General features: G+C 71.1%; 60 protein-coding genes and 1 riboswitch (2 of these 61 only partly in view). Of the genes, 33 read left to right on the forward strand and 27 right to left on the reverse strand.

Features of this window, described 5'->3' with window-relative positions; translation table 11 throughout:
• Together KILIM_RS04915 and KILIM_RS04920 are read right to left on the reverse strand one after the other, a co-directional pair.
• Positions 1-810: the 5' portion of an alkaline phosphatase gene (locus KILIM_RS04915; protein WP_006591529.1), read on the reverse strand. Its footprint begins 540 nt before the window's first position; 810 of the gene's 1,350 nt are visible here — the first part of the coding sequence; the start codon lies at positions 808-810; the stop codon falls past the left edge of the window.
• Between the two features lie 202 nt (positions 811-1,012).
• Positions 1,013-1,654, reverse strand: a complete 642-nt coding sequence (locus tag KILIM_RS04920) for a TetR/AcrR family transcriptional regulator (RefSeq protein WP_217997052.1) — start codon at positions 1,652-1,654, stop codon at positions 1,013-1,015.
• Positions 1,655-1,729: 75 nt separating this feature from the next.
• On the opposite strand from KILIM_RS04920, the gene KILIM_RS04925 reads away from it, so the two are divergent.
• Both KILIM_RS04925 and KILIM_RS04930 read left to right on the forward strand, forming a co-directional pair.
• The gene (locus KILIM_RS04925) at positions 1,730-1,963 is read left to right on the forward strand and encodes a hypothetical protein (RefSeq protein ID WP_218880796.1); all 234 of its coding nucleotides are present in this window, start codon (positions 1,730-1,732) and stop codon (positions 1,961-1,963) included.
• A gap of 240 nt (positions 1,964-2,203) precedes the next feature.
• The gene (locus KILIM_RS04930; RefSeq protein ID WP_006591532.1) at positions 2,204-2,521 is read left to right on the forward strand and encodes a GNAT family N-acetyltransferase; all 318 of its coding nucleotides are present in this window, start codon (positions 2,204-2,206) and stop codon (positions 2,519-2,521) included.
• Positions 2,522-2,617: 96 nt separating this feature from the next.
• Here KILIM_RS04930 and KILIM_RS04935 read toward each other — a convergent pair whose 3' ends face one another.
• Complete coding sequence (locus tag KILIM_RS04935; protein ID WP_006591533.1) at positions 2,618-3,139, reverse strand: WapI family immunity protein; 522 nt, start codon at positions 3,137-3,139, stop codon at positions 2,618-2,620.
• A 114-nt stretch (positions 3,140-3,253) separates the two neighbouring features.
• On the opposite strand from KILIM_RS04935, the gene KILIM_RS04940 reads away from it, so the two are divergent.
• The 4 genes from KILIM_RS04940 to KILIM_RS04955 all read left to right on the forward strand — a co-directional run bounded on the left by KILIM_RS04940 (position 3,254) and on the right by KILIM_RS04955 (position 8,876).
• Positions 3,254-3,568, forward strand: a complete 315-nt coding sequence (locus KILIM_RS04940; RefSeq protein ID WP_006591534.1) for a GNAT family N-acetyltransferase — start codon at positions 3,254-3,256, stop codon at positions 3,566-3,568.
• 4 nt (positions 3,569-3,572) lie between these two features.
• Positions 3,573-4,976, forward strand: a complete 1,404-nt coding sequence (locus KILIM_RS04945; protein WP_006591535.1) for a dihydrolipoyl dehydrogenase family protein — start codon at positions 3,573-3,575, stop codon at positions 4,974-4,976.
• Between the two features lie 213 nt (positions 4,977-5,189).
• A complete protein-coding gene (locus KILIM_RS04950) occupies positions 5,190-6,476 on the forward strand; it encodes a citrate synthase (protein WP_006591536.1) in 1,287 nt (428 codons plus the stop codon).
• 87 nt (positions 6,477-6,563) lie between these two features.
• Positions 6,564-8,876 (forward strand): sensor histidine kinase, encoded by a 2,313-nt coding sequence (locus KILIM_RS04955; protein WP_006591537.1) that lies wholly within the window; start codon positions 6,564-6,566, stop codon positions 8,874-8,876.
• Between the two features lie 142 nt (positions 8,877-9,018).
• Here KILIM_RS04955 and KILIM_RS04960 read toward each other — a convergent pair whose 3' ends face one another.
• The 6 genes from KILIM_RS04960 to pxpA form a co-directional block, all read right to left on the reverse strand.
• Positions 9,019-10,269, reverse strand: coding sequence for an ATP-binding protein (locus KILIM_RS04960; RefSeq protein WP_006591538.1), 1,251 nt, complete (start codon positions 10,267-10,269; stop codon positions 9,019-9,021).
• Positions 10,270-10,385: 116 nt separating this feature from the next.
• Positions 10,386-11,351 (reverse strand): 5-oxoprolinase subunit C family protein, encoded by a 966-nt coding sequence (locus KILIM_RS04965; protein ID WP_006591539.1) that lies wholly within the window; start codon positions 11,349-11,351, stop codon positions 10,386-10,388.
• Positions 11,348-12,295, reverse strand: coding sequence for a 5-oxoprolinase subunit B family protein (locus KILIM_RS04970; RefSeq protein WP_006591540.1), 948 nt, complete (start codon positions 12,293-12,295; stop codon positions 11,348-11,350). The genes KILIM_RS04965 and KILIM_RS04970 overlap by 4 nt, the downstream gene beginning before the upstream one ends.
• A complete protein-coding gene (locus KILIM_RS04975; RefSeq protein WP_006591541.1) occupies positions 12,292-13,683 on the reverse strand; it encodes an acetyl-CoA carboxylase biotin carboxylase subunit in 1,392 nt (463 codons plus the stop codon). Before KILIM_RS04975 ends, KILIM_RS04970 begins: the two co-directional genes overlap by 4 nt.
• Before the next feature lie 10 nt (positions 13,684-13,693).
• Positions 13,694-13,936, reverse strand: coding sequence for an acetyl-CoA carboxylase (locus tag KILIM_RS04980; protein WP_006591542.1), 243 nt, complete (start codon positions 13,934-13,936; stop codon positions 13,694-13,696).
• A gap of 85 nt (positions 13,937-14,021) precedes the next feature.
• Positions 14,022-14,756 carry a 5-oxoprolinase subunit PxpA gene (gene pxpA / locus KILIM_RS04985; RefSeq protein WP_006591543.1) on the reverse strand — a complete coding sequence of 245 codons (735 nt, stop codon included), beginning with the start codon at positions 14,754-14,756 and terminating at the stop codon, positions 14,022-14,024.
• A gap of 28 nt (positions 14,757-14,784) precedes the next feature.
• On the opposite strand from pxpA, the gene KILIM_RS24895 reads away from it, so the two are divergent.
• Both KILIM_RS24895 and KILIM_RS04990 read left to right on the forward strand, forming a co-directional pair.
• Positions 14,785-14,949: a hypervirulence associated TUDOR domain-containing protein gene (locus KILIM_RS24895; RefSeq protein ID WP_006591544.1), complete on the forward strand. Its 165-nt coding sequence runs from the start codon at positions 14,785-14,787 to the stop codon at positions 14,947-14,949.
• 98 nt (positions 14,950-15,047) lie between these two features.
• Complete coding sequence (locus tag KILIM_RS04990) at positions 15,048-15,506, forward strand: hypothetical protein (RefSeq protein ID WP_006591545.1); 459 nt, start codon at positions 15,048-15,050, stop codon at positions 15,504-15,506.
• A gap of 101 nt (positions 15,507-15,607) precedes the next feature.
• On the opposite strand, the gene KILIM_RS04995 is transcribed toward KILIM_RS04990, so the two are convergent.
• Complete coding sequence (locus KILIM_RS04995; protein ID WP_006591546.1) at positions 15,608-16,627, reverse strand: hypothetical protein; 1,020 nt, start codon at positions 16,625-16,627, stop codon at positions 15,608-15,610.
• Between the two features lie 167 nt (positions 16,628-16,794).
• Between KILIM_RS04995 and KILIM_RS05000 the strand changes: the two genes are divergently transcribed.
• The 3 genes from KILIM_RS05000 to KILIM_RS05010 all read left to right on the forward strand — a co-directional run bounded on the left by KILIM_RS05000 (position 16,795) and on the right by KILIM_RS05010 (position 20,573).
• A complete protein-coding gene (locus KILIM_RS05000; protein WP_006591547.1) occupies positions 16,795-17,415 on the forward strand; it encodes a TetR/AcrR family transcriptional regulator in 621 nt (206 codons plus the stop codon).
• 177 nt (positions 17,416-17,592) lie between these two features.
• Entirely contained in the window at positions 17,593-18,372 is a 780-nt protein-coding gene (locus tag KILIM_RS05005) for an IclR family transcriptional regulator (protein ID WP_040562259.1), read from the forward strand.
• A gap of 143 nt (positions 18,373-18,515) precedes the next feature.
• Positions 18,516-20,573 (forward strand): NADH:flavin oxidoreductase, encoded by a 2,058-nt coding sequence (locus tag KILIM_RS05010; RefSeq protein WP_040562262.1) that lies wholly within the window; start codon positions 18,516-18,518, stop codon positions 20,571-20,573.
• 91 nt (positions 20,574-20,664) lie between these two features.
• On the opposite strand, the gene KILIM_RS05015 is transcribed toward KILIM_RS05010, so the two are convergent.
• Together KILIM_RS05015 and KILIM_RS05020 are read right to left on the reverse strand one after the other, a co-directional pair.
• Positions 20,665-21,450 (reverse strand): IclR family transcriptional regulator, encoded by a 786-nt coding sequence (locus tag KILIM_RS05015; protein WP_006591550.1) that lies wholly within the window; start codon positions 21,448-21,450, stop codon positions 20,665-20,667.
• Between the two features lie 96 nt (positions 21,451-21,546).
• Positions 21,547-22,821, reverse strand: a complete 1,275-nt coding sequence (locus KILIM_RS05020; RefSeq protein ID WP_006591551.1) for an aromatic ring-hydroxylating oxygenase subunit alpha — start codon at positions 22,819-22,821, stop codon at positions 21,547-21,549.
• 201 nt (positions 22,822-23,022) lie between these two features.
• Here KILIM_RS05020 and KILIM_RS05025 point away from each other — a divergent pair, with 201 nt between their 5' ends.
• Positions 23,023-24,129: an FAD-binding oxidoreductase gene (locus tag KILIM_RS05025; protein ID WP_006591552.1), complete on the forward strand. Its 1,107-nt coding sequence runs from the start codon at positions 23,023-23,025 to the stop codon at positions 24,127-24,129.
• Positions 24,130-24,232: 103 nt separating this feature from the next.
• Here the strand turns inward: KILIM_RS05025 and KILIM_RS05030 are convergent, their stop codons facing one another.
• Positions 24,233-24,790, reverse strand: a complete 558-nt coding sequence (locus tag KILIM_RS05030) for an HdeD family acid-resistance protein (protein ID WP_006591553.1) — start codon at positions 24,788-24,790, stop codon at positions 24,233-24,235.
• A gap of 192 nt (positions 24,791-24,982) precedes the next feature.
• Here KILIM_RS05030 and KILIM_RS05035 point away from each other — a divergent pair, with 192 nt between their 5' ends.
• Positions 24,983-25,363 carry a hypothetical protein gene (locus tag KILIM_RS05035; protein WP_006591554.1) on the forward strand — a complete coding sequence of 127 codons (381 nt, stop codon included), beginning with the start codon at positions 24,983-24,985 and terminating at the stop codon, positions 25,361-25,363.
• A 9-nt stretch (positions 25,364-25,372) separates the two neighbouring features.
• Here KILIM_RS05035 and KILIM_RS05040 read toward each other — a convergent pair whose 3' ends face one another.
• On the reverse strand, positions 25,373-25,846 hold the full coding sequence (locus tag KILIM_RS05040; RefSeq protein ID WP_006591555.1) for an aldo/keto reductase: 474 nt from the start codon (positions 25,844-25,846) through the stop codon (positions 25,373-25,375).
• Positions 25,809-26,054 (reverse strand): aldo/keto reductase, encoded by a 246-nt coding sequence (locus KILIM_RS24600; RefSeq protein WP_217997053.1) that lies wholly within the window; start codon positions 26,052-26,054, stop codon positions 25,809-25,811. Before KILIM_RS24600 ends, KILIM_RS05040 begins: the two co-directional genes overlap by 38 nt.
• 70 nt (positions 26,055-26,124) lie before the next feature.
• Here KILIM_RS24600 and KILIM_RS05045 point away from each other — a divergent pair, with 70 nt between their 5' ends.
• The 7 genes from KILIM_RS05045 (at position 26,125) to KILIM_RS05070 (ending at position 30,274) form a co-directional block, all read left to right on the forward strand.
• Positions 26,125-26,727: an HAD family hydrolase gene (locus KILIM_RS05045; protein WP_006591557.1), complete on the forward strand. Its 603-nt coding sequence runs from the start codon at positions 26,125-26,127 to the stop codon at positions 26,725-26,727.
• Between the two features lie 10 nt (positions 26,728-26,737).
• Positions 26,738-27,577 carry a PaaX family transcriptional regulator C-terminal domain-containing protein gene (locus KILIM_RS22080; protein ID WP_006591558.1) on the forward strand — a complete coding sequence of 280 codons (840 nt, stop codon included), beginning with the start codon at positions 26,738-26,740 and terminating at the stop codon, positions 27,575-27,577.
• 65 nt (positions 27,578-27,642) lie between these two features.
• Positions 27,643-27,819: a hypothetical protein gene (locus tag KILIM_RS23880; RefSeq protein ID WP_006591559.1), complete on the forward strand. Its 177-nt coding sequence runs from the start codon at positions 27,643-27,645 to the stop codon at positions 27,817-27,819.
• Positions 27,816-28,028: a hypothetical protein gene (locus KILIM_RS05055; RefSeq protein WP_006591560.1), complete on the forward strand. Its 213-nt coding sequence runs from the start codon at positions 27,816-27,818 to the stop codon at positions 28,026-28,028. The genes KILIM_RS23880 and KILIM_RS05055 overlap by 4 nt, the downstream gene beginning before the upstream one ends.
• 44 nt (positions 28,029-28,072) lie before the next feature.
• Positions 28,073-29,668, forward strand: coding sequence for a molybdopterin-dependent oxidoreductase (locus KILIM_RS05060; RefSeq protein WP_051988643.1), 1,596 nt, complete (start codon positions 28,073-28,075; stop codon positions 29,666-29,668).
• Positions 29,669-29,795: 127 nt separating this feature from the next.
• Positions 29,796-30,062, forward strand: a complete 267-nt coding sequence (locus KILIM_RS05065; protein WP_006591562.1) for a PAS domain-containing protein — start codon at positions 29,796-29,798, stop codon at positions 30,060-30,062.
• Positions 30,059-30,274 (forward strand): hypervirulence associated TUDOR domain-containing protein, encoded by a 216-nt coding sequence (locus tag KILIM_RS05070; RefSeq protein ID WP_006591563.1) that lies wholly within the window; start codon positions 30,059-30,061, stop codon positions 30,272-30,274. Before KILIM_RS05065 ends, KILIM_RS05070 begins: the two co-directional genes overlap by 4 nt.
• A 110-nt stretch (positions 30,275-30,384) precedes the next feature.
• Here the strand turns inward: KILIM_RS05070 and KILIM_RS05075 are convergent, their stop codons facing one another.
• Together KILIM_RS05075 and KILIM_RS22085 are read right to left on the reverse strand one after the other, a co-directional pair.
• Positions 30,385-30,879: a hypothetical protein gene (locus KILIM_RS05075; protein ID WP_006591564.1), complete on the reverse strand. Its 495-nt coding sequence runs from the start codon at positions 30,877-30,879 to the stop codon at positions 30,385-30,387.
• A 375-nt stretch (positions 30,880-31,254) separates the two neighbouring features.
• Complete coding sequence (locus tag KILIM_RS22085; RefSeq protein WP_006591565.1) at positions 31,255-32,385, reverse strand: hypothetical protein; 1,131 nt, start codon at positions 32,383-32,385, stop codon at positions 31,255-31,257.
• Between the two features lie 190 nt (positions 32,386-32,575).
• On the opposite strand from KILIM_RS22085, the gene KILIM_RS05085 reads away from it, so the two are divergent.
• Entirely contained in the window at positions 32,576-33,601 is a 1,026-nt protein-coding gene (locus tag KILIM_RS05085) for an alpha/beta hydrolase (RefSeq protein WP_006591566.1), read from the forward strand.
• Positions 33,602-33,711: 110 nt separating this feature from the next.
• On the forward strand, positions 33,712-35,997 hold the full coding sequence (locus KILIM_RS05090) for a glycoside hydrolase family 3 N-terminal domain-containing protein (protein ID WP_006591567.1): 2,286 nt from the start codon (positions 33,712-33,714) through the stop codon (positions 35,995-35,997).
• Positions 35,998-36,013: 16 nt separating this feature from the next.
• Here KILIM_RS05090 and KILIM_RS23115 read toward each other — a convergent pair whose 3' ends face one another.
• Positions 36,014-36,355, reverse strand: a complete 342-nt coding sequence (locus KILIM_RS23115; protein WP_083875917.1) for a mycothiol transferase — start codon at positions 36,353-36,355, stop codon at positions 36,014-36,016.
• Between KILIM_RS23115 and KILIM_RS05100 the strand changes: the two genes are divergently transcribed.
• Positions 36,258-36,515 carry a VOC family protein gene (locus KILIM_RS05100; protein ID WP_006591569.1) on the forward strand — a complete coding sequence of 86 codons (258 nt, stop codon included), beginning with the start codon at positions 36,258-36,260 and terminating at the stop codon, positions 36,513-36,515. The genes KILIM_RS23115 and KILIM_RS05100 overlap by 98 nt on opposite strands.
• 349 nt (positions 36,516-36,864) lie before the next feature.
• Here the strand turns inward: KILIM_RS05100 and KILIM_RS05105 are convergent, their stop codons facing one another.
• Complete coding sequence (locus tag KILIM_RS05105; protein ID WP_040562263.1) at positions 36,865-37,749, reverse strand: LysR family transcriptional regulator ArgP; 885 nt, start codon at positions 37,747-37,749, stop codon at positions 36,865-36,867.
• A gap of 61 nt (positions 37,750-37,810) precedes the next feature.
• Between KILIM_RS05105 and KILIM_RS05110 the strand changes: the two genes are divergently transcribed.
• The 6 genes from KILIM_RS05110 (at position 37,811) to KILIM_RS05135 (ending at position 42,545) form a co-directional block, all read left to right on the forward strand.
• Positions 37,811-38,425, forward strand: coding sequence for a LysE/ArgO family amino acid transporter (locus KILIM_RS05110; RefSeq protein WP_006591571.1), 615 nt, complete (start codon positions 37,811-37,813; stop codon positions 38,423-38,425).
• 443 nt (positions 38,426-38,868) lie between these two features.
• Positions 38,869-40,227: a TIGR01777 family oxidoreductase gene (locus tag KILIM_RS05115; RefSeq protein ID WP_006591572.1), complete on the forward strand. Its 1,359-nt coding sequence runs from the start codon at positions 38,869-38,871 to the stop codon at positions 40,225-40,227.
• Positions 40,224-40,619 (forward strand): VOC family protein, encoded by a 396-nt coding sequence (locus KILIM_RS05120; RefSeq protein WP_006591573.1) that lies wholly within the window; start codon positions 40,224-40,226, stop codon positions 40,617-40,619. The genes KILIM_RS05115 and KILIM_RS05120 overlap by 4 nt, the downstream gene beginning before the upstream one ends.
• Positions 40,620-40,823: 204 nt before the next feature.
• Positions 40,824-41,186 (forward strand): DsrE family protein, encoded by a 363-nt coding sequence (locus KILIM_RS05125; protein WP_006591574.1) that lies wholly within the window; start codon positions 40,824-40,826, stop codon positions 41,184-41,186.
• Between the two features lie 58 nt (positions 41,187-41,244).
• Positions 41,245-42,129: an AraC family transcriptional regulator gene (locus KILIM_RS05130; RefSeq protein ID WP_040562264.1), complete on the forward strand. Its 885-nt coding sequence runs from the start codon at positions 41,245-41,247 to the stop codon at positions 42,127-42,129.
• Entirely contained in the window at positions 42,126-42,545 is a 420-nt protein-coding gene (locus KILIM_RS05135) for a VOC family protein (protein WP_006591576.1), read from the forward strand. Before KILIM_RS05130 ends, KILIM_RS05135 begins: the two co-directional genes overlap by 4 nt.
• Before the next feature lie 32 nt (positions 42,546-42,577).
• Here KILIM_RS05135 and KILIM_RS05140 read toward each other — a convergent pair whose 3' ends face one another.
• The gene (locus KILIM_RS05140) at positions 42,578-42,892 is read right to left on the reverse strand and encodes a DMT family transporter (protein ID WP_006591577.1); all 315 of its coding nucleotides are present in this window, start codon (positions 42,890-42,892) and stop codon (positions 42,578-42,580) included.
• Positions 42,893-42,903: 11 nt separating this feature from the next.
• A riboswitch (guanidine-III (ykkC-III) riboswitch) is annotated at positions 42,904-42,967 on the reverse strand.
• Positions 42,968-43,643: 676 nt separating this feature from the next.
• Here KILIM_RS05140 and KILIM_RS05145 point away from each other — a divergent pair.
• A complete protein-coding gene (locus KILIM_RS05145) occupies positions 43,644-44,930 on the forward strand; it encodes an alpha/beta hydrolase (RefSeq protein WP_006591578.1) in 1,287 nt (428 codons plus the stop codon).
• Positions 44,931-44,977: 47 nt separating this feature from the next.
• On the opposite strand, the gene KILIM_RS05150 is transcribed toward KILIM_RS05145, so the two are convergent.
• The 5 genes from KILIM_RS05150 to KILIM_RS05170 all read right to left on the reverse strand — a co-directional run bounded on the left by KILIM_RS05150 (position 44,978) and on the right by KILIM_RS05170 (position 49,784).
• Positions 44,978-45,865 carry an alpha/beta hydrolase-fold protein gene (locus tag KILIM_RS05150; RefSeq protein ID WP_006591579.1) on the reverse strand — a complete coding sequence of 296 codons (888 nt, stop codon included), beginning with the start codon at positions 45,863-45,865 and terminating at the stop codon, positions 44,978-44,980.
• A gap of 120 nt (positions 45,866-45,985) precedes the next feature.
• On the reverse strand, positions 45,986-46,456 hold the full coding sequence (locus KILIM_RS05155; protein ID WP_006591580.1) for an NUDIX hydrolase: 471 nt from the start codon (positions 46,454-46,456) through the stop codon (positions 45,986-45,988).
• 44 nt (positions 46,457-46,500) lie between these two features.
• Positions 46,501-48,129 (reverse strand): thiamine pyrophosphate-binding protein, encoded by a 1,629-nt coding sequence (locus tag KILIM_RS05160; protein ID WP_006591581.1) that lies wholly within the window; start codon positions 48,127-48,129, stop codon positions 46,501-46,503.
• A 2-nt stretch (positions 48,130-48,131) separates the two neighbouring features.
• Complete coding sequence (gene speB, locus KILIM_RS05165) at positions 48,132-49,172, reverse strand: agmatinase (protein WP_006591582.1); 1,041 nt, start codon at positions 49,170-49,172, stop codon at positions 48,132-48,134.
• A 39-nt stretch (positions 49,173-49,211) separates the two neighbouring features.
• The gene (locus KILIM_RS05170; protein WP_006591583.1) at positions 49,212-49,784 is read right to left on the reverse strand and encodes a helix-turn-helix domain-containing protein; all 573 of its coding nucleotides are present in this window, start codon (positions 49,782-49,784) and stop codon (positions 49,212-49,214) included.
• Between the two features lie 155 nt (positions 49,785-49,939).
• On the opposite strand from KILIM_RS05170, the gene KILIM_RS05175 reads away from it, so the two are divergent.
• Entirely contained in the window at positions 49,940-51,391 is a 1,452-nt protein-coding gene (locus tag KILIM_RS05175) for a sodium:solute symporter family protein (protein WP_006591584.1), read from the forward strand.
• A gap of 64 nt (positions 51,392-51,455) precedes the next feature.
• On the opposite strand, the gene KILIM_RS05180 is transcribed toward KILIM_RS05175, so the two are convergent.
• Complete coding sequence (locus KILIM_RS05180) at positions 51,456-52,004, reverse strand: P-loop NTPase family protein (protein WP_217997054.1); 549 nt, start codon at positions 52,002-52,004, stop codon at positions 51,456-51,458.
• Positions 52,005-52,034: 30 nt separating this feature from the next.
• Entirely contained in the window at positions 52,035-52,505 is a 471-nt protein-coding gene (locus KILIM_RS05185; protein WP_040562265.1) for an SRPBCC family protein, read from the reverse strand.
• Positions 52,506-52,600: 95 nt separating this feature from the next.
• Between KILIM_RS05185 and KILIM_RS05190 the strand changes: the two genes are divergently transcribed.
• Together KILIM_RS05190 and KILIM_RS24460 are read left to right on the forward strand one after the other, a co-directional pair.
• Positions 52,601-53,746: a cation:proton antiporter gene (locus KILIM_RS05190; protein WP_006591587.1), complete on the forward strand. Its 1,146-nt coding sequence runs from the start codon at positions 52,601-52,603 to the stop codon at positions 53,744-53,746.
• 210 nt (positions 53,747-53,956) lie between these two features.
• A protein-coding gene (locus tag KILIM_RS24460; protein ID WP_006591588.1) for a TM0106 family RecB-like putative nuclease crosses the window boundary here: on the forward strand, positions 53,957-55,026 show its 5' end (the start). Its footprint extends 2,776 nt past the window's final position; only the first 1,070 of its 3,846 coding nucleotides appear in the window; its start codon is at positions 53,957-53,959; the stop codon falls past the right edge of the window.

The raw sequence follows: 55,026 nt of genomic DNA on the forward strand, positions 1-55,026 counted from the left end.
CATCTCCTCGTTGGCGAACAGCCCGAGAATCTTGTTCGATGTCGTGGCCTTGAGGCCGGCGGCGTCGGAGACATAGGCGTAGCCGAGTTGCTGCGCCTTCTCGATGAGGTTGCCCTCGGTGCCGGACGACTTTTCCTTTGGGTTTTCGGCGGGGGCGTCGGGGAAGGCGCCGGGGGTGCCCGGCGGCAGCCAGCGGTCCTCGCCGCCGCCGAGGATGACCTGCGGCTTGCTGATCTCGAGGAACTGCTTGGCGATGAGGCTCTGCTCGCCGCGGTCCTTGACGTGCGCGCCGAAGGCGGCCGGGGTGGCGTCGGTGACCTGCGAGGTCGTGACGAGGCCGGTGGACTTGCCGTGCTTGGCGGCGAGTTCGAGCACGCTCTGCACGGGCTTGCCATCGACGTCGACGCCGATCGCGCCGTTGTACGTCTTGACTCCCGTCGCGAGGGCGGTGCCACCGGCGGCGGAGTCGGTGACCATCGCCTTCGGGTCGTGGGGGAAGGTCTGCGAGCGGCCGGCGATCGGCATCGAGTCCATCTCGAGCTTGGCTCCGGGGCCGACGTTCACGTATTGGATGAACGTGCGGTGCGAGGCACCCATCCCGTCGCCGACGAAAATGATGACGTTCTTGGCCTTCGCGCGCTTGGCCTGCGCGGCCGGCGCCGACTGTGCGGCCGCAGGCGCGCTCTGCGGGGCGGCCGTGGCCCCCGCAGAGGCGGCGACTGCCCCACCGGCGAGTGCCAGGGACGTGACGGCGGCGGCGATGGTCAGGCGGCCGGCGCGCCCGCGGGAGGGGCGAGGTGAGGGGGTCATGCAGGTGCTCCGATCGATTCGGACAGAGTGCGTCCGCCGCGGGCGTAGGCCCGGCCACAGGGGCGGTGTCGCGGGGTCGATGCCCTGTGACGACACGCAAACGTATCTGTGAGTATTTGACGCCGAATGGCCCTGCAAATGAACAGTTTTCGAACGAATGGGGCGAAATGCCTGACCGGCCTGACGCCGGCGACGGAGAGGGTCAGGGCAGGAGTTGGGCGGCGAGGGTGTCGGTGAGCCAGCGTTCGTAGCGGGCTGGGGGCCACCCCCGGTCGACGACGAGCATCCGGTAGACCTCGGGCGACTGCAGCGCGTGCACGATGTCGCCGGCCTCGCGGGAGCGCAGGCCCGGACGCAGGGCGGCATCGCGCGCGAGCGACCGCACGAGCTCACCCTGGCCCCGGGCGCGCTGACCGTCGATCGCGTCGAGCAGCTCCCGCGCCCCGGGTTCGGCGTCGGCGGCCGCTGCAAGCACCCGGTAGACCGACCCGATGCGCGCGTTGATCGCGGCCGTCACGCCGACGAAACCGGAGATCCGCTGCCGCGGATCGGCATCGCCAAGGGCCTGCCGGGCGGGCGGCCGATCGAGGACGGCGACCGCCTCGTCGTCGCCCGCGATCGCGGTGTCGAGAATCCCCTTGAGAATGCCGAGCTTGGAGGAGAACAGGCGGTAGATCGTGGCGGCAGGCACATCGGAGGCGGCGCTGATCGCTTCGATGGTCGTCGCGGTGTAGCCGTGGTGCGCGAATTCGCGACGGGCAGCGTCGATCACCGCTGCGCGCGCCAGCCGGGTGCGTGCCTGCCCCCGACCGGCTCCCCGTGGCCTCGAATCGTCCCTTGACACCTCTCCGAGAATACGTCACTCTCAAATTGAGAGTAACGCTCTCAATTTGCGAAGGGATGGGTAGACGTGAAGACGATGACCTGCCGCCAGCTCGGCGGCCCGTGCGACCTGGGGCACCGCGGCGAGAGTGCCGACGACGTCATCAAGGCGCAGGATCAGCACCTCAAAGATGCGGTCGCGGCCGGAGACGCGAGCCACGAGCCGGCGAATGCCGACATGCGGGGCCGCTGGAAGCACCCGAAGAAGTCGCTCGGTTGGTACATGGACTCGAAGAAGGCGTTCGCCGCCCTCCCCGACGACCCGGCGTGAGCTGCTACCGCACCGGGAAGTCAGCGAGTGAGGCGTCCCAGTCCCGGGCGCCCTTTCGCTGCCCCGCTCGTACGTATCGTCGGCACGTCGAGATCGAGACATCTCGCGAGTACGTCAAGAAGTCGCTACGTCTGGCGTGAGAACCCACCGCGAACGGGGGCGGGGCGGGCCGCTGACCCTCCGGCGAATGTGGCGACCCGATCCATGGCGTGCCTCCCGACGGCGTGCCAGGGTGGGCGAATGGAACCCACTGTGTCGCGTCAGACCGATCCCGACCGCTTCGAGGTGACCGCCGACGGGCAGGTCGCCGGCTTCACGCAGTTCGTCGACGTGGAGGGGCAGCGGATCTTCTTCCACACCGAGATCGGCGAGGAGTTCGGTGGCCAGGGCCTCGCCGGGATCGTCGTCGCGCAGGCGCTCGCCGCGACGCGCGAGGACGGTCTGCGCGTCGTGCCGGTCTGCCCCTTCGTCAAGAAGTACGTGCAGAAGCACCACGACTTCGACGACATCGTCGACCGGGTGACCCCCGACGCGCTCGCGGCGATCCCGGGCCGCTGAGGCTCTGGCGCGGGGCCTCCAGGGGCGTCGGTGGCCAGCATTCTTAGCGTGCGGCTAGCCGGCCCAGGTCGCCGCCTTCCCTCGACGACCCGGGTGTCAACGCACCGGGAAGTTGGTGATCTCGGTCTCCCAGGTTGTTGCCGCCTCGGCTAGCGCCGCGATCGTCGTGTCGAGTTCGACGGCGTACTCGAAGAACCGGGGTCGGTCAGGTCCGTCGGGGTCTTGGTGCCAGGGCGGTAGGGCTTCGAGCGACAGGTGGACGCGCAGTCTCACCCGTTGGCCGTCGCGGGCGGCCAGGCTGAAGGCCAGGCTGGGCTCTAGAAAGGTCCGCAGGCGCCCCGCGTCGGCCTCGTCGTCGCTACCCCCGATGACAGGTGCCGGATCCACCCGACCGTCGATGACGTCGCGCAGCCAGACGGTGAGCTGGCGCGCCTCGAAGGTCGTGAGGCTAGGGTCGGTGAACGCCCACGCGCGTCCGTCGGCCAGCCGGATCGCACCGTCAAGGACGAGCCAGTTGGCATCCCAGTCGCGGGCCCCCGCGCTGACCTCGGCCAGATCGAACTGGTAGCGGGTCGGCCGGAGCTCGACCGTGGCGCCGTCCGCGCTGCTCAGCCGCATGGGTTCGATCATGCCAGGGTGCAAAAACGAACACTGTCTTTGTGCCGGGCGCCCTTTCGCGGCCCCGCTCGTGCGTATCGTCGGCACGTCAAGCACCGAGTTCAGGAGGCCGCCATGTCCCAGACCGTCGATGTCACCGACAACCCCGAGGCCAAGCGTTTCGAGGCGCGCCTCGACGGCGCACTCGCAGGGTTCGCCGAGTATCAGCTCACCGATCAGCTCATCATCTTCACGCACACCGAGGTCGACCCGACCTTCGAGGGCCGGGGCGTCGGTAGCGCACTGGCCCGCTACGCGCTGGATCAGGTGCGGGCCGACGGCACGCGCAAGGTGCTGCCGATCTGCCCGTTCATCAAGGCCTGGATCGGCAAGCACCCCGACTACATCCCGCTCGTCTACGGCGCACCGGCCTCGACCGCCCGCGACTGAGCCGATGGCGAGCACAGCTGACGAGGCAGAGCTCGACGTCGATGTCGTCGTGCTCGGCGCCGGCCCGGCCGGGGAGAACGTCGCGCAATACGCCACCGAGGACACTGAGCTGACCTGCGCTCTCGTCGAGGGTGAGCTCGTCGGCGGAGAGTGCTCGTACTACGCGTGTATGCCGAGCAAGGCGCTGCTGCGACCGCTGGAGATCGCCGCGACCGCCGGTCAGCTCGGGGGCCTGCGCCGCCCGGAGGTCGACGTCGCCGGGGTGCTCGCGCGGCGTGACTACTGGGTGTCGCGGTACGACGACGCCGGGCAGATCGCGTGGGCGGAGTCGACGGGGCTGCAGGTCGTCCGCGGGCACGGCCGGCTCGCCGGCGAACGGCTCGTGGTCGTCGGTGACCAGCGCCTGCGCGCCCGGCACGCCGTCGTCATCGGCACCGGCAGCGTCCCCGTCATCCCGCCGGTGTACGCGCAGGTGTCGCCCTGGACCTCCCGGGATGCCACCGGCGTCGTCGAGATCCCCCAGCGGCTCGTCGTCGTCGGTGGCGGCGTCGTCGCGTGCGAGGCGGCGACGTGGCTGGCCGGGCTCGGTTCGGCGGTAACGATGCTCGTGCGGGGCGACCGCCTGCTGCCAGGTCAAGAGCCGTTCGCCGGCGAGGCGGTCCTCGCGGCACTGACGGCGGCCGGAGTGACGGTGCACCGGCAGACCGACGTGCAGGCCTGCCGCCGCGAATCTCCGCGCGAGACCGGCCTCGGCCGGATCCACGGCGGCCCGCTGACGATGCAGACCTCGGCGGGGCCGATCGTCGCCGACGAGATCCTCGTCGCGGTCGGCCGTCGCCCGCGCCTGCGCGATCTCGGCCTGGAGTCGGTCGGGCTCACGCCCGATGATGTGCTCGCCGGCCGGCTGCCGGACTGGCTGTCGGCGGTCGGAGACGCGAGCGGCGAGCCCGCGCTGACCCACTGGGGCAAATACCGGGCGCGGGTGCTCGGTGAGCAGATCGCCGCCGCGGCCCTCGGGCGAGCCGCGTCGCCGGAGGTCGAGGCTCCGGTCCCGCAGGTGATCTTCACCGATCCGCAGGTCGCGGCCGTCGGGCTCACGCAGGAGTCGGCGCGCAGCTCCGGGCTCGACATCGCCATCGCCCGAGTGCCGTATGCGTCGGCCGCCGGGGCGGCGCTCCTGCGCGACGAGGTGCCGGGCACCGCGCAGCTCGTCGTGGACCGTGCCAGCGGGGCCGTCGTGGGCGCCACCTTCGTGGGCCCCGACGCCGGCGAGCTCGTGCACGCCGCCACGGTCGCGATCGTCACCGGGGCCCCGGTGCGCCTGCTGCGGCATGCCGTCCCCAGCTATCCCACCGCCTCCGAACTCTGGCTTCGCCTCCTCGAAGACCTACCGCGCGACCTCCGCTGAGCAGCGCTAAGGCTTGCTGGAACGGCGACCAAGTGCCCGACGTGGCCGCCGACCCCGCCCCGCGGGTGTCGCCATCCCGGCAACTGGGCCGCGCCCACGGGGGCCGGGGGTGTAGAGATGGAGGGTCCGCGACGCGCGCGAGCGGTTCTGCGCGCGCTTGCCGCCGGGCGTCCGGTCGTCAGGCCGCCCAGCACCGACCCGAAGGAGTGTCACATGACCACCTCCGCTCGCCTTGAGCTGGATGGACAGACCTACGAACTGCCCGTCGTCGAGGGCACCGAACACGAGTTGGCCATCGACATCAGCAAGCTCCGCGCAGAGACGGGCTACATCACGCTCGACGACGGCTACGGCAACACCGGCTCCTGCAAGTCGGCGATCACCTATATCGACGGCGACGCCGGCATTCTGCGGTACCGGGGCATCCCCATCGAGGACATCGCTGGGCGCAGTTCCTTCGTCGAGGCGGCGTGGCTGGTCATCTTCGGCAAGCTGCCCACGGTGCAAGACCGCAATCGGTTCAGTGACCTGCTGACCGAGAACTCGATGATGAACGAGAACATGCGCAAGCACTTCGACGGGTTTCCCACGGCGGCCCCGCCGATGGCGATCCTCTCGGCGATGATCAACACTCTGTCGGCGCACGAGCCGGCCGTCTGGAGTGCCCACGACGACGAGAGCATCGAACGCGCCGCGGCCGTGTTGCTGAGCAAGGCCCGCACGATCGCGGCGGCGGCCTACAAGTCTTCGATCGGCGAGCCCATCGTCTACCCGCGATACGACGTGAAGTATGTCGAGAACTTCCTGCACATGATGTTCTCGGTGCCCTATCGGGAGTACAAGCCGAGCAAGACCGCCGTCAAGGCGCTCAACCTGTTCCTCCTGCTGCACGCCGACCACGAGCAGAACTGCTCGACGTCGACCGTGCGAATGGTGGCCTCCTCCCAGGCCAACATGTTCGCCTCCTGCTCGGCCGGCGTCTGCGCCCTGTGGGGCCCGCTGCACGGCGGCGCAAATGTCGCGGTCATCGAGATGCTCGAGCGCATCAGAGAGTCGGGCATGGACGTCAAGGAGTACGTCCGCAAGGTCAAGAACCGCGAAGACGGCGTCAAGCTCATGGGTTTCGGGCACCGCGTCTACCGCAACTTCGACCCGCGCAGCAAGATTCTGCGGGCGGCTGCCGAGGACCTGCTCGAGGAGATGCACGTCACCGACCCGCTGCTCGATCTGGGGCGCGAGCTGGCCGACGCGGCGCTCAGCGACGACTACTTCATCGAGCGCAAGTTGTACCCGAATGTCGACTTCTACTCCGGCATCATTCTGCGGGCGATCGGCCTGCCCGTCGATATGTTCACCGTGATGTTCGCCATCGGGCGGATGCCGGGCTGGATCGCCAACTGGAAGGAAATCCACGACGACCCCAAGGGGCGCATCTACCGGCCGCGGCAGGTCTACATCGGCCCCACCGACGTGCAGTGGAAGCCGCGCTCCGAAAGGTGACCGCCCTGACATAGTTCTCCCGGGCTTCTTCGGGGTGGACTGCCGAAGTTGAGCTGTGGAGACGCAAGGTGCGGCCGATAGGTCGGCATGGGGACTTCAGCCCGTGGCGCCGACTCCGGCGGCGTTTCGGCTCGTACTGCGCTGCCCTCGCCAGGCACCGTGCAGATCGGGCGGTCGGCCCGACCCGGTCACCGCCTGCGACGCGAGTGGGCCGGTGTCGCGGCTGCTCCGAGCGCGGTCGAGCCGCAGCAGGCCGACTCGTCCGCCGGTCGACACGGGGCGCCCGTGGTCGCCGAGCTCTCGGCAGCCCACGACCCGGAACTCGCTCGGTGGATCGCCGCCGAGGAATGGGCCGCCCGCGCCAACCCCGCTCGCGTGCGGCTCATCCGGCGCGCGGCGGGCGTGGGTGGCGGCCTGCTCGCGCTCACCGGTCTGGCGGTCTGGGTGGGCTGGGCGATCGGCAGCCCCACCCTGACGAGCGTCGTCCCCGGACTGGTGACGATGAAGTGGTGGACGGCGGCGTGCTTCATTGTGCTGGGAATGGGCATCGCGCTCCCCACGATCCGGGACACGCTCGCTGTGCGCCGCATCGCCATGGGCCTGGGGCTTTTCGTCGCCCTGCTGGCCCTCACGTTCCTCCTGGAACATGCCACCGGAGGCGACCTCGGGCACGACAACGCCTTCGGCCTCGACCGAGCGGCCGGCGCGGACCACCCGGGCCGGATGTCCCAGACGACTGCGCTGTGTTTCGTCCTCCTGGGCACGAGCCTGGCGCTGCACAAAGTCGGGCGGGTGCGCGTCGCCCAGGCGATCGCCGTCGCGCCGACGGCGATCGGTTACCTCGCGTTGGTCGGGTACGTCTTCGACGTGTCGCCGCTCTACTCCGCGGTCTCTCTCGCGAGCATGGCGATCCACACCGCGGCCGCGCTCATGGTGGCGGGCCTGGCGATCCTCGCCCTCCGCTCGGACGAGGGCTTCATGGCGGTGTTCTCCATCAATACGGCCGGTGGTCGTGTCGCGCGACGACTGGTCCCGGCGGCCATCCTCATGCCGGTGACCATCGGCTGGGCTCTCGACGTGCTGGTGTTGCGGGGGGTCATCGACGCGCCCTTCGCGCTCGCCCTCATGGTGACCGCGGTGAGCGTGCTCGGCGTCGCGGCCATCTGGCGCGAGGCCGGCGGCCTGAGCATGATCGACGTGCAGCGAGCGGGCACCGTCGCGGCGCTGCGTCGTGTTCGGGAGGCAGAGGCGCGGCAGACGACCCTCACGGCGGCCCTGGAGGAGAGCGCGCGCCGCACCCAGGCGATTCTCGATTCTGCGCTCGACGCCTTCATCGGCCTCGACCGCGACGGCCGAATCACCTCCTGGAACCCAGCCGCCGAACGCCTCTATGGCTGGTCTGCGGTCGAGGCCGTCGGCATGCGCCTCGACGAACTCCTGCCCGTTTTCCGTGCCGACGGATCAGTGCTGACCGCGCGCGTCGATGGTGACTTCCTGGAGCACGCGATCCGTCGCGGTCCGGCGGCGTACGCCGTTGTCCGCAAGGACGGGACGATCGCGGAGGTCGAGTCGCGGGTGTGGGCGCAGAACGCGCGGGATGGGCGCACGTACACGGCGACGGTCCGCGACATCGCGCAACGGCGCAGGGCCGAGCGGGAATTGCTCGAACTGAACCGCAGCCTCGACGAATTCGCCGCGGTGGCGGCGCACGACCTGCGTGGGCCGATCGCCGCCATCCGGGTCAACCTCGAACTCCTCGCCGAGAGCGCGGTTGGTCGCGGCGACGAGAACCAGCTGGCCACCGTGGCGCGGATGCAGAGCGCGGCCGATCGCGGGCTGACGCTCATCGATGATCTGTTGACGTATTCGCGGGCCGGGCGCAGCGCGATCGAACCGCGTCGAATCGACCTCACCGAGCTGGTCGAAGCCGTGGCCGACGAGGTGAGCGAACGAGCCGATCGGTCGTCTCGCATCGACATCGCGCCGCTGCCGCCGATCGCGGGTGGTGCGGGCACGCTGCGGCAGGTGTTCGCCAATCTCTTCGTCAACGCCATCGACTACTGCCCGAACGACCGTGTGCCGCACGTCCGGGTCACGGCCGAGCCCGCCGCCGACCGTCGACAACTCCTCATTCGTGTCACCGACAACGGCGACGGGGTGCCGCTAGCGGAGCGCGACCGTGTCTTCGAGATGTTCCAGCGCGGCACGACGTCGGCCGGTCGATCCGGCACCGGTGTCGGCCTGGCGCTCTGTCTCCGTGTCGTCGAGCGTCACGGCGGCAACATCTGGATCGAGAATGCGCCCGGCGGCGGCACCAACATGTGCATCACGCTCCCGCGGCACTTCGACCCGCCCGCGACATCTGGTGCGCGCGCACGCCAAGTGCCGCCGCCCGGCTGACCCTGAACCCGGCGGCTGTCCTGATAGCCGGGATCGCCACGCGGGGGTCGGTGGCGTCCAGGCCCCACATCGTCGAGCACACCCAGGCGTAGGAAAGCCGAAAATCGCCGCAGACAGCAGCGCGGCGTGACGCCGACGAGCGCTACGGGCCGAGGAGGCTGAGCGGGACGACTGCTACGCCGTCGGTGCGTCGGTAGGCACGGGAACCGGTTGTGAGGACGACGAGGTCGACGACGTCGTCGGGCAGGCGATCGCGCAGCCAGAGGAGATGACGCACATCCGAATCGCCGACCGTGGCAGCAAGCTTGACCTCGATACCGAGGACTTGCCCCTCCTCGCCTTCGACGATGAGGTCCACTTCGTGGTCGCCGTTGCCGGTGCGCAGGTGGCCGACCCGCGCCCTCGCCGCCTGGCCGCAGACTCGGACGGACAGGGTGGCGAGGGCTACGAAGAGCGGGCCGAGCATCGCGGCTCCGGTCGGCGTAGTCAGTCGCCGGGACGTCAGGCCGAGAAGCCGCGCGGCGAGGGCAGGGTCGGCGAGCTGGTGCCGGGGCGCCTGTTGCAGACGGGTGAAGGCGCTGCGGGAGCCGGTCCAGCCCGGCACGGGGTCGAGCAGCCACAGCTGGGTCAGATGATCGCGGTATGCGATCGTCGTCGTCTTCGCCGGCTGCGCGCCGTCACCGGAGGTCGTCGCGTCGAGGATGCGGGAGTACGACGCCGTCGTCGAGGTGGCCGCCGCATAGGCGGTCAGCCAGCGGCGCAGCGTCTCTGGTCGGCGGACGGCAAGCCCCTGATCGGGCAGGTCTCGATCGATGACCCGCTGGAGGTACGCATCGAGCTGTGCGGTGCGCAATCGCTCGGGCGAGCGGTGGATGCCCGGAAGTCCGCTAGAGGTGATCGCTTCGATGTAGTCGCCGGGGGTGAATGACGAGGCCCCCAGCACGTGAGGTGTGGACCCCGCGAGCATGTCGGCCAGGCTGACGGTCGGCCTGGTCGTGCCGCGCTCGTGTAGGGCCATCGGTCGCATTCGTAGCGACAGGATGCGCCCTGCTCCGCTGTGCGTGGTGATGTCACTGCGCGGGGTGGCGCTCCCAGTGAGGAGGAACCGCCCTGCTGGTGCGCCGTCATCGACCTGCCGCCTGACGCTGTCCCACGTGGCCGGCACATGTTGCCACTCGTCGATGAGGAGGGTGCCCGCCGGCGCAGTGGAGAAGTCCGGGTCGGCCTGGGCGAGTTCGCGCTGATCTGGTCGGTCGAGCATCCACACGTGGTGAGCGCGCCGCACAGCGGTGCCGGTCTTGCCCACGCCCTTCGGGCCGTCCAGCGCGATGGCAGGGGCCAGGGGGAACAGCTCGTCGAGCTCGGCATCAACAGTCCGGAGCAAGTAGGACACCCGCCTACGCTACCTTCGACAGAGGGTCTACGCTACCTTTAGCACGACTTCTACGCTACCTCTAACAGGCAATCTAGGCTACCTTTAGCAGGACGATTGCCCCGAGGTCCCTGCCCTCAGTCGCGCAGCGACGCGCGCAGGGCGGACATCTCCTTTCGGGCGGCGACGGCGTCGTCGAGCGACACCTCGACGAAGCGGGCCGTCGTCCCGGGAGAGAGCCGGGCGAGCATGTCCATGTCGGCGCTGATGACGGTGGCGACCATGGCGTAGCCGCCGCCGGAGACCGCGTCGCGGTGCAAGATGATCGGCTCCGTGCCGCCGGGGATCTGGATCGACCCCACGGCATACCCCGCGTCGACGATGTTCGAGGGGTCCGAGCCCGCCCCGAACGGCTGCTCGCGCTCGTTCCACTCCACCCCAGGGCCCTTGAAGCGCAGGCCGATCCGGTCGGCGACCGGCGTCAACGTCCAGGTGGAGTCGTAGAAGGCCGCGCGACCCGCGTCGCTGAGCAGGTGGTCGTACAGCCCCCTGACGACGCGGATCTCGACGTCCTTGGGGAAGCTCGGCCGCACCGACTCCGGGATCTCGCGCGGCTCGGTCGCCTCCGCCGGGTCGCCGACCGGGAGCTCGTCGCCGGCCTCGAGCTTGCGGCCCTCGAAGCCGCCGAGGGCCCCCAGCGCGTACGTCGACCGGCTGCCGAGCGCCACGGGCACGTCGACGCCGCCGGCCACCGCGACGTAGTAGCGCGTGCCGCCCTGGATCACCCCGAACGAGACCTCGTCACCGGCTTCGAGGTCGATGGGCTGCCACTCCGAGCGCTCTTCGCCGTTGACCTTGACCGGCACCGGAGCGCCCGCCACCCCGATCCGCACCGGCGCGCTGACCCGGAACTTCGGGCCCATGTACGTGCATTCGAGCACCGCCGCGTCGGAGGGGTTGCCGACGATCGCGTTCGCCATGTCGGCGCTCAGCCCGTCCATCGCCCCCGACTGCGGGATGCCGACGTTGTAGTGGCCGATCCGGCCGAGATCCTGCACCGTCGTCGCGAGCCCGGGCTCGACGATCTCGATCGTGGCGCTCACTTCGTGCCTCCCTGCTCGCCATTCGCCTGTTCTCGGTCGGCCGGCGCGGCCTCCAGCGCCGCGACGATGGTCTCGTCGTAGCCGTGCGGGTCGGCGAGCACCTTTTCCAGGTCGAACTCCACCGGCACCTGGCGGTAGCGGAAGGTCCCGTCCTCGACCTGCTGCTCGATCCGGCGATATTCCTCCTCATCGACCGGGCGGAACTTCACGATGTCGCCGGGTTTGAAGAAGACCATGAAGTCGTCGAAATCCCCGAGCCGCTGCTGCGGGTCGTAGATCGGCGCCGCCGCCACCCCGAACATCTGATAGCCGCCCGCGCCGCGCACCGAGTAGATGCAGGCGAAGCAGCCGCCGTGGCCGACGGTCAACTTGGGCGTATCGGTGCGCGGGCTCAGGTACTTCGGCACCTCGAGCTGCTCGGACTGCGGCGCGATCCGATACATGAACGGCAGCCCTGCGACGAAGCCGACCATCGTTACGAGCCACGGCAGCTTGTGGTGCTCGGCGATGAACGCCGCCTTGTCGGCCAGCCCGTTCTCCGCCGCGGCGAAGTCGAGGTCGGTGGCGCCGGGGTCCTGGTGGTTCTTTCGGAAACGCGCGCCGACCTCGTTGGTGTACGGGTCGTCGTACCAGACCGGAATCTCGATGATCCGCGTCTGTAGCGTCGTCTCGTGATCGTCGGCGACCTGCTGCTCGACGCCGCGGACGTGAGCCTCGAGGTCGGCCGGCGCGATCGTCTCCGGGTCGAAGCGGATGAGCAGCGAGGCGTTCGCCGGGCAGACGTCGCTGATCCCCTCCGGCAGGTCGTCGGTGAGGTGCTTCGCGATCGCCATGACCCGGAAATTCGCCGCGAGGCTCATCGCCTCGTCGACCTCGATGAACAGGAACTCGTCCCCGCCCCAGGTGTAGCGGGCCTGCGCCTGCTCGGCCGTCGTCGTGCTCATTCGGCGGTCTCCTTGCTCTGGCTGCTGTGGCTGTTCTGGGTCTCGGCGAACGCCGGCAGGGCCACCCGCTCGATGTAGGTCGTGTCGTGCTCGACCGCGGCGAACTCTTGACTGGTCGCGAGGTGCGCGAGCAGCGGGATCGTCGTGCGGACGCCTGTGATGTCGGTCGTCTCGAGCGCTGTCGCCAGCGCCGCGATCGCCGCGTCGCGGTCGCCCGCGTGGACGATCACCTTGGCGAGCATCGAGTCGTAGAAGGGGGCGACGACCCCGCCTTCGGCGATGCCCGAATCGACCCGCACCCCCTCGCCCTGCGGCCAGGCGAGCGTCGTCGCTGTCCCGGGGCTCGGCATGAAGTTCGCGGACGGGTCCTCGGCGTTGACCCGCACCTCGATCGCGTGCCCGTCGAAGGTCACGTCGTCCTGGCTCAGCCAGAGTTTCTCGCCGTCGGCGACGCGCAGTTGGGCCGCGACGAGGTCGATGCCGGTGATCTCCTCGGTGACCGGGTGCTCCACCTGCAGGCGCGTGTTCATCTCGATGAATGCCGCCTCCTGCCGCGCCGGGTCGTAGAGGAACTCAACGGTCCCAGCGCCGGAGTAGCCGGAGTCGATCGCGAGTTGCACCGCGCTCGTGCGGATCCGCTCGCGCACCTCCTCGGGCAGGTCCGGCGCGGGCGCCTCTTCGATGACCTTCTGCGAGCGGCGCTGCATCGAGCAGTCGCGGTCGCCCAGGTGGATCGCGGTCGCGCCGTCGCCGAGCACCTGAACCTCGACGTGCCGGGCGTGCTCGACGAATCGCTCGAGATAGACCGACCCGTCGCCGAACGCGGCCCGCGCCTCCGCCGACGCCGTCTGTACCGCGCCCGCCAACTCGTCGGCCGAGCGGACGAGCCGGATGCCGCGCCCGCCGCCGCCGGCCGCGGCCTTGACGACGAGCGGGAACCCGATCTCCTCGCCGAGCCGCGCGGCCTCGCCCTTGTCGACGGCTCCGTCGCTGCCGGCCAGTGTCGGCACGCCCGCGGCCTTCGCCGCCGCGCGCGCCCGCGCCTTGTCGCCCATGAGTTCGATCGACTCCGGCGACGGCCCGACCCACGTGAGCCCCGCCGCCGCGACGGCCCTCGCGAAGTCGGCGTTTTCGGAGAGGAAGCCGTACCCCGGGTGGAGGGCGTCGCACCCGGCCTCGCGGGCCGCGGTGAGCACCGCCTCGGTCGAGAGGTAGCTCTTGCGGGCCGGTGCGGGCCCGATGACGACGGTCTCGTCCGCGCTGCTCGCGGCGAGGGAGTCGCGGTCGGCCTCGCTCACCCCGACGACCGTGGCGATGCCCAGTTCGCGGGCCGTGCGGGCGATGCGGACCGCGATCTCGCCGCGGTTGGCGATGAACAGGCGCTGCACGTCAGCCTCGTCAGCCCTGCACGACCGCGATGACGTCGCCGGGGTTGACCATGCCTTCGTCGTCGACCTCGAAGCGGATGTCGCTGCCGGCGGCCTCGGCCTTGATCTCGGTGAATTGCTTCATCACCTCGACGAGCCCGACGGTCGCGCCGGCCTCGATGGAGCCGCCGTCCTCGACGAACGGCGGCTCGTCCGGGGAGGGGCTGCGGTAGAAGATGCCCGGGAGCGGGGAGACGATCTGCTGCTCGGCCATGGCGGGTCCTTCCGGTTGGCTGTGGGCTTGGGTGTCGGGGTGTGCTTCGGTGTCGGGTGGAGCGGGGCGGGTGTGGCGGGGTCGGCTACGCGCTGTCGGTCTCGGCGAGCACCTCGCGCACGGCCTGCGCGACGTCGGGCGAGCCCGGCGCGTCCGAATGCACGCAGATGCTGGTGAAGTCGATCCGTAGCTCGGTGCCGTCCTGGGCCAGCACGACGCCGTCGGTCAGCACGCGGCGCACGCGGTCGGCGGCCTTGGCGGGGTCGGTCGGGTGCGGCCGGCGCAGGATGAGCAGCTTGCCGTCGGCGTCGTAGTCGAGGTCGACGTAGAGCTCGCCGACGAACTCGACCCCCAGCTCCTTACACACACTCTCGTGTGCGGTTCCGGCGAGACCGAGCATCGGCACCCCGTAGAGCGCGGCGACCCCGGCGGCGGCCCGCATGAGGTCGGCGTCGCGCGAGAGCATCCCGTAGAGCGACCCGTGCGGCTTGATGTGCGACAGCTGCGCACCCTCCCGCCGCAGGAAGGCCGTCAGGGCTCCCACCTGCGCGAGGATCAGCGACTCGACCTCCTCGGGCAGCAGCTTCATCTCCCGGCGACCGAAGCCGACGAGGTCCGGCAGACCAGGATGGGCCCCGACGGCCACGCCCCGGGAGGCCGCCTCGGCGACCGTCTGCCGCATCACCTCCGGGTCTCCGGCATGGGCCCCGCAGGCGACGTTGGCGAGGTCGACGTGCGCCATGATCGCGGAGTCGTTGCCGAAGCTGTGCAGCCCCAGCCCCTCGCCCATGTCGGAGTTGATCGTGATGCCTCGTCGCATTTCGCCACCCTAGCGGCGGCTCCGGACGGTGGCGCTTCGTCGTGCGCTACCGATTCAGCCGGGCGCCAAACCTCGCGAACTGCTCGATCTGCTGGCAGCCTTCGGGCAAGACCGACCGCAGTACGAGATCGCCAGCGACAAGACCGACCACGTGGCTGCGCACAAGGGGTCGGCGCTGACGAAGATCGACTGACCGCGTCCGTCCCGGGGGTGGCTCACCGGTAGGAGCACTGACATCATCGGGGAGTCGCCTGCGGCGGCACGCCGTCCACGATCTCTGAGGAGAGTCAGATGCACCCGACGCTCATCCCGCTCCGCGTCACAACCGGGGCCTTCATCCTCGACGCCGGCATCGGCAAGCTGAGTGCCGACGAGGGCACCGCGAAGTGGCTGCACAACTCTGCCGCCACGGCGTATCCATTCCTGGCTGACATCAAGCCGAAGGACTTCGCGCGGCTGCTCGCGATCGGCGAGATCGTCGTCGGCGGAGCGCTGCTCACGCCGTTCGTTCCCTCGAAAACCGCTGGCGCACTCCTCACCGGCTTCGGCGCCGGCCTCGTCGGCCTGTATCTGCGCACCCCCGGAATGACGAAGGAGGACGGCATCCGGCCGACCCCCGATGGTCTGTCGACCGCCAAGGACTCCTGGCTGCTGGGAGCCGGCCTGACCCTCATGAGCCAGGGCGCCGTCTCCGACGCCAAGGCCGGTGTCAAGAAGGTCAGGCGGCGGGCCCGCAAGCTGAAGTCCTAGTCGTCGACCCCGAACTCACTCGTTCGCCCAGTAACGGTGCGCCAAACGGCGCCGGTCGCCCCCCGAGGTGCGACCGGCGCCGAATTGCGCGGCGGCTGCGACTATCCGGCGTGCGCAGCGGCGCGGTTCGTGCGGCCTGCGCCGGCGAGGGCGAGCAGGAGGCCGGCCGCGACCCAGCAGCTGAGCACGACCCAGGCGTGGGTGGCGCCGGCGCCGTCGAAGTAGGCCGCTGAGCGCATCGCGGTGCCGGCGGCTCCGAGGGGCAGGTACTGACCGATGTCACCCCACGGCTGCGGCAGCCACGCGGCTCCGGTCGCCAGGCCGGAGAGCGGATTGGCGACGAAGAGCATGAGGATCGCGCCGAGGGCAATGCCGGGCCCGCTCAGGAGTAGCCCGAGGCCGAGGATGGTGGCCGCGACGGCGGCGACTCCGGCAGCGACGGCGGTCGAGACGAGCAGGTAGTTGCCGTCGAGTGCGCCGAACCCGAACTGCAGGATCGCCGTCGCGGCCAGGCCCGCGACGACCGAGACGCCCAGCAAGGTGGCGATGCGCGCGGTGATCGAACCGCGGTAGGCGAGCACGAGCGCGGCTCCCGTCGCCATGCCGCCGAAGATGAGAGGAAGCCCGAGCGCGGCCAGCCCGCTGCCGGCCGGGTCGCCGCTGGGCACCGGGGCCAGTTCGGCGTAGGTCACGTGCTGCCCCGCCGCCGAGAGTTGCCCGCCCATGCCCTTGAGCAGGGCGGCGTAGGGAGCGCCTGCGCCGCTGGCGGTCTGGATCGTCACGCCGGTCGGGCCGACGGCGATCCCCCCGACCGCCTCCCGGTTGCGGATCGCGATGGCCCCCGCTTCGGCCGAGTCGTAGGTGGTGACCTCGAAGGAGCCCGGCGCGCGCTGCCCGAGCATGCCGGTGAGCTGGGCAACGGCCGGTGGCGGCCCGCTGACGGCCAGCGGCAGGTTCGAGGGGCCGGAGTGCAGCGCAGGGGCCGCGAAGGCCAGCAGCATAAGCGCGATGACGCTCGGGATGCCCAGGATGAGTGCGGCGAGCGTTCGTGCGTGGGTGCGCTCGTGCTGGGGCTGCGCGTCCGACGCGGCTGCGGGCGGTGAAGTCGTCGAGGTTGTCACGGTGGTCCGCCTTTCTGGGGCTGGAGGGCTGGAGGGCTGGAGCGGCGATGCCCTGAACCGCAGGCGTCGATGTCCACAGCTGTAGAACTCCACGGTTGTAGAAGTCAACGAATGAGGAATTATTCTGCCCGTAAGGTGCAGAGGACTTTGGAAAGGGGCGTGCGGCGATGGCGATCGACTCGGGTGGCCGAACGGGGCGACGGCCGGGGTCCGGCTCGAGCCGCGACGAGATCCTGCAGGCCGCGCGCGAGCAATTCACCGAACACGGCTTCAAGGGGGCGACGCTGCGGGCGATCGCCGCACAGGCCGGCGTCGATCCCGGGCTCATCCGCCACTTCTTCGGCGACAAGGCGGGCCTGTTCACTGCCTCTCTCGAGTTGCCTCCCGAGGCTGTGCGCACGGTTCTGGCCACGTTCTCGGCGCCGAGTGACGAGTGGGGTGTGCGGGCCACTCGCGCGTACTTCGGCCTATGGGAGGACCCGGAGACCGCGGGCCCCCTGCGCGCGACCGTCGTCTCGGCCTTCGCGAACGATCAGGCGCTGGAGCGCTTGCGTGACTTTCTCGCGGCCACCGTCCTGCAGCAGGTCACGGCGCATCTACCCCAGGACGACCCCGGTCTGCGGCTCACCACGGCGATGACTCACCTGCTCGGGGTGGCCATCGGCCGCTACCTGCTCCAGGTGCCGCCCCTGGTCGCTGCGGACCTCGACGACATCGTTGCCATGGTCGCCCCGACGATCCAGCACTACCTCACTGGACCGCTGCCGAGTGCCGCTGCTCAGACGTAGCGGATTCTTGACGTACTGGCGCGAGGAGCGATTCGTAAAAGGCCAGGTCAGTGCGGGTGGGCGCACGCGGCGATGGCCTCGGGGTACGTTCAGAATCCGCTACGTCGGGGGAGCCTGGCCATGTCGGGGCCCGGCGCGCCGGGGCGCGAGGGCCACGAGCTGGCTAGCCTGTCCCGCATGGTGAACGAACGCGAAGGGCGGGACTCCTCGGTCCAATCCGTCAACCGGGCGGTGTCGATCCTGCAGGTCCTCGCGCGGCACGGCTCGGCGCGGGTCACCGACATCGCCGCCGAACTCGACGTGCACAAGTCGACGGTGTCGCGCCTGCTCGGCACGCTCGAGGCGCGCGGCCTCGTCGAGCAGAGCGCGGCCCGGGGCAGTTACGTGCTCGGCGACGGCATCACCCTCATCGCGGCCGGGGCTGCGCGCCGGCACGACCTCGCCCTCGTGAGTCGCCCCGCGTGCGCCGAACTCGCCGAGGCGGTCGGCGAGACGGTCACCGTGACGATCCCCGATGACGAGGCCGTGCTCTCGATCGGGCAGGTCACGGGCTCGGCGGCCATCTCGACGATCAACTGGCTCGGGCGGCGCTCGCCGCTGCACGCGACGTCCTCGGGCAAGCTCTTCCTCGCCTACTCCCCGGAGCTCGCGCAGGAGGTCCTCGCCGGCGAGCTCCCCGCCTACACGGCACATACGCTCACCGACCCCGCAGCCCTGCGCGCAGAGCTCGAGCGGATCCGCGCGCGCGACTTTGCGGTGACGAACGAGGAGCAAGAGGTCGGCCTCTGCGCTATCTCCGCACCGATCCGCGATCTGGAGGGCGACGTCGTCGCGGCGATCACCGTGTCCGGGCCGTCGTTCCGCGTGACGCCCGAGGCCGTCGAGGTGATCCTGCCGACGTTGCAGGCGGCCGCCGCGCGGATCTCGGAACGCAACGGCTACCCCCGGAAGGGCTGATTTGTCCTGTACCGCGCAACAAGCGCATCAAGCGGGATCAATCTGTCTCGAAACTCTTGACGCAGCGGCTGTCGAGCCTGTTTCGTTGTGCACAACCGACGCGCATTTCGCACCAACGCAGCCCCGCGCGTCCCGCACGAAGGATGTCGCCCGTGAGCCTCGCCGCCCTCGACCCGCTGCTCCAGCCGTTCGACCTCGGGCCGCTGCGGCTGCGCAACCGCGTCGTCAGCACCTCGCACGAGCCGGCGTACGGGCACGACGGCATGCCGAAGGAGCGCTACCGCCTCTACCACCGCGAGAAGGCGAAGGGTGGGGTCGCGCTCACGATGATCGGCGGCTCGGCGATCGTCGCCCCTGACAGCCCGCCCGCCTTCGGCAACCTGCACCTCTACAAGGACGAGATCGTCCCGTGGTTCCGCGAGCTCGCCGACGACGTGCACGACCACGGCGCCGCGGTGATGATCCAGGTGACTCACCTGGGGCGGCGCACCTCGAACTACACGGGGGACTGGCTGCCGACGGTCGCGCCCTCGCCGCTGCGCGAGCCGGCCCACCGCGCCTTCCCCAAGGAGGCCGAGGACTGGGACCTCGACCGCATCGTCGACGACTACGTGAGCGCGGCGTTGCGCTGCCAGGCCGGCGGCCTCGACGGCATCGAGCTGCAGGCCTACGGCCACCTGCTCGACGGCTTCCTCTCGGCGCGCACCAACCGGCGGGAGGACGAGTACGGCGGCTCCCCGCAGGCACGGATGGCCTTCCCGCGCCGAGTGATCCGGGCGGTGCGCGCGGCTGTCGGGCCGGACTTCCTCGTCGGCATCCGGATGATGATCGAGGACGACCGCCCCGGCGCCCTGCCGCGCGAGGAGGGCATGGCGGCACTGCAGGCGTTCGCGGACGACGGCATCGACTTCGTCTCGACGATCAAGGGCGGCATCGAGTCCGATCACACGCTTGCGCAGGTCATCCCGTCGATGGGCACGCCGTCCGCGCCCTTCCTCGACTGGACCGCACAGGTGAAGCGGGAGCTGTCGATCCCGGTCATGCACGCCTCCCGGATCGCCGACGTCGCGACGGCGCGGTACGCGATCCGCGAGGGCCTGCTCGATCTCGTCGGCATGACCCGCGCCCAGATTGCGGACCCCTACCTCGTTGCCAAGCTCGCCAGGGGTGAAGAAGATCGGATCCGCCCGTGCGTCGGCGCAAACTACTGCCTCGACGCGATCTACGCCTCCGGCGACGCCAAGTGCGTGCACAACCCGGCCGCCGGTCGCGAGCAGACGCTGCCGCACGAGATCACCGATCAGGCCGCGACCCGGCGCAAGGCCGTCGTCGTGGGCGCCGGACCCGCCGGGCTCGAGGCGGCGCGGGTGCTCGGCGCGCGCGGCCACGACGTGACCCTCTTCGAGGCCGCCGACCGCGTCGGCGGGCAGTTGCGGCTCCTGTCGGGCTCGCGGCACCGCGGCGACCTCGTCGGCATCGTCGACTGGCGCCTGTCCGAAGCCCGCCGCCACGGCGTCGATGTCCGCTTGGGCACCTACGCCGAGCCCGATGACGTACTCGCCCTAGACCCCGACGTCGTCGTCGTCGCGACCGGCGGGATGCCGAACACCGACGTGCTCACCGAGGGCGCCTCGCTCGTGCGCGACACCTGGGACGTGCTCGACGGCGGTCTGCGCGCCGCTGATGACGTGCTCGTCTTCGACGACCACGGCGGGCACCAGGCGCTCGACGCCGTCGAGGCGCTCCTGCAGCGCGGCTGCCGCGTCGAGTACGTCACCCCCGAGCGGATGATCGGCGTCGACGTCGGCTCGATGAACTCCCCGGCCTACCTGCGCCTCTTCGCCGAGCACGACGTGCGCGTCACCCTGCCCTACTACCTGCGCTCGGTGCGGCGCGGCGACAACGGGCGGCTCGTCGTGACGCTGTGGAGCGAGTACGCCGACGTGGAGGTGACTCGCGAGGTCGACCACGTCGTCGTCGAGCACGGCACGCTGCCGGTCAGCGACCTCTACGAGGCGCTCGTGCCCGGTTCGAGCAACGGGGGCGCGGTCGACCACGCCGCGCTCATCGCGGGGCGCGCGCAGGAGATCGTCCGCAACCCCGAGGGTCGTTACCAGCTCTTCCGCATCGGCGACGCCGTGAGCAGCCGCAACATCCACGCCGGCATCTACGACGCGCTGCGCCTGTCGCTCGCGGTCTGAGATCGGGCCGGTCGCGCCGGGCCGCCGACGCCCAGCCGCTGAGCTGCCCGCCCCATGGGGTGCGCCGCCCAGAGCGGGGTGAGGGTCGATGTCAGGTCGAGCCGCGCAGGACCCGCTCGATGGTGCGCGCCGCGGCGAGGAGATGCGTCACGGCCTCGCGCCCCCGCAGGCGATCGAGGCGTTGTGTCGGTCCGGCGACACAAAGGACGCCGAGCAAGTCGCCGCCCCCGCCGCTGATGCCGACGCACACGCCGGTCAGCCCCTCTTCCTCCTCGTCGCTCGCCACGGCATAGCCGAGCTCGCGCACGCTCTCCAGCTCACTGTCGAGAGTGTCGAGGTCGGTGATCGTCGCGCTCGTGAAGCGGATGAGGGTTTCGGGGAGGTGAGCGCGCCGGTCGGCCGGGTCCATCGTCGCGAGCAGCACCTTGCCGCTCGCGCTCGCATGGAGCGGGAACCGTCGCCCCAACCACGAACCCGGCCGCAATTGGTGGGGCGCGTCGACCTGCTCGACGAGGTCGAGCGCGCCGTCCGGGCCGACGACGCTGAGCGTCACCGTCTCCCGGATCGTCTCGACGAGCTCGGCGATGATCGGCCGGCACACGTCCTGCAGCAGCACCTGCTCGTCGGAGCCGCGGGCGAGCCGGAAGATCTCCGGTCCGAGCAGCACCCGCTCGTCGCCGGGGTTGCGCAGGACGAAGCCCTCGTGCTCGAGGGTCCGGATGAGCCGCAATGCCGTCGCACGAGGGATGCCGCAGGCGCGTGCGAGTGACGAGACGTTGGCGTCGGGGTCGTCGGCGGTCGCGCGCAGCAGGGCGAGCGCCTTGACGACGGACTGGTTGAGTCCCGCTCCGGGGTCGACGGCGGGAGAGCGAGGCATGCGGTCACGATATCGACCGCTCGCCGGCGAGCCGCCCGCCGCGGTGGGCAGGCGGCCCGTCGAGGACGCGGCGACGGCGGTGCTCGACGGCACCATCTAGCGGCTCAGCCAGGCCGTCAGCCGGTTGACGTACCAGCCGACGAACGCCTCGACATCCCCCTCGACCTCCGAATACGGGCCGGGCACATAGGCCGGGTCGAGGACGCCGCGCTGGGTGCGGGCGACGAACACGCTGTCCTGTGTGTTCGTCGCGTTCCACACGTGGGTCAGGCTCGCCAGGTCGTAGTCGACGCCCTCGACCGCGTCGGCCTCCACGAGCCAGGTCGTGCGCAGCCGGGAGTGCGTCGCGTCCAGCGGCAGCACGGAGAAGACGACCGCGTGGTCGGAGAGCAGGTGGAACCACGAGTTCGGCTGCAGGTGCAGGTGCAGGTCGCCGAACCGGTCGTCGGCGATGACGCCGAGCCGGCGTCGGCACACGACCTCCCCGCCGGCGCTGTACGAGCTGCCCGCCCCATCGAGGGGCGCGTGGTCGAGCATGAAGCCGGTCGGCCGGTTCTCCAGCTCGCGCATCCGCTCCCGAGGGAATCCCTGGCGGGCGCAGGATGCCGTGAGGTCGGCCCGCGCTTGCTCGTAGCGCGCCCACACCGGGCGCAGCCGCGGCGGGCAGTCGTCGGCCGTGTACCCGTGCAAGGGGAAGTAGGCCGTGAGCAGCTCGGGGTGCCCGTCGCAGTGGTAGCACTCGCGGTTGTTCTCCATGACGAGCTTCCAGTTGCCCTCTTCGACGATGTCGACCTGGTGTGCGACCTTCGTGCGGGTCAACTCGTACGGCGCGAGGTAGGGCAGCACCCGGTCCATCACGGCGTCGAAGTCGCTCGGCGGCTCGGTGGCCAGGCAGATGAAGATGAGGCCGGCGACGGCGCGCACGTGGACCGGGCGCAGGCTCAGGGCGCTGCGATCGAGCGTCGGCGGCTGGTTGTCGGCGTGCAAGAGCCGACCGTCGGTGCCATAGGTCCAGTGGTGGTAGGGGCAGACGAGGTTGCCGACGCTGCCGCACGGGTCGTCGAGCAGCCGGGAGCCGCGGTGGCGGCACACGTTGTGGAAGGCGCGCACCCCCTCGTCGTCGTCTCGCATGACGATGACCGAGGAGCGGTCGAGCTCGACCGTCACGTAGTCGCCCGGTTCGGGCAGTTCGGCCTCGGTCGCGACGAAGAGCCAGTGCGCCTCGAAGATGCCGCGCACGTCGAGGTCGAAGATCTGCGGGTCCGAGTAGAAGGGCGCCTCGAGGCTGTAACCGGGGCGGTGGCGCGCGAGGAGTTCCGCGGTGGTGGCCGATGCGGCGTCGGTGGCGGGGCGGGTCAGTTCGATCGTCATGGGAACTCCTCGGGCGGGTGGGGGACGTCGCGACCCCATGCTGTTCACTGAGCGGATGGCCCCGTTCACTTCTGATTGTGACCGTCGTGCGGGCGGCCGTCAAGGGGTGGTCGAACCTTGTCAGGGCAGGACAGTCGGCTCTACGCTGCTGTAAATGGTCACCACTGTTCATTGAATGAACACGTTCAAGGAAGGGCGCCGATGCAGATCGACGTGTGGGGAGAGGACGAGGGCGCCTTGCTCGTCTGCCGCGAGATCCAGGACGTCACGGCGGACGTCAAGACGTTCCTCTTCGAGCCCACGAGTCCGAGCATCTTCCAGCACGAGCCGGGGCAGTTCGTCACGCTGCAGCTGGACATCGACGGGCAGCCGGTGAGCCGCTGCTACACCATCTCGTCGCCGCCGACGCGGCCCTACCTGCTCGGCATCACGGTCAAGCGGCAGCCGGACGGGCTGGTCTCGAACTGGCTGCACGACACGCTCGGCCCCGGCGACCTGATCCGCGTCGACGGGCCGTTCGGGTCGTTCACGCCGGGCCGTTCCGTCGCCTCGTCCTACCTCTTTCTCTCGGCGGGTAGCGGGGCGACGCCCCTGGCGTCGATGACCCGCACCGCGTTCGACCTGAGCAGCGGCGGCGACATCGTCTACGTCCACAGCGCCCGTACGCCGGCCGACATCCTCTTCCGCCGCGAACTCGAACACCTGACGAACCTTGCGCCGAGGATCAGCGTCCACCACGTGTGTGAGGGTGATGCGCCGGGCGAACGCTGGAACGGGCTGCGCGGTCGGTTGACCCCCGAGATGCTCCGGCTCGTGGTTCCTGACCTGCACCTGCGCGAGGTCTACTGCTGCGGGCCGGCGCCCTACATGGCTGGCGTCCGAGCGATGCTGGCGGACCTCGGCTTCGACATGAGCGGCTACCACGAGGAGTCGTTCTCCTTCGAGAAGCTGCCGGTCGACGAGGTCGTCGCCGTCCTCGACGCCCAGGGTGAGCCGGCGGAACCCGATGCGGCCCCTGCGGCCTTGGTCGACGCGCCCGCCGCGCCCACCTACTCGATCGAGTTCGCCCGCAGCGGGCGCATCTTCACGTGCCGCGCCGACGAGAAGATCCTCGACGCGGCCTACGTGGCCGGGCTGGCCCCCGCGTCATCGTGCGGCCAGGGCCTGTGTGGCACCTGCAAATCCACGATGGTCTCGGGTTCCGTCGACATGCAGCATCAGGGCGGCATCCGCCCCCGCGAGATCGCGCAGAACAAGGTGCTCATCTGCTGCTCCACGCCGACGAGCGACGTCGTGATCGACGCCTGAGCCCGGCACGGCCCGGTGCGGAATGCTCGAAGGAGTGAGAGTCCTCGTCGCCCGACGATCCGGAGCTACCTCACCGGCCGTCTGCTGCGGGTGTCTGTGCTGGTCAGCTTGCGGCGGCGTCGACCTGACCGGCGGAGTTGGACTCGCGCCGGAGGACGAAGCCGCTGATGAGGAGGGTGATGCCCCACGCGACGGCGAAGAAGCCGAGCCACAGGGCGAACGTCAGCGCTCCGGCGCCGGGGTTCGCGGCGAGGACCCCGCCGGCGATGAGCCACAGGACGCCGCCGATGATGAGCCACCACTTCGCGCCGCCAGGGGTGCGGAATCCGGCGATGAGCTCCATCACCCCGCGGACGATGAGCCAGATGCCGAGGACCCACGTGAGCGCGACCGCGCTCGAGACCGGCTGGAAGATCGCCAGGAGCCCGGCGATGACGCCGAGGACGCCGGTGATGAGCAGGAAGGCGCGGCTGCCCGCCATCTCCTTGCGGAACGCCCCGACGAGGGCGAGCACACCGTCGATGAGGGCGTACCAGCCCCACATGAGGATGAGGACGAAGGCGGTCGCGAACGGCCAGACCATCGCCACGATGCCGAAGACGATGGTCACCCCGCCCATGATCATGAGCCAGGTGGACGATCGCTGAGCCAGCGCATTCATGAGGTCACTCCTAAGTGAGGTAGGGGGGCCGGCCTCCCGGCGACCAGCACTTTATCGGCTGGCGACCTCCCGACGGGGTCACGTGCACCGCCGCCGGAATCACTTCGGCGACCCGCAGGTGTACGCGAATTCGATTGCGGTCGTGAAGGCCCGAGGGGTGCGCCGGTCGGTCGGGCGAGGGATCATCGGCGCATGAGAGTCCTTGTCGTCGATGGGGCCAACGTCGTCGGGTCGGTGCCCGACGGGTGGTGGCGTGACCGTGCGGGCGCGGCGGCGCGGCTGCACGCGGGGTTACTCGACCGTAGGGCCCGGGGTGACCTGCCGTTCGACGAAGTGGTCCTCGTGTTGGAAGGCAAGGCGTGCGCTGGGGTGTCGACCGGCACCGGTGACGGCGTCACCACAGTGCATGCCCCCGGCGAGGGAGACGACGAGATCGTCGCCCAGGCCATCGCCCGTGCCGAGGCCGACGATGAGGTGTCGGTGGCAACCGCCGATCGCGGCCTCATCGCCCGGCTGCCCGCGGGCGTCACGACAACGAGCCCCCGCCTGGTGCGCGGTGGGCGTACTGGCTAACCGGGGCCGTCAGTTCGCGGAGCGCGATCCGATGATCGAACGCGCCACGCGCGGTACCGACCGCCAGCCACTCAGCGGCTGGTAGGCGTCGGAGGCGCGGGACAGAGCGTCGATCTCGTCGTCGGCGAGCGTGAGGTCGGCAGCGGCGACGTTGCTCTTCAGCTGCGCGACGCTCGACGCGCCGGGAACCGCCGCCACTTGGGGATTGCGAATGACCCAGGCCAGCGCCACCTGCGCGGGCGTCGCGTCGTGCGCGTCGGCCACCTCGCGGAGCACGGCGAACAGCGGTTGGGCCGCGTCGAGGTTCTCGGGCAAGAAGTGCGGGTTCGCGGCGCGGACCCCGGTGACTCGGTCGGTGGAGGTGTGTCGAGCCGACAGCAGGCCCTGCGCCAGCGGCGAGTACGCGATGACCAGGCGCCGCTCGAGCTGCGCAAACGGCAGCAGCTCACGCTCGGGCTTGCGGTGCACGAGGCTGTACTGCACCTGGTTCGACAGGACGGCCGAGGATCCGCTCGCTGCGGCCGTTGCCGTAGAGCTCGGCGGTGTCGAACAGCGTGACCCCCAACTCCAGGGCGCGCGCGACGATCGCGGCGGCCTCCCGCTCGTCGTAACCGGGCCCGTAGCCCCACTCCCGGGAGCCGAACTGCCACGTGCCCAGCCCGATCTGGGAGACGGGGGCGACGGTATCCACGGCGGCATGACGCATATCCCCATCACACGCCACCGCAGACCACAGGGCAACTCAGGGGGAGGATGGGCCCATGACCGTCTTGCTCTTCGACCTCTACGGGGTGCTGCTTCGCACGCAGGATGCCGATGGCCTGGCCCGCATCGAGCAGGCCACGGGGCACTCCGGTGAGGAGTTCTGGGCGGCCTACTGGGGGTGTCGCCACGGTTACGACGCAGGCACCATGTCCGCTCACGAGTACTGGGCCGCGGTCGGCGACCAGCTCGGTGCACCGATCCGCGACGTCGAGCAGGCCCACGAGCAAGACCTGCGCAGCTGGATGGGCAGCGACCCGGAGATGATCGCGTACGTGACGGGCCTCATCGGCGACGGCGTCAGGGTGGCGCTTCTGTCAAACATTCCTGTGGAATTGGCCGAACGCGTGCTCGTCTCCTTCGACTGGCTCGCGCGATTCGAGCCGCTGATCCTCTCCGGTCGCACCGGCCTCGCCAAGCCAGATCCCCGCCTGTTCGAGCGCGCCGTCGAGGCGACCGGCGTCGCGGCCGGCGACATCCTGTTCATCGACGACCGGCTCGAGAACGTCGAGGCCGCGCAGTCCGTCGGCCTGCAGGGCCACGTCTTCATCGGCATCGACGACCTGCGCCCGGTGATCGAGCGCGCGCTGGGCCGCGACTGAGCGTGCATCGATGCGCGGCGAGGCAGGTCCAGGCAGCTACAAGGCGGCGTACGCGAGGGCGCCGTTCGTGTTCGCCATTGCCAAGGCGACGGCCCTGCCGGGGCCGATCCTCGTCGGTCTCATGTCGGACCTGGCCGGTAGTCCGTCGTCGAACAAGGCTCTCCTGCATCGGATGACAGCCGGTGGCGCCTTGGAGTTGTCGCGGGCCGGGCGGGTCGGCATCTACCGCATGGCGGGTCGCCTGTTCGTCGGTTTCGCCGCTGTGCGCGGCGACGGATCCCTGCGCGCCGAGGCCTGGGACGGACGCTTCCACAGCCTCATCTACGACATCCCCGAATCGCGGCGGCGTGAGCGGGACCGTTTTCTCATGGCCGCCCACCAGGTCGGCTACCGCACGCTGCGGCCGGGCCTGCTTATCAGCCCCACCGACGAGCATCGGGCCTTGGCGGGCCTGGCCGACCTGGGCGTCCTCGAGGCGTGGGTCACCTTCTCGGAGCATGAGATTGGTGACATCGTCACGCGAGCCTGGCGCCTGGCCGAGTTCCGCCACGAATACGAGCTCGCGATCGCCCGGCTGGAGACGATGCTCGCCGCAGACCTCGAAGGCCTTGACGGGGTGGCGGCGATGCAGGCGATGTTCGAGTCCGAGGGCCTGCGCACTGGGCTGCTGCTGCGCGACGGCGCGTTGCCGCCGGACTTGACGCCCCCGGACTGGCCCGCCGCGCGCCTCCTCGCCCTCGTGCAGGAGGCGGAGCGCAGGCTCGACGGGGCGGCCGTCGCCTACGTCGAGCGGAGGATCGCGGCCAGCCCGCACGCGCACCTCGTCGAAGCCGATCTTTCCTGGCCCTAATGATGTGCCCGGGCCGCGAATCGTGCTTGGATATGCATCATTAGCCCCGGGGGTGGGAGGCCCACATGAGTGTTTCGACAGGTGCCCTGATCGTCGGCGCCTTAGGTCTCATCTACGGCCTGTCGGCGACCCGCTGGTCGGGTGAGCGCGGCCAGCGCTTCGCGGTCATCGGCGCCTTCGGCCTCCTGGCCGCGGCCATCGTGCTCATCGTCATCCCGTGGGCGATGGGGAGGCCGTGGTGAGCGCGCGCGAGTCCGGCGGCATCACCTCGTCGCGCGGCGCCCAGATCACCGGCCTGCTCGCCGTCATCTACGGCCTCGGCTTCGCGTTCCTGCCCGAGGACTCATCGATCATGCAGATCTGGCTCGTCGTCGGTGCCGTGATCGTCGGCGTCCTCTTCGTCGTCTACCTCCTCATCCCGTTCCTCCGCTCACTCGGCGCCCGCCGCTAGCGACGCTGGCAGAACCCTCAGCGAGTAGGCGTACCGTCACGAGGATGGTGGGTGACGGGCGTCCGGCGGGGCAGGGCGACGGTGCTGCGGGTCCCGCGTTCGGCATCGCTGCCGGGCTGGGCTCCGGGGCGCTGACGGTCGGCGTTGCGGAACTCCTCGCGGGTCTCATGCAGCGCGTCGGCGGGGCCGGCGGCACTCCGTCTCCGGTCGACGCGGTCGGCGGGGCGTTCATCGACCGCACCCCGCCGTGGCTCAAGGACTCGGCTGTCGGGCTCTTCGGTACCAACGACAAGGTGGCCCTGTACGTCGGGATCGCCATCGTCCTCGTGTTGCTGAGCTGTCTTGTCGGGCTGCTCGCGGTGCGGCGGTTCGTCGCCGGCGCCGCGCTGCTCGTTCTCCTCGTCGTTGTCGCCGCGGCCGCGGTGCTTTCGCGCCCGCAGGCCACGCCGACCGACCTCCTCCCGCTGCTGCTTGGCGCCGTCGTCGGTCTGGGCAGTTTGTGGTTCTTGACCGGAACGCGAGGGCCAGCCGGGCCGGAGGATGAGGCCCGCCCAAGCGATGCGGCGACAGCGGGTGGGGTGTCACGCCGCGTCCTGATGGGTGCAGGCGGCGCGGCGGTGCTGGTGGGGGTCGTCGGCGTCGCGGTGGGCCGGGTCGTGGCTGGTGGCGCACGCGGGGCGGCGTTGGCGCGATCGGTCTTCGTGCTTCCGAAGGTCGCCCACCCCGTAGCCGTCCCCGCTGGGGCAGACCTGGGCATCTCGGGGGTCACTCCGTTCATCGTGCCCAACGCCGACTTCTACCGGATCGACACGGCGCTCGTCGTGCCGCGTATCGACCCGGCGAGTTGGAGCCTGCGGGTCACCGGGATGGTCGATCGCGAGGTGAGGATCGACTGGGCCACGCTGCTGACCAAACCGATGCAGGAGGCGATGGTCACGCTCATGTGCGTCTCGAACGAGGTCGGTGGCACCCTCAACGGCAACGCGATCTGGACCGGCTGGCCCGTCCGCGAACTGCTGCGCGAGGCCGGGGTGCAGCCCGGCGCCGACATGGTGCTGTCCCGCAGCATCGACGGATTCACCGCAGGGACACCGCTCGAGACGCTCACCGACGACCGCAATTCGCTCATCGCGATCGCGCAGAACGGCGAGCCGCTCCTGCCCGAGCACGGCTTTCCGGTGCGGCTCGTGGTCCCCGGACTGTACGGCTACGTCAGCGCGACGAAGTGGTTGGCTGAACTCAAGGTGACGACGTTCGCCCAGGACCAGGGGTACTGGACCCCGCGCGGCTGGTCGGCGCTCGGCCCTGTGAAGACGCAGTCCCGGATCGACGTGCCGCGTGACCGCGCGAGCGTGTTCGCCGGCACGGTCGCGGTCGCCGGTGTCGCGTGGGCCCAGCATCGCGGCATCACCGGCGTGCAGGTGCAAGTCGACGCAGGGGACTGGCGCGACGCGCGCCTCGGGACCGACGCGACGATCGACGCGTGGCGCCAGTGGGTCTACGAATGGCCCGCCACGCCGGGCACCCACACGATCGCCGTGCGCGCCGTCGACGCCACCGGCCCGGAGACGGCCACCCAGGCGCCACCGGCCCCGAACGGTGCCAGCGGTCACCACACGATCACGGTGACCGTCGCGTAGGGGTACCGCGTCGGTCCGAGGCCACCTATGGTCGGCAGACGGGAGCCGTCGGCCGCCGGATCCTCCCCTCCAGGAGCCCGTCGCCCGGCGCAGGGTGGCACCCGGTGCGACACGAGGAGGCAGAGACATGGAGGACGGGCTCGCCGAGCGGGTCGTGGCGGATCTCGCCGAGCGCGTGATCTTCGCGGATCGCGGCGGCGTCATCCGCGTGTGGAACGCGAGCGCCACGGCGAACTTCGGCTACACCGCCGACGAGGCGATCGGGCAGAGTCTCGACCTCATCATCCCCGAGCGCCTGCGCGAGCCGCACTGGCGCGGCTACGACGCCGCCATCGAGCGCCGCCTCGCCGAGGTGGCCGAACGACAAGCACGCGCACAGAAGGGCACCTCATGAGCAGGCGATTCCGCGTCGGCGACCACGTCACCTGGAACTCCGAGGCCGGCCACGTCTCGGGGCACATCACGCAGGTCCACACGTCCGACTTCGACTACAAGGGCTACACCCACCGGGCCTCCGCCGACGACCCGCAGTACGAGATCAAGAGCGACACGACCGACCACATCGCCGCGCACAAGGGGTCGGCGCTCAGCCTCGTCGAGGACTAGCGCCCGCGGCGCCTCCTGTTGAGCGCTTGCGCTCATTCAGAGGTGGCGGATGTGACGCCTTTGAACGAGCGCAAAGGGGGCCGCCCGCACCGGCGCGGCCAGCTCCCCGGTCAGCGCAGGCGCAGGTCCATGACGTCGTAGGGGCCGGCCGGCATCTGGGTGCCGGGCGGCGCCTGGTCGAGGGCTTCGGACGGGATGACGTGGCGCATGACGAGGACGGTCTCCTGCGGTGAGGTGAGGTCGAGACGGATCTGCCAGCCCCAGTTGCCCGAGTAGAGCGCGGACAGCTCCAGCGCCGAGCCGTCGAGGGCGCCGGTCAGGTGCAGCGGCGCCGGCTTCTGGTGCCAGCTGTCGAGCCACGTCGCCTCGACGGTGTCGGCGCCCTCCTGCGGTGACCCCACGAGCAGCACGCCGTCCTGGAGGCCGTCGTCGGGGTGCGTCCACGTGTAGGTCAGCGTGAGCGCGAACCCACCGGCCGGCGCCTCGACGGTGGCGGAGGCTTCGCCGAAGGCCATCTCGTCGTCCGGCATGAGCCGGAAGCCGCCCTCGCCGCCGCGCGCCTGGCCCGCGGCCGCTCCCACGATCTCGCCCCATGGACCTGTCATCTCGACCTCCGCTGTCGTCTTCGTTTGCCTGTCGTCTGCGTTCGTCGACGACAGCCTGCCAGGCGACGAGCCGCAGCCCGGCCCCTGGACCGACCGCATCCTGGACTACGCCGATCGAGGTCGGCTGCCTTGCTGCTGCTGCGGCGTAAGTGGACCGGTTCGGCAGAGGTGAGCGCCGGGCGCAGGCGACCTCCGATTCGGCGATGACAGGCACTCTTAGGGCCTGGCTGCGCGCGGCCGGACACACCCACCACGAATACGTCGGCGTCGCCGAAGAGGTCGGCGACGAGGTCACCTCGGTGCGGCCGGTCCAGCTCTGCTGTGGACCGTCGTGGGGCTCCCGGCCCGGCTCAGGTCCCTCTGCTGGGGGAGCGGTCAGTGCGGGGCGTCCTCGTGGAGCAGTCCGGAGATGCGCCACAGGGCCCACGCCGCCGCGGCCCGCTCGCGACCCGCCGGGCTCGTCACCGCATAGCCGAGTTCGCTTGCGAGCCATTCGAGTCGGGCGCTCAGGCTGGAGTGGTGGAGGTGCAGGCGCCCCGCCGCCTGGCGCAGGCTCGCCTCGATCGTCACGGCCCGCAGCGTCGCCGGGACCCAGGGGCGCCGGGCGCGTAGGGCCTCGAGGAGCACGATCTCCGGAGCTGTCCGCGCGGCCTGCGAGTCGACCGCCTCGGCGAACGTCGCCAACGCCCCAAGCGCCTCGAAGGTTACGTGCGTCGGGCCGCCGCACGCCGGGGCGACCGCGAGATCGAGCGCCCGCCGCGCCCGGCGGATGCCGCCCGGGACGTCGCCGTCGTCGACGACGCACAACCCGACGCGCGCGTTCGCCGGGGCGACCGACACAGCCGAGGCCGCGGCGGTCAGCCGGCCCGAGCTCGAGCCCGAACTCGAGCCGGAGTCGGAGCTGGAACTGGCGCCGGGGCGGGAGCGGGAGCCTGTGTCGGAGTGAGCGAGCACGATCCATTGATCGTCGAGAAGGCACCGCGCCGGCGGGACGGGCACGACGGAGGCGCTCGTCACGGCGACGAGGATCCGGCCCGTGAGCCCGAGGCTCAGGAGGGCGTCGGCGCGTTCGCGGTCGGTCACTTCCGGCTCGCAGGCGATCCGCGCGAGCTCATGCGGCGAGGCGGCCCGCCCGCCGCGCGGCATCTTCGCGCGCAGGGCCTGGGCGCAGCGCTCGACGATGAGCTGGTCGAGGGGGCCGTCGTCGTCGGTCGGCTCGAGCCACACCGACGACGTACCCGACCGGTCGAGGAGGACGCGCGGCCAGGCCGCTTCGAGGGACGGCGCCGGCTCGAGAAGGGTGCGGCCCGCCGGGTCCATCCGCGTCGTGCGATCGCCGGCCCCGTCGCGCCAGCCTGCGATGCTCCCGGAGAGGGCCGCGGCCGCGCGTACGATCGCGGCCGTCGAGGCACCGTGTTCGACGAGGGCGTCGAAGTGGGAGATGACCCGCAGGGCCGATGCCGCGTCGCCGTCGGTCACCGTCATCCGCACGATGAGTTCCCGCATCTGTGTGCCTTCCGTCCCCGCAGGTGCGCCGTCGCAGCCTTGCGCAGGCAAGGGTAGGCCGGTCCGCCATCTGGCGGGTAGGCGTGAGTCGGTGCCGCCACGCGGCGGCTCCCGCGGCGTCGCCCCCGGGCCCTGACTCGGGGCAGGCCGCTGCCGACGCGGCCGTCGCACCGACGCGAGGAGTACCCCGATGACGACCGAACCGACGACCGAACCGACCATCGACCCGACCGGCACCACATCGGCGCCGACGATCGCCCCGCCTTTCGATCCCGAGCTCGCCGGCGCGCTCGAGGCGATCCTGGAGTTCTTGCCACGGATGAGTGACGAGGCGCTCCCTGCGCTGCGTGCCTTCTCCACCGACGGGATGCCGGGCGTCGAGCCGTTCGACCTCACGGCGGGTGGCGCCGTGACGGTGCAGGAGTTGAGCGTGCCGGGCCCGGAGGGCGCCCCCGACCTCACGCTGCTCGTCCTCAAGCCGAGCACGGGCACGGGGCCGTGGCCGTGCATCTACGCGACGCACGGCGGCGGAATGATCATGGGCGACCGCCGGATGGAGGTGCCGAACTTCCTGCCCGTCGTCGCCGAAGGCCTCGCCGTCCTCGTGTCCGTCGAATACCGGCTCGCCCCCGAGCACCCCGACCCGGCGCCGATCGAGGACTGCTACGCCGGGCTCGTCTGGGTGGCTCGGAACGCGGCGAGCCTGTCGATCGACCCCGACCGCCTCCTCGTCGGCGGCACGAGCGCCGGCGGCGGACTGGCCGCGGGCTTGGCCCTCATGGCCCGCGACCGCGGCTTCCCGACGGTGACCCACCAGATCCTCACGTGTCCGATGCTCGACGACCGCTTCGAGACGCGCAGCAGCCGGATGCTCGACGGGCAGGGGGTGTGGGACCGCAACGACAACACCTACGGCTGGACCGCCCTCTTGGGCGATCGTCGTGGCGGTTCCGACGTCTCGATCTACGCCGCCCCCGCGCGCGCCACGGACCTGAGCGGCCTGCCGACGACCTACCTCGACTGCGGCAGCTCCGAGACGTTCCGCGACGAGATCCTCGACTACGCCGGGCGTCTGTCCGAGGCGGGTGTCACCGTCGATCTGCACATGTGGGGCGGTGCCTTCCACGGATTCGACGCCATGGCCCCGTACGCCGGAATCTCGCAGGCCTCGCAGGCGGTGCGCCAGGAGTTCATCCGCCGGGCGCTCGCGGGCTGATCGCGAGCCCTCCGGTCCAGCGGTCTGGTCCGGCCGACGGTCTGCGGCCCGAAGGCGCCGGCCTGCGCGAGGATAGGCCCACACCCCACCTATCGCAGGGAGCTGGACCGTTGACCCAGGCATACCGTGACCCGTCGCTGTCGGTGCAGGAGCGGGTCGCGGACCTGCTCGGGCGGCTGACTCTGGAGGAGAAGGCGGGCCAGCTCACGCAGTACTTCTACTTCGGGGCCTTCGCCCAGTCGATGGAGGACGCGACCGATCTCGGCGCCCAGGCGATCGACAAGGAGACCTTCCTCGAGCAGCCGAAGGCGGTCGAGGCGGCCCTGGCCACGGGCGGCGCCGGGTCGCTCCTCTTCGTCAAGGACCCGGTCAATACGAACCGGCTGCAGCGCCTCGCGATCGAGGGCAACCGCCACGGCATCCCCGTGATCTTCGGCTTCGACGTGATCCACGGGCTGCGCACGATCCTGCCCGTCCCGATCGCGCTCGCGGCGTCGTGGGATCCCGACACGATCGAGCGGGGCCAGGCCGTCGCGGCGCGGGAGGCGCGGGCGGTCGGCATCCACTGGACGTTCGCGCCGATGGTCGACATCGCCCAGGATCCCCGGTGGGGTCGCATCATCGAGGGCGCGGGGGAGGACCCGGTGCTCGGCGCGGCCGTCGCTGCGGCGCAGGTCCGCGGTTTCCAGGGCGCGCAGCTCGGCGACGATCCCGACAGGGTCGTCGCCGGCCCGAAGCACATGGCGGGCTACGGCGCCTCCCGCGGCGGCCGCGACTACGACGACTCCGACATCTCCGACGCCGACCTGTGGAACGTCTACCTCTCGCCGTTCCGGGCCGCGGTCGAGGCAGGCGCGGGCAACATCATGGGCGCCTACATGGAGCTCAACGGTGTGCCGGCCTCGGGCAACCGCTGGCTGCTCACCGACGTGCTGCGCGGCGAGTTCGGCTTCGACGGGTGGGTCGTCAGCGACGCGAACGCGGTGAAGTCGATGGTCGTCCAGCACTTCTGCCGCGACCTCACCGACGCCGGGGCCCGCGCCGTCCACGCCGGGCTCGACATGGAGATGGCGATGGACGACCCCGCCTACGGTCATCTGCCGGAGGCGGTGGCGCAGGGGCTCGTCACCGAGGCGGAGGTCGACGAGGCGGTGCGGCGCATGCTCACCGCGAAGTTCCGGCTCGGCCTCTTCGAGAACCCGTACGTCGACGAGGCCGCCTGCGCGGGGGTGCTCGACGCGCCGGAGCACCGCGAGGTCGCCCGGGTCGCCGCCGAACGCTGCGCGGTGCTCCTGAAGAACGACGGCATCCTTCCCCTGGATGCCGGTCAGGGGTCGATCGCGGTCATCGGCGCGCTCGCGGACTCCCAGCGAGACACGTTGGGGCCGTGGATCTTCGAGCACGACGTCGAGGAGACGGTGACGATCCTGGCGGGCATCCGCGAGCGCGTCGGCGAGGGCGTCACGGTCGACTACGCGCCGGGGGTGTGGGCCCCGGAGCGGGTCTTCGCCTCGATGTTCGACGCGATGGACGCCACGACGCGTCCCGCGCCGACCGACATCGACGAGCAGGGCGAGTTCGACCGGGCCGTCGCGGTCGCCGCCGCGGCCGATGTCGCGGTGGTCGTCGTCGGGCAGCCGCAGAACCAGATCGGCGAGGCCGCGTCGACGTCGCACCTGCGGCTCCCGGGGCGGCAGCTCGAGCTGCTGCAGGCGGTCCACGCGACGGGCACCCCCGTCGTCGTGCTCGTGATGTCGGGGCGTCCGCTCGACCTGCGCTGGGCTGCCGAGCACGCGCCGGGGATCCTGCAGGTCTGGTACCCGGGGAGCCAGGGTGGCGCCGCGGTGGCGTCGCTGCTCTTCGGGGACGTGTCCCCGGCCGGACGGCTCCCGTTCACGTGGCCCCGGACGGGCGGCCAGGTGCCGCTCGTCTACAACCACCACCGCACCTTCCAGCCCGAGAACCAGGACAAGCGCTACTGGGACGAGGAGTCCACCCCGCTCTACCCGTTCGGGCACGGGCTCACCTATTCGACGGTCGAGTACTCGGAGCTCACCGTCGACCGCCGGCAGCTCGCCGTCGGCGACACTGCCACCGTCTCGGTGACGGTCCGCAACGCCGGCGACCGCGACGTCGACGAGGTCGTGCAGCTCTACACCCACCAGCGCTACGGCACGTCGGCCCGGCCGATCCGCGAGCTCAAGGGCTTCGCGCGGGTCGCCCTGCCGGCGGGGGCGTCGCAGACGGTGAGGTTCGAGCTCGGGCCCGACCAGCTGCGCTACTGGAGCGCCGTGCCGCGCGACTGGGTGCAGGACGCGACGGTGCTCGACATCTGGGTCGGCGGCAGCTCTGCCGCCGACCTGCACACGGAGCTCGAGGTCGTCTCACAGCACTAGGTACGTCTGTTGGGTGTCAGCCCATCGTGTGCTGACCGTCGATCGCCTCGCGGATGATGTCGGCGTGGCCGGCGTGCTGGCTGATCTCGGCGAGGATGTGGAGCGCGACGTGGCGAACCGACCAGCGCGCGCCCTCCTCGAACCACGGCGCCACCGGCAGTTCGTGTGTCAGATCGAGGTCGGCCGTCTCGAGCTGCGCCTGAGTCCGGGCGCCGACCGCCCGCAGTCGGGCCCGCAACGTCTCGAGGGTGTCCTCGTCGGTGACGGTGAACCGGTCGTCCTCCCACTCGCTGCCGGAGTCCGGGGCCCACGTCCAGCTCGTGACGGGGGACGCGACCGCGCCGGAGGATTCGGCGATCTCCGTGCACGCCGACGACGTCGACGCGGCGTACGCGCAGGCGCAGCGGCTCGGCTATGAGATCGTCCATCCGCTCACCGACGAGCCGTGGGGCGTGCGGCGGTTCTTCGTCCGCGCGCCGGACGGGACAGTCGTCAACGTCGTACGTCACCGCGACTGAACGCTGGGCAGGGCACGGCAGACGCCGCATCAGCGGACGAGCCGCCAAGGGGTGCGTGCCGTAATGCCGATCGGGGTGCCGTCGTGCGGAGTCCAGTGCACGCCGAGTTCATCGATCGTCGCGGGACCCGCAATCTCGGGTGCTGTGGCGAACGTAGTACGTCATCGCCGAGCCGTCGCGGCGACAGGTCGCTGACCTGCGGTGACGCAGGAGTGAGCACGGCCAGAAATCGATCATGTACTACGTTCGCCACCAAGCCAGCGCAGGACGCGGGCCCGCCCGCGCGGGCACCCGAGCGCATGCCTGTCAGTGGACTCCCCAGCAGGGCCTGACCCGACGCAGCGTGGCCTCAGGCGCGCCGGGCCGGCCGCAGACCGCGACGCGCCGCTCGGTGCACCGACTCGGTGAGGCGCACGGTCGCCGTCGACCCGAGTCGCCAGCTCTGCCAGGCGAGGTGGACGTCGACGTGGTCGCGGGCGCCGAGTCGCACGAGCGCGCCGGTCTGCAGGCTGTCGCCGAGCTGCGGCTCGGAGACGACGCCCCAGCCGAGGCCGGTGAGTACACCCGCGAGGTAGCCCTGGTTGGAGGGAATCACGTGCTCGACCTCGACCTCCCGCACTCCGTGGCGTTCCAGCAGCCGGTGCTGCAGGTCGTCGGCGGCGCTGAACCGCATCATCGGCATCCGCTGCCAGTCGACCCCGTTGCTTGTGCGATACGCGTCGGCCAGGGCCGGTGTGCAGACGGGCAGGTAGCGCAGGGTGCCCAGCGGTTCGATGGTGCAGCCGGGCACGACGACCGGGTCGGAGGTGACGGCGCCGACGGCCTGCCCGGTGCGCAGGTGCTCGGTGCCGTGGTCCTCGATCTCGATGAGGAGCTCGAGCGCGCAGTCGTCCCAGCCTGCGGCGTCGGATAGGACTGGCAGGAACCAGGTGGCGAGGGAGTCCGCGTTGACGACGACCGGCAGTCGGCGCCGCTGCCCGCCGGCCGGAGTGAGCTCGGTGAGCACGTCGGCCTGGAGCTCGGCCATCTGCCGCGCCAGGCGCAGCAGTATCTGCCCGTCGGGGGTGGCGCGGCAGGGCATCGCGCGGACGACGAGCACGCGGCCCCAGTGCAGTTCGAGCGCCTTGATGCGTTGGCTGACCGCCGAGGGGGTGACGTGCAGCGCCCGCGCAGCGGCCTCGAAGGACCCGCCGTCGACGACCGCGACGAGCGCCGCGAGCTGATCCGGGTTTATGAAGCGATGCTAATGGACCCCTAGAATCATTCGCTGGTCTAATGAGGGGGGCCTCCGTAGCGTGAGGGCTGTGCTCACCTACGCGGCCTCCGTCATCACCGGCTTCCTTACCGGCGCCTCGCTGATCATCGCTATCGGCGCGCAGAACGCCTTCGTCCTGCGCCAGGGGCTGCGTCGCGAGCACGTCGGCATCGTCATAGCGATCTGTGCGATCAGCGACGCCGTGCTCATCGCGGTCGGCGTGGCGGGCATCGGCTTCGTCAGCCGCCTGCACCCCGCGGCCCTCGACGTGCTGCGCTACGGCGGCGCCGCCTATCTCGTGTGGTTCGGCCTGCGCAGTCTGCGCAACGCCCGCCACTCCCAGGGCCTGCGGGCTGGAGGCGGTGCGGCGGCCGGGTCGGTCGCGCTCACCGCCGTCGCGCTCACGTGGCTCAACCCGCACGTCTACCTCGACACGGTCCTGATGCTCGGCAGCATCGCCAACCAGCACGGCAACGTGGGGCGCTGGTGGTTCGCCGCCGGAGCCATGGTCGCGAGCCTCGTGTGGTTCAGCGGCCTCGGCCTCGGCGCCCGGGCCCTCGCGCCGAAGCTCTCGCACCCGCGCACCTGGCAGATCATCGACGTCGTCGTCGGCGTCACGATGCTCGTCATTGCCGGGCTCCTCGTCTTCAGCTGAGCTGTCGCGCTAGCCGCGGCCTGGGGTGCTAGGTAGCGCGCGCAACATGCTGCCCGGCGCACCTGGCAGCGCAGGCTCGGCGCCGGGTGGGCGCGGGTCTCGGCCTGGGGTGCTAGGTGGCGCGCGCAACATGCTGCCCGGCGCACCTGGCAGCGCAGGCTCGGCGCCGGGTGGGCGTGGGTCGCGGCCTGGGGGTGCTAGGCAGAGCGCGCAACATGCTGCCCGGCTCGCCTAGCGGCGCGGGGCAGGCGCCGGGCGGGCGCGGGCCTCGGCCTGGAGCGCTAGGCAGCGCGAGCAACATCCTGCCCGGCGCGCCTAGCGCACCATCGGCATCGGCAGCGGCATCGGCATCGGCATCGGCATCGGGCGGCGGCGAGGCAGACCTGCGAGGATTCGGGAGTATCCGTCCCTTCATCGATGCGGACGGCGACCGGAGGTGACCCATGGCCATCGAATCCGCCACCGTGCTCGACGCTCCCATCGAGGACGTCTTCGCCTGGCACGAGCGGCCGGGCGCGATCCGGCGGCTACTCGCCCCGTGGGCGCCGATGGACGTCGCGCAGGAGTCCCGCTCGCTGGCCGACGGCGTCGCCGAGCTGAAACTGGCCCGGGCCGTGCCGTGGACGAGCCGGCACGTCGCCGCCGACTACAACCCGCCCTACCGCTTCGTCGACGACGGCGAGGTTCCACTGTTGGGCCAGCGGATGCCGTGGCGGCACGTGCATGACTTCGAGCGGGTCCCCGCCAGCGCCGGCCAGGGGGAGCGGACCCGCGTCATCGACCGCATCGAGACGCCCGTGCCCGGCTCTGCGCTGCGCCAGATGGTCGCCTACCGACATCGCCAACTGCACGGGGACTTCGCCGTGCACGCCGACATGCGTGAGTTGGCGCCCGACCCGCTGACCATCGGCATCACGGGCGCCTCCGGGCTCGTCGGCACCGCCCTTGCCGCGCTGCTGAGCACCGGCGGCCACCGCGTCGTGCGCCTCGTCCGCTCGTCGCCGCGCAGCAGCGATGAGCGACAGTGGAACCCGGCCGATCCGGCTCCGGACCTGCTGGCGGGCCTCGACGCCGTCGTGCACCTCGCCGGAGCGCCCATCGCCGGACGCTTCACCGACAAACATCGCGCGGCCGTGCGGGACTCGCGGGTCGGCCCGACCGCGCGACTGGCCCGGGTCGCCGGCGGGATGCCGTTCATCAGCGCCTCGGCGATCGGCTTCTACGGCGCCGACCGGGGCGACGAGCAACTCGACGAGTTCGCCAGCCGCGGAGACGGATTCCTCGCCGACGTCGTCGAGGCCTGGGAGGCCGACGCCCGCCAGGCCGCCGGCCGCAACGTCAGCGTGCGCACCGGCATCGTGCAGTCCGCGCGCGGCGGGGCGATGGCGCTGCAACGCCCGCTGTTCGCGGCGGGGCTCGGCGGCCCGATGGCCGGCGGCGAGCAGTGGCTCTCGTGGATCGCCCTCGACGACCTCATCGACATCTTCTACCGCGCGATCGTCGACGACCGGATCGAGGGACCCGTCAACGCCGTCGCCCCCCACCCGGAACGCCAGCGCGACTGGGCCCGCACGATGGGGCGCGTCATGCGCCGGCCGGCGATCCTGCCGACGCCGGAGTTCGGCCCGAAGCTCATCCTCGGCGACGAAGGCGTCCGCGAGGTCGCCGCCGCCAGCCAACGCGTCGTCCCCGCCCGACTGCAGGAGATCGGCCACCTCTTCCGCTTCCCCCACCTCGAGGCCGCCCTGCGCCACGAACTCGGCCACACCACCGACTCGACCGTCACGCGCGCGACGTCATGAACCCGGCGCCGCAGCAGAGGCCTGGGACCCGGCTGTCCGCGACGGTGCTGGGTGCCCGGGACCCGCGGGCTTTGGGCGCCTTCTACGCTCGCCTGTTGGGGTGGCGGGTCATTGAGGATCAGCCCGGCTGGGTGATGGTGCGCCCGGAGGGCGGAGGAGCTGGCCTGTCCTTCCAGCACGAGCCGGAACTCGTCCCGCCGACGTGGCCTGCGCAGCCCGGTCAGCAGCAGGTGCACGCGCATCTGGACATCGCCGTGGCCGACCTGGACCACGGCGTCGCCTGGGCCGTGGCCGTCGGCGCCCGAGAGGCGGACTACCAGCCGCAGCAGAATGTGCGGGTCATGGTGGATCCCGAGGGGCACCTCTTCGACGTGTTCGTCGGGCCGGTCTGACCGGGCTGTCCCCTGGCCGGTAGCCCTCGGTGACGGGCGCTCTCGGTCATGCCGTCGCCAGGGAATGTGCCGTAATGAGAATCCCGCGCTTGGAATGGCTCCGGGCTGGGCGGGGCTGCTCGACTCGCGCCCCGCGGACCTCACGCCTATGCTCGATCACACAGAAATGTTGGCATAGTAGCCAGGCGTGACCCGGAGGTCATCATGGGCAAGGCAGCGATCAGCCTGACGACAGGACTCGAGGACAGCGAGCGCGTCACCGTCGCTCTGCTCGTCGCCGTCGGGGCGGCGGAGTCGGGGCGCCCGACATTGGTGTTCCTCACCAAGGAGGCCGTGCGGCTGGCCGTCGCCGGTTTCGCCCGCGCGGTCGCCTGCGACGGCTGCCCGCCGCTAGACGCGCTCATGTCGCGCTACGCCGCGGCCGGCGGCACCTTCATCGTCTGCGGCGTCTGCGTCGACGCCAAGGGTCTGGACCCCGAGTCCTTCGTCGACAACGCGCGCAAGGGCGGCACGGTGCAACTGTGGGAGTGGATCGGCGACGAGGGCGCCACGACCTTCAGCTACTGAGCCACCGGACGGCGTTCGTGGGGCGGCGAACACGGGCGCCGCTGGGCACACTGACAAGGTGAGCGAGCCGCGGCAGGAGTTCGTGGTCGGCGACGCGACCCGGCTGCCGGGCGGGGTGCGCCTCGTCGGCTACGCCTCGAGCGGGCAGACGCAGGGAGTGCACCTCGGGGTGCCGAGCGCGACGCTCACCGTCATCCTCAGCCTCGACGGGCCCGTGAGGGTCGCTGACACCGCGGAAGAGCTGAGCGCGGGACGGGCCCTCGGCCTCGACGTGCTCGTCGCCGGGCTGCAGGAGCAGGCGACCCATGTCGTGCGGCCCAGCCACGAGGCGGGCGTGCAGATCGCGCTCGACCCCCTCGCCGCCCGCGCCCTCTTCGGCGTGCCCGCGGGGCAGATCTCGGCGTCGATGACGCAGGCGTTCGATCCCGGCGCCTGGGGCGGCCGGCTGTGGCAGCGCGTCGGGGAGACGCCCACGTGGGAGGGGAGATTCGACGCGATCACCGAGGCGTTCGAAGGGCGCCTGGCCCGCGCCGACCGGGCGGTCGGAGTCGCCCGTGGCGGGCCGCGCCGGGAGATCGCGGGCGCGTGGCGGCTACTCACGGCCCGGCGCGGCGCGATCAGCATGGACACGCTCGCGGCGCACGCGGCCCTGTCACCCCGCCAGTTCCGCGACGCGTTCCGCGCCGAGTTCGGCGTGGGCCCCAAGGCCGCCGCCCGACTCCTGCGCTTCGAACACGCGACGACCCGGCTCGCCGCCGCCGTCCGAGCCCGCCGCACCCCCAGCCTGGCCGGAGTCGCCGCCGACTGCGGCTACGCCGACCAATCACACCTCTCCCGTGAGTTCCGCGGCTTCCTCGGAGTGCCACCCAGCGTGTGGCTCGAGCAGGAGCGCCGAAACATCCAAGTCGGCGGCCACCTCTCTCGCGAAGACTGGACCTCATGAACAGCACCCAGCCCAGCCACACCCGCGTCTACCCGGCCTTCCAGGCCCACGACCCTCAAGCGCTCTTGACCTTCCTCGTCGACGCGCTCGGCTTCGTCGAGAACGTCGCCTACCGCGATGGGGAGGGAGAGGGAGCGGAGATCGTGCACGCCCAGCTCGACTGGCCGGGCGGCGGAGGCATCATGTTCGGCTCGTACAAGCCGGACAACCCGTGGTGCCGCGAGCCCGGCACAGCCGGCGTCTACCTCGTCACCGACGATCTCGACACCGTCTACGCCCGGGCGCAGGCCGCCGGCGCCGACATCATCCGCCCGCTGGAGGACACGGACTACGGCTCCCGCGAATTCGGCCTCCGCGACCCCGAGGGCAACCTCTGGTCCATCGGCACCTACGCCGGCGAACCCCACCAAGCCTGACCCGCACCACCAGCCTGGGAGCGCCGGGCTCGTCAGTGGGTCAGCTTGAGGCCGATGACGCAGCCGACGATCCCGAGAATGAGCAGCACCTTGAGCAGCGAGGCCGGCTCGTCGCCGACGGCCATGGAGAAGGCGACCGTCAGGCTCGCGCCGATCCCGACCCACACGGCGTAGGCCGTGCCGGTGGGCAGCGTGCGCATCGCGTAGGCCAGGCCGGCCATCGACGCGGCGAGCGCGACGCCGAAGACGACGGTCGGGGTGAGGCGAGTGAAACCCTCCGACCGGCCGAGCGACACGGCCCAGACGGCCTCGAGTACGCCGCTGATGACAAGAACGATCCACGCCATGGTGACTCCCAAGGTCGCCGTCTTGTCGCTGACCGGGTACGGCGCCGCTCGTCCGGGAGCCCGACGGGGCTCTGGCCCAAGCCTCCCACCGCATCCGGGCCGCGCCCAAACCCCCGCCGACATGCACAGTTCCCGGCGACATGCAGAGCGATTTCTCGCAAGTTCGCCCGAAAGTATGACTCTCGGGAAATGTGGGCGGGGGTGGGCTCAGCGGCTCTGCGAGGTGGTCGTATAGGGACCATGGACAGCGCACGTGCGTCGGAGCACCTGCGGCTGACCCCGGTTCGGAGGTAACGACAATGCACCGTCGCCCACGCCTGCTCGGCGCAGCCATCGCGGTCGCGCTCGCCTGCACCGCCGCGCCGCTGGCCCCGACCGGGGCCTGGGCGCACAGCCAGGCGGCCGCCGGGACAACGCTCTCGTCCGCCGATCCCACACCATCCCCCTCGCCGACCACGCCCCAGGCCGAACCAGAACCCGGGCCGCGTGCCCCGGGCAACCGGCCGATCCCGGCTCCGAAGGTGACCGGCGACCATCTGGTGGCCGTCAGCGACTTCGACCTGGGCAACCTCGACCTGCCGGGCGGCTATCGCGCCCCGGTCCGCGGCGTGCTGGCGCTGCCCAAGCCGGGCATGGTCCGCGGCAAGGTGCCGCTCGTGCTGATCGGGCACCTGCGTAGCCCCGCGTGCTCCAACGACGCCGAGGAGTTCCCCTGCCCCGCGGGGCGACCTCGCGACGCTACGACCGCGGCATGCAGTGGCTGGCAGACCAGCTGGCCCGGCGCGGCTACGCAGTCCTGGTGCCCGACCTCGCCCCCGTCTACATCCCGGCCAGTACGTCAAAGCCGTATAGCCAGGAGGCCGCGGTGCAGGCGGTCTTCGAGCGCATGATGACCGCGATCACGGCCGGCGGCGGTGCCCTAGGGGTCGACGCCAAGGCCGTCGACGCGAGCCGACCGGCGCTCATCGCCCACTCCCGGTCTGGGCTCGTCGGCGACCGGATGGCCCGCGCGTGGGCCGGGGGCACCCACCCGATCTCCACGATTCTGGCCTACGGACCGACCTACGACCTGGCCCGCAGCAGCCCGTCGGGCCGCTGGGGCCCACCGCATCCCGACGTGCCGTACCTGTCGATCATGGGCGACCACGACCAAGACACCGGCACCGACAGCGCGGAGTTCCTCGCCTACTGGATCACCGCACCGCGGCGCAGCGCCGCCATGGTGCTGACCGTTCCCGGCTACGGGCACAACTACCTGAACCGGGCGCTCAGCGCGGCCAAGATCGACGACCGCACCGACTGCGAACGCGGCTGTCCCACGGCCGCGGAGCACGAGCGCATGTTCGGCGAGGTCGCCGGCTCATGGCTCGACACGACGGTGCGGGGCCGCGCCTCCGCCTGGCCGATCCGCGCAGATCAGGCGTTGCCGAGCCGGATCCTGGGGCTGCCGGGCCGCTTCCTGGCGGTCAGCAACGCTCCCGGCCGGGTGAGCCTGCTCGCCGGCAGCCGCGCCGAACGACCGGTCGTCAGCCGCGGCGTCACCTCCACGGTGTGCAATTTCCGCCCGCCGATGCAGCCCAGCGACGTCGGGTCGGGCTACTGCCCCGAGGCCGACCTCGGGACCGTGATGACCTACGAGATGCCGTTGCGCCGGCTGGAGTTCAAGCGGTCGGGCACCGCGCGGTGGGCCGTCCCCGCAGCAGCCGCCAACGCTGACAGCGTGCGCCTGCAGATCAGCCCTACGGGGGACCGCGGGAAGACGAACCCCGGCACACCGCTGCGACTCGTCGTGCGCGACACCCGGGGCGCCGCCTTCGCGATGAACCTCAATCCACGCCATCCCGCGCTGGCCAACCGGGCGACGGCGAACACCAACGGCAGCTACCAGGTGGGCACCCTGCAGGTCACGCTCGATCGGGTGCGTGGCTGGCAGCGACCGGGCACACCGCGGCGTCTGGCGTCGGTGCAACTGGAGGCCGGTGCCGGTTCGGCTATCGTCCTGCGCTCGATCGACATCGTCCCGCGCGCGACGCGCTGAGGGCAGGCCGGGGGCGTCGGCGGTCAGGCTCTGCCGGCCCCCAGCCCTCAGGACCGCGGAGTCTGCTTGACGATCCAGTTGAGCTGCTGGGCGAAAACCGGCCGCCAGTAGTCGAAGTCGTGCGCGCCGGCCGTCCAGGAGGTGCTCGCGTGCGGCACGAGGCGGGCCATCGAGCGGTTGACGTCGAGGAGGGAGTCGCCGGTGCCGCACACGATCCGCGTCGGGATGCCGCGCAGCCGGGCGGCCTGGCGGCGAACGGCGCTCTGGGCGTGAGCTTCGACGCCGGACTTGCCGCCCTGCCACACTGCGGCCGACATGGGCGCGACAGCGAAGACCCGCTTGGAGCCCACCCGTTGGGCGATGAGCATGGCACCCGTGCCGCCCATCGAATACCCGCTCAGCGCATAGCGATCGACCGGCAGTCCGCGCGTGCGCAGGGCGTTGACCAGGTCGCCGGTGACCATCCGCCCGGTGTCGACGTTGCCGTGGTTGGTCCAGAAGTGGTCGCCGCCGTCGACCGTGACGATAGCCATGCCGGTGCGCCGCGCCTGCGCCCGCAGATCGAGCCCGTCGAAGGCCTTATCGCCGTAGTCCGACATGCCGTGCAGCACGATCACCGTGCCCTTGGGCACACCCACCGGCACGGCGGCGCGCCAGTGCACCGTGCGGCCCGGCCAGTAGCGGGACGTGAAGCTGCCGTGCTGAGTCTTGCCGCGGAAGGCCTTACGAGCGGTGGCCGCCGTCGGCGCGCTCGCCGAGGCGGCGGCAGCGGTGCTGGTGGCCGCGGTGCTGGTGGCCGCGGTGGTGGTGGCCGCGCTGGCGGCGGAGCGGGTGGGTGCCGGAGCCGCCGAAGCGGGGGTGGCCGACACGAGAGAACCGACGGAGAGGAGCGCCGCGGTGAGGGTGGCCGCGAGGGGGCGCAGAGGCGCTGGCATGGCCGGAATCTTAGGAGAGAGAACCGAACTCGCCGCGCCATTGTTCACACTGTGGCCAGTGCGCGGTCGCTGCGTGGCCCGTCGGTCAACGTGGCAGTCCAGCAGGAGCACCCGCGTCGGTCACTCGCCGGTGCCTTCGATGTCGACGAGACGGTCGAGCAACGGCACCTGCCCTGCGACAAGGCGGCCGCGGGCCACCTCCGACGTCATCCATTCCGCGCGATCGACCTCGCCGAAGCGAATCTGTCGCCCCGAGCCGCGCGGCCACTCCATCTCGACCTGATTGCTGGCCACGAACGCGAGCTCGGGGGCGCAGACGGTGAAGGCGCGCACGACTTTGCCGCCCTTCTGTCGAATCTCGCCGAGGTCGCGCCATGGCCCGGTCGGCGCGGGGCAGCCGATCTCCTCAGCGAATTCGCGCGCTGCCGCGACGCGCTCGTCTTCGCCCGCCTCGACCTCACCCTTGACGATGCTCCAGGCGCGCGCGTCCTTACGCGCCCAGAATGGGCCGCCCATGTGCGCGATGAACACCTCCAACTCGCCGTCCGCGGAACGGCGGAAGGGCAGGAGCCCGGCGCTGCGCATCGTCATTCCGGCATTCTCCCGCCTGACCGCGGCTCTGGCCCCGGCCCCCGTTAAGCGTCGAGGTGGGTGGGCGCGAACATCCGCAGGAGAGTGGGGACGACGACGACGTTCGGGCCGGTGGCGGCGAGCGCGTCGCGCAGGGCCTCCTCGACGTCCTCGGGGGCGACCGTGACGGCCGGGATGCCGAAGGTTGCGGCGAGGGCGGCGAAGTCGGGGCGGGTCAGCTCGGTGTGCGTGGCCGCGCCGAAGGCGTCCTGCATGTATTCGCGCAGGATGCCGTAGCCGCCGTCGTCGACGATGAGCCAGGTCACCGCCGCGTCGTGCTGACGGGCCGTGGCGAGTTCGGCGATCGAGTACATCGCCGATCCGTCTCCGGCTACCGCCAGCACCCGCTCCGGGCGACCTTGGTCACGCAGGCCGAGGGAGCCGCCGATCGCCGCCGGATAGGCGAAGCCCAGCCCGCCGGCGCCTTGCCCGGAGTGGAACTCGCCGCCGCGGGAGTCCCAGCAGCTCCAGGCCCAGTACGCCGCGATCGTCATGTCCCAGAAGGTCTGCATGTCGTCGGGGACGGCGGCGCGGATCCGGTCGAGGAAGGCTCGCTCGTGGCGCAGGTCCTGGGCGTCGAGTCGGGCCTCGACCTGGGCCAGCGTCTGCGCGGCCAGGGCCTGCCCGGCGGAGTTCGGGCGATCCGACGGCAGCAGCGATGCAAGCGCCCGCAAGAACTCCCCGGCGTCGGCGCGAATGCCAAGAACAGTGTGGTTCGAGCCGAGCACGCGCTCGTCCGCGTCGACCTGCACCACCCGGCCTCGCGGAGCCAGCGTGAAGTAGTTCGACGTCACCTGACCCAGGGCCGAGCCGAGCACGAGGAGCACGTCCGCCTCCTCGAGCACGCGCGTGACGTGCCGGTCTTCCACCCACGACTGCAGCGACAGCGGATGCGTCCACGGAAATGCCCCGTGCCCGCCGGGCGAGCACGCGACGGGCGCCCCGAGCGCCTCGGCAACACCGATCAAGGCCGCCTCCGCTCCCGCGCGGCGCACTCCGCCGCCGGCGACGATGGCCACCCGGTCGGCGCCGGTCAGCAGGCGCGCGGCCTCGGCGACGAGCTCCGGGGCTGGCTCAACCGGTCGAGCGACGAGAGCCGGCGTCGACGCCGGCACCTCGACCTCCTCCAGGAGCACGTCTTGCGGCACCTCGACCCACACCGGCCCGGCCGGCGCGGTCACGGCCTGCGCCCATGCGTCGGCGATCGCCGGGGCGATGCTGGAGGCGTCGAACACCGTGCGCTGCCACTTGGTCACCTGCGCAGCCGCCGCGCGCTGCTCGTCGAGCTGATGCAGCATTCCCTTGCGCCGGCCACCGAGGCCGGCTCGCGGGATCTGGCTCGAGACGACGACGATCGGCACGCCCGTCGCGTACGCCTCCTCCAGCCCGGCCAGGGCCGTCAGCGCACCGGGCCCGGTCGAGAGGAAGAGCACGGCCACCTTGCCGGTCGCCCGCGCGAAGCCGTCGGCCGCGAAGGCCGCGTTGTTCTCCACTCGTGACGACACGAAGGACAGCTCCGAACGTGACAGCGCATCGAACAGCCCGAGAGCGTGCTGCCCGGGAATCCCGAAGACCGTGCCGGCGCCCAGCGCGGTGAGCGTCTCGACGACCAGGTCGCCACCGTTGCGCGCCATGCTCAGTCCTTTCCGTACGTCGGGCGGCTGTGGCCATAGACCGGTCCGCCGGGTTCGGAGCCTCCACCGAGCGCGAGCAGGCTGATGAGGTCGTAGACGACGTGAGCTGCGGCAACACCGGTGAGCTCGGCGTGGTCGTAGGCGGGCGCGACCTCGACGACATCGGCACCCACGAGGTTCAGGCCCCGCAGCCCGCGCAGGATCTCCAACAGTTCGCGGCTCGTCATACCGCCCGCCTCCGGGGTTCCGGTGCCCGGCGCGTGGGCCGGGTCGAGCACGTCGATGTCGATCGAGACGTAGAGGGGGCGCTGCCCGACCCGCTCGCGCAGCAGCGCGACGACGGCGTCGACCCCGAGGCGGTAGATGTCGGCGCTCGTGACGATCCCGAAGCCGAAACGCTCGTCGTCGTCGAGATCGGCGGTGCCGTACAGAGGCCCGCGGGTACCGACGTGGCTCAGCGCGTCGGTGTCGAGCAGCCCCTCCTCGAACGCGCGCCGGAAGGGGGTGCCGTGCGTGTACTCCGCGCCGAAGTACGTGTCCCAGGTGTCGAGGTGGGCATCGAAGTGCAGCAGCGCGACGGGCCCGTGCTGGTCGTGGGCGTTGCGCAGCAGCGGCAGGGCGATCGTGTGGTCGCCGCCGATGGCCACAAGCCGCGTGCCCCCCTGGGTCAGAGCAGCGGCGCCCGCGTGCACCGCCTCCATCGCAGCGACGATGTCGAAGGGGTTGGCGACGATATCTCCGGCGTCAGCGACCTGCACCTGCGCGAACGGTGAGACGCCCTGCGCCGGGTTGAACGGACGCAACAGCCGCGAGGATTCGCGCACGTGGTTCGGCCCGAAGCGCGCGCCGGGCCGATACGAGACGCCGGAGTCGAAGGGGATGCCGGCCACGACGACATCCGCGCGCTCGACCTCATCGAGGCGCGGCAGGCGGGCGAACGTGCCCAGCCCGGCCCAGCGCGGGGTCTGCGCGGCGTCGACCGGACCGACGTGGCCACCGTCGACGATCCGCGCCGGCGAGGAGGGGGGTGTGGGGCTGGTCATCTGCACTCCTTTGTGTGTGATGTGGTTGTCGGGGCGACGTCAGCCGGCGAGGGCCCACAGGACGACGGCGGGCTCATCGGCGGGATTGTGCCAGCGGTGCGGAGACTGGCCGGGAAAGGTGAGGGTATCGCCGGCGTGCAACACGTACTCCGTGCCGTCGACCTCGAGCGCGAACTGTCCGGAGATGACGTGCACCGCTTCGAGGTCGGAGTCGACTCCGTAGGGTTCGGCCTCGCTGTGCCCACCGGGCGCCACGGTGGAGCGCAGGATCTGCAGCCGGCGTTCGTGCACCGGCGTGACCAGACGCTCCTCGATGCCGGTGCCGCCGAGGTCGACGGTCGGGGCGTCGGCGAGCCGCATGAGCTGCACGGGCGTGGTGGCGAAGACCTCGGCCACGTCGATGCGCAGCGCCTGGCACAGGAGCAGGAGGTTGGGGATCGAGGGCATCGTCAGGTCGCGTTCGACCCGGCTGATGTAGCCCTTGGAGACGCCGGTTGCCTCGGCGAGTTCTTCGACGGTGAGGCGCTGGTTCTGCCGGGCCAAGCGCAGGCGGATCCCGATGGCGGGCTCGGGGGCACTCTGCTGCACGGGCAGCGACTTGATCGACTTCACGGGCACCTCCTCGTGCGCGGCGGTCGCGGGCAGCCGTCGATCGACGCGGATCGACGGGGGTGGCCCCTTGCGTCGGTGATTACTCTAGTGCAACATTTGTTGCCTCACCACCTCCTCCTGCAGCGTCGCAGGCTCCACCGGGAAGGGCTGTTCGCATGTTGAACGTCTCGATCATCGTCCTGTACCTCGTGGCCATGTTGGCCTTCGGCTGGTGGGGCAAAACTCGCACCTCCACGGCCGCCGACTACCTCGTCGCCGGCCGTCGCCTCGGGCCGGTCTTCTACACCGGCACGATGTCGGCGCTCGTGCTCGGCAGCGCCTCGACCGTGGGCGGCGTCGGGCTGGGGTACGAGTTCGGTCTCGGCGGCATCTGGCTCGTGGTGTCCATCGGGGTCGGCGTCGTATTGCTCAGCCTGCTGTTCGCCGGCCGCATCCAGCGGCTGAAGATCTTCACCGTCACCCAGATGCTCACGCTGCGCTACGGCTTCTCGGCGACGCGAGTCTCCTCGATCGTCATGGCCGTGTACACGCTCATGCTCGTCGTCACCTCGACCTCGGCCTACGCCGCGATCTTCACAGTGCTCTTTGGGGTCGACCGGCTGGTCGGGGTGCTGCTCGGGGGCATCGTCGTGCTCATCTACTCGACCATCGGCGGCATGTGGTCGATCACCCTCACCGACATGGTGCAGTTCGCCCTCATGACGATCGGGATCATCCTGCTCATGCTGCCGTTCTCGCTGGCGCAGGCCGGCGGCTGGGCCGGGCTGCAGGCCCGCCTCGACGCGTCGTACTTCGACTTCGGCTCCCGCGGGGGCGAGTGGGTCATCACGCAGTTCATCATCTTCACGTTCGGCCTGCTCATCGGTCAGGACATCTGGCAGCGGGTGTTCACCGCGCGCTCCGACGAGGTCGCCCGGTGGGGCGGCGTGGCGGCCGGCGTGTACGTCATCATCTACGGCATCGCGGGGGCGCTCGTGGGGATGGCCGCGGCGGCGCTGCTGCCCGGCATCGAGATGCGCGACCAGGTCTTCGTGGCCCTGGCCGACCAGGTGCTACCCGTCGGTATCGGCGGCGTCGTCATGGCGGCCGGTGTCGCAGCGATGATGTCGACCGCCTCCGGTGCGCTCATCGCGTGCGCGACCGTGACGCGCGTCGACATCCTGCCGCTGTTCGGCCGGCGCGCCCCGCGGGACGACGACGCGGCCTCGAACGTCGAGCGGGTGTTCGTCGCGGTGCTGGGTACCGTCGCCATCCTCATCACGGTGTTCGTCGACGATGTCGTCGCGGCCTTGACGATCGCCTACAACATCCTCGTCGGCGGGCTCCTGGTCTCGATCCTCGGCGGCTTGCTGTGGAAGCGCGGTACCGGAGCCGGTGCGGTCGCCTCGATGGTCGTCGGCACCATCGGCGTGCTCGTCGGGATGGTCGCGCACGGTGTTCTGGCGAACGAGCCGATCTACTACGGCCTCATCGGGTCGGCGATCGCCTTCGTCGCAGTCTCCCTGTTCAGCCGCCCCACCGACCCGAAGGTGCAGGAGGCGTGGGAGGCCCGCCTGCACGAGTCACGTACCGCGGATGTGACGGTCGACGAGGCGGAGGCCCGCTGAGCGACAGCTGCCCCGCGGGCGCCCGGTCGAGACACCTGCGATTCGACCGGGCGTTTCGCTCTCTTCAGCCCAGGCTGGCGAGCAGGGCGTCGGCGTCACGGGGCCGGCGCAACAGCACCGTGGGCGGCGCGCTGGGATCGGCGTGCCAGGTGCGCATCCGTGCGCGCTTCGAGGCCCAGGACTTGACGTGCCAGGCCATGATCGAGTCGCGCGATAGCGCCCGCCGCAGCGTCTCGACATTCCCGTTGCACACGAGCTCGCGGGTGAGGATGCGGCCGGCCGTGCGTGCAAGCAAGCGCCTCATCGAGGTGGCACGCGGGTAGTCGAGACCGACGACGACGTCGACGCGCTCGAGCGCGCAGACGTTGTGAAAGCCGTAGACGGAGTCGATGACGTAGGCGGGCTCATCAAGGGCGGGCAACACACGGGCGTCGAGTTCGGCCCGCGGGGGCTGCACCCAGCCCGGCTCCCAACACAGGTCGTCGACAAGAACGAGCGGGAGGTCGAGGCGATCGGCGAGCGCTGCCGCCAGTGTCGACTTGCCCGAACCGGTCGCCCCGAAGCACAGGACGCGCCGCGCGTGACGCACATCGTCGATCCTCCCGGCACTCACGTCGCGACTCTAGGCGAGTGGCCGGACAGGTCAGCTCGCCGTGGGCGCCTCGGCGAGCTGCTTGAGCTGGGTCAGGCCTCGCTCCAGGTCGGGGCCCATGAGCGAGTCCATGCTCTTGACCAGCGAGAACAACCGCATGAACGCGTTGAGTTCGCCGTGCATGACCCAATCGACGCGAGTGCTGTCGTCGACGGGTGTCAGCAGGAACTCGACGGTGTTCTGCGCCTGGAACGGCCGGCTGAACTCCAACGCGACCTCGACTCGGTCGGGCTCGTCACGCAGGATCTGCATCGTGCCCGCCCCGGCCTTCTTGTTGCCCTCCCACGCGTACTTCGACCCCGCGCCTGCGGACTTGCCGGAGTAGGTGCGCTGCAGATCGGGGTCCAGGCCTTCCCACGGGGACCAGTCGACCCAGCGGCGGAAGTCCCTGATGTGCGCCCGGACCGCCTTCGCCGGGGCGTCGATCGTCATCGAGGGGGAGATCGTGTACGGCTTGCCCATACGTCGCATTGTCCGCCATCGGGCTTTTGCTGTTCACACAGACTTCTGGGCGCATAATCGGTGCGCGGTCGATGCCCGGGCGGGAGGTGAGTGGCGTGACGTTCGCCCAGCTCGCCCTCATCTGTCTGGTGGCGATCCTCGGGCCGCTGCTCTCGCTCTCGCGCGGGATCCGGGTGCCGGTCGTCATCGGCGAACTCGCCGTCGGGCTGGCGCTGGGCACCACCGGGCTACGAATGCTCGACCCACACGATCCGACGTTCGCCTTCCTCGCCGACATCGGCTTCGGCCTGGTCATGTTCCTCGCCGGCACGCACGTGCCGATGCGCGATCCGGCGCTGCGTGCCGGCGCGCTGATCGGACTCCTGCGGGCGCTGCTCATCGGCGCGCTCTCCGTGCCGGTCGGGCTCGGGTTGGCGCACCTCTTCGGCACTGGACACGGGCTGCTCTACGCCGTCTTGCTGACCTCCTCGTCGGCCTCGATCGTCATGCCCGCGATGGCCGGGCTGCCGCAGATCGCCCCGGCGATCGTCGCCATGCTGCCGCAGTTGGCCGTCGCCGACGCCGTCTGCATCGTGCTGCTGCCGCTGGCCATCGACCCGGCGAACGCCGCCCGGGCGGCCATCGGCGGCCTGGCCGTCATTGCCGCCGCCCTCCTCGTCTACGTCGTCATGCGATGGGTGGAAGTCACGGGCCGGCGCCGGGCCGTGCATCAGCTCTCGGAGGAACGCGGGCTGGCGCTTGAGCTGCGGGTGTCACTGACGATCCTCTTCGGCCTCGCCGCGCTCGCCACCGCCGGGCACGTCTCGATCATGCTCGCCGGCTTCACGATGGGCCTGGCCTACTCGGCCGTCGGCCCTCCGCGGCGGCTGTCCAACCAGGTCTTCGGGCTCACCGAGGGCTTCTTCGGGCCGATCTTCTTCGTCTGGCTCGGAGCCTCGCTCAACCTGCGTGACCTGGCTGCACACCCCTCCACGATCCTCCTCGGACTGACTTTGGGCGGGGCGGCCGTCGGACTGCACGCCGTGCCCGCGCTGACCGGTCAGCCGTGGCCCGTCGCGGTCGCCACGAGCGCGCAACTCGGGGTGCCGGTCGCGGCGGCGACCCTGGGTACCAACCTGGGCGTGTTGGCGCCGGGGGAGAGCGCGGCCCTGCTGCTCGGCGCCCTCGTGACGATCGCCGCTGTGACCGCCGTGGTCGGGCCGCTGGCGCGAGTGGCCGGGCCTGCGCCCGTCGCGACGTGACTGGGGCGATCCTTCGCGACCTGCCCGGCCCAGCCCAGCGCGACCTGCCAGGGCTCGTCACATCGCGACTGGTCGATGCCGCTCGACTGACGCTCGAAATGAGCGGCGCCCCAGGGCCTCCCGAATGTTGTCGGACGTCGATGACACGATGATCGCGTCGCGCCCGGAGAGGGGGCGGCAGACGATGCAGAGCGGGTCAGGGAGGCGATCGTGAGACGTGTCGAGGGGCGAATCGTGCTCAGCGCCACCGACCTGACCAAGCATGTGGCCTGCCCGCACATCACGACGCTGGACCTGGGCGACCTCGACCCGCAGCCCGCGCTCGACTCGCCGATCCCTGACGCGCCCGACGACGCGCTCGACCTGGTGTTCACCAAGGGGCTCGCGCACGAGCGTGTCTACCTCGAGCGGCTGCGCGGCGAAGGCCGGATCATCGAGCAGATCGACGGCTTCGGTGGGGTGGCGGCCGCCCAGACGTTGGCGGCGATGCGGGCCGGCGCCGATGTCGTCTATCAGGCATGCCTGGCGGACTCCGGCTGGCTCGGGTACGCCGATTTCCTGCTGCGCGTCGACACTCCCGACAACCCCAGCGCGCTGGGGCCGTGGCGCTACGACATTGCCGACACCAAGCTCGCCCGGCGGCTCAACGTCGCGGCCCTGCTGCAGATGGCCACCTACGCGCAGCGGCTGGAGACGTTGCAGGGGGTGGCACCGCAGCGGCTCATCGTCGTCACTGGTGACGGGGTGGAGAACGCCTGGGCGCCAAGGGATGTCGGTGCGTATGCGCGGCGAGTCGCCGCGCGCCTCGAGGCTGCGGTCGCGGATCAGCAGCCGACGGAAGCGGCGCCGAATCCGCACTGCAAGCAGTGCCGCTGGGCGAGTCACTGCGCCGGGGGTTGGGAGCGCGGCGATGACGTCGGCCTCGTCGCCGGCATCCGCCGTGATCACCGGGCGGCACTGCGGGAGGCGGGGGTTGTCACCCTCAGCCAGCTCGCGACGACCGATCCGGCCGACCTCGTGGGGGTGCTGTCGCCCGGGCTCGCCCGCCGCGTTACGCAGCAGGCCCGCCTGCAACTGACCGAGCGCACCACCGGGGAGCCCACCTACGAGCTGCTCGACCCGCAGCCGCACCTGGGGCTCGGGCTGCTGCCGGCGCCCCACCCGCACGACGTCTACCTCGACTTCGAGGGCAACCCCTGGGGCTCGGGCGGGGAAGGCATCGAATACCTCGCCGGCCTGCTCGACCGCTCCCAACGCTTCTTTACGTGGTGGGCGCACGA

This window comes from Kineosphaera limosa NBRC 100340 (assembly GCF_000298215.1).
Taxonomy (GTDB): domain Bacteria; phylum Actinomycetota; class Actinomycetes; order Actinomycetales; family Dermatophilaceae; genus Kineosphaera; species Kineosphaera limosa.

Coding starts and splice junctions, on each gene's coding strand:
- KILIM_RS04925 (WP_218880796.1), top strand. CDS start 1,730: ATGACCTGCCGCCAGCTCGGCGGCCCGTGCGACCTGGGGCACCGCGGC.
- KILIM_RS04930 (WP_006591532.1), top strand. CDS start 2,204: ATGGAACCCACTGTGTCGCGTCAGACCGATCCCGACCGCTTCGAGGTG.
- KILIM_RS04935 (WP_006591533.1), bottom strand. CDS start 3,139: ATGCGGCTGAGCAGCGCGGACGGCGCCACGGTCGAGCTCCGGCCGACC.
- KILIM_RS04940 (WP_006591534.1), top strand. CDS start 3,254: ATGTCCCAGACCGTCGATGTCACCGACAACCCCGAGGCCAAGCGTTTC.
- KILIM_RS04945 (WP_006591535.1), top strand. CDS start 3,573: ATGGCGAGCACAGCTGACGAGGCAGAGCTCGACGTCGATGTCGTCGTG.
- KILIM_RS04950 (WP_006591536.1), top strand. CDS start 5,190: ATGACCACCTCCGCTCGCCTTGAGCTGGATGGACAGACCTACGAACTG.
- KILIM_RS04955 (WP_006591537.1), top strand. CDS start 6,564: ATGGGGACTTCAGCCCGTGGCGCCGACTCCGGCGGCGTTTCGGCTCGT.
- KILIM_RS04970 (WP_006591540.1), bottom strand. CDS start 12,295: ATGAGCACGACGACGGCCGAGCAGGCGCAGGCCCGCTACACCTGGGGC.
- KILIM_RS04980 (WP_006591542.1), bottom strand. CDS start 13,936: ATGGCCGAGCAGCAGATCGTCTCCCCGCTCCCGGGCATCTTCTACCGC.
- pxpA (WP_006591543.1), bottom strand. CDS start 14,756: ATGCGACGAGGCATCACGATCAACTCCGACATGGGCGAGGGGCTGGGG.
- KILIM_RS04990 (WP_006591545.1), top strand. CDS start 15,048: ATGCACCCGACGCTCATCCCGCTCCGCGTCACAACCGGGGCCTTCATC.
- KILIM_RS05000 (WP_006591547.1), top strand. CDS start 16,795: ATGGCGATCGACTCGGGTGGCCGAACGGGGCGACGGCCGGGGTCCGGC.
- KILIM_RS05005 (WP_040562259.1), top strand. CDS start 17,593: ATGGTGAACGAACGCGAAGGGCGGGACTCCTCGGTCCAATCCGTCAAC.
- KILIM_RS05010 (WP_040562262.1), top strand. CDS start 18,516: ATGTCGCCCGTGAGCCTCGCCGCCCTCGACCCGCTGCTCCAGCCGTTC.
- KILIM_RS05015 (WP_006591550.1), bottom strand. CDS start 21,450: ATGCCTCGCTCTCCCGCCGTCGACCCCGGAGCGGGACTCAACCAGTCC.
- KILIM_RS05020 (WP_006591551.1), bottom strand. CDS start 22,821: ATGACGATCGAACTGACCCGCCCCGCCACCGACGCCGCATCGGCCACC.
- KILIM_RS05025 (WP_006591552.1), top strand. CDS start 23,023: ATGCAGATCGACGTGTGGGGAGAGGACGAGGGCGCCTTGCTCGTCTGC.
- KILIM_RS05030 (WP_006591553.1), bottom strand. CDS start 24,790: ATGAATGCGCTGGCTCAGCGATCGTCCACCTGGCTCATGATCATGGGC.
- KILIM_RS05035 (WP_006591554.1), top strand. CDS start 24,983: ATGAGAGTCCTTGTCGTCGATGGGGCCAACGTCGTCGGGTCGGTGCCC.
- KILIM_RS05045 (WP_006591557.1), top strand. CDS start 26,125: ATGACCGTCTTGCTCTTCGACCTCTACGGGGTGCTGCTTCGCACGCAG.
- KILIM_RS22080 (WP_006591558.1), top strand. CDS start 26,738: ATGCGCGGCGAGGCAGGTCCAGGCAGCTACAAGGCGGCGTACGCGAGG.
- KILIM_RS23880 (WP_006591559.1), top strand. CDS start 27,643: ATGAGTGTTTCGACAGGTGCCCTGATCGTCGGCGCCTTAGGTCTCATC.
- KILIM_RS05060 (WP_051988643.1), top strand. CDS start 28,073: ATGGTGGGTGACGGGCGTCCGGCGGGGCAGGGCGACGGTGCTGCGGGT.
- KILIM_RS05065 (WP_006591562.1), top strand. CDS start 29,796: ATGGAGGACGGGCTCGCCGAGCGGGTCGTGGCGGATCTCGCCGAGCGC.
- KILIM_RS05070 (WP_006591563.1), top strand. CDS start 30,059: ATGAGCAGGCGATTCCGCGTCGGCGACCACGTCACCTGGAACTCCGAG.
- KILIM_RS05075 (WP_006591564.1), bottom strand. CDS start 30,879: ATGACAGGTCCATGGGGCGAGATCGTGGGAGCGGCCGCGGGCCAGGCG.
- KILIM_RS22085 (WP_006591565.1), bottom strand. CDS start 32,385: ATGCGGGAACTCATCGTGCGGATGACGGTGACCGACGGCGACGCGGCA.
- KILIM_RS05085 (WP_006591566.1), top strand. CDS start 32,576: ATGACGACCGAACCGACGACCGAACCGACCATCGACCCGACCGGCACC.
- KILIM_RS05115 (WP_006591572.1), top strand. CDS start 38,869: ATGGCCATCGAATCCGCCACCGTGCTCGACGCTCCCATCGAGGACGTC.
- KILIM_RS05120 (WP_006591573.1), top strand. CDS start 40,224: ATGAACCCGGCGCCGCAGCAGAGGCCTGGGACCCGGCTGTCCGCGACG.
- KILIM_RS05125 (WP_006591574.1), top strand. CDS start 40,824: ATGGGCAAGGCAGCGATCAGCCTGACGACAGGACTCGAGGACAGCGAG.
- KILIM_RS05135 (WP_006591576.1), top strand. CDS start 42,126: ATGAACAGCACCCAGCCCAGCCACACCCGCGTCTACCCGGCCTTCCAG.
- KILIM_RS05140 (WP_006591577.1), bottom strand. CDS start 42,892: ATGGCGTGGATCGTTCTTGTCATCAGCGGCGTACTCGAGGCCGTCTGG.
- KILIM_RS05145 (WP_006591578.1), top strand. CDS start 43,644: ATGCAGTGGCTGGCAGACCAGCTGGCCCGGCGCGGCTACGCAGTCCTG.
- KILIM_RS05150 (WP_006591579.1), bottom strand. CDS start 45,865: ATGCCAGCGCCTCTGCGCCCCCTCGCGGCCACCCTCACCGCGGCGCTC.
- KILIM_RS05155 (WP_006591580.1), bottom strand. CDS start 46,456: ATGACGATGCGCAGCGCCGGGCTCCTGCCCTTCCGCCGTTCCGCGGAC.
- KILIM_RS05160 (WP_006591581.1), bottom strand. CDS start 48,129: ATGGCGCGCAACGGTGGCGACCTGGTCGTCGAGACGCTCACCGCGCTG.
- speB (WP_006591582.1), bottom strand. CDS start 49,172: ATGACCAGCCCCACACCCCCCTCCTCGCCGGCGCGGATCGTCGACGGT.
- KILIM_RS05175 (WP_006591584.1), top strand. CDS start 49,940: ATGTTGAACGTCTCGATCATCGTCCTGTACCTCGTGGCCATGTTGGCC.
- KILIM_RS05185 (WP_040562265.1), bottom strand. CDS start 52,505: ATGGGCAAGCCGTACACGATCTCCCCCTCGATGACGATCGACGCCCCG.